Genomic DNA, 47,141 nt, shown 5'->3' with positions numbered 1-47,141 from the left:
ACATTCAATTTGTTTCGGTTTTCCTCGCCACCGTATTTTCAGCGGCGACTTTTATAATATATCATGTTTAAGTTTCCTTTGCAAGCACTTTTTTTTCGATTTATTTTCAATCGCTTTATTTCAGCGCTTGTTTCAGTTAACTTTTCCTTAAAAAAGGAACGAAAATTAATTTATCATATTGAACAAAAAAGGTCAACCCTTTTTCGACAAATTGTTTCATATCCTTTTTCAAAGCCGCCTATTCTACCTATTCCTGATTCATGGTGTCTGAGGTACAGCGCTGGCTTTACGGGCCGCACCTCTCTTATATTGGTGAACTTTAGCATCCCACTACCACATCATTACGGCTTGGATTTTTTTAGTTTGCCACCTCTAGCATATTTGGATAGCTCTTTGGGTGGGGCAAAGCGTGCATACATACGGAACACAGTCTTGTAGCGACTCGCTATGGCGTATTTAATTTCTTGATCGAGACGGTTGTCACTTAAGTCGAACAACATTTCGTCGAGCTCTTTGCGCAGTACATAATCCAGTTCCTTGCATTCCTTCTCGTTAAACAGCATACCCAGCATTAGAGTTCTCCTTTTTCTGCATATGGATAATGGCGTGTCCCATTGTATGTCATATTCGAGCCCCTTAATTCAGGCCATATATTGGACAGCGCCGGTTTTAGTAGCAAACCTAGGATCATCTTTGTTTGTCCTTTTGTGGTTGCTACTGAAACCCGTTTTATTGTTATGGTCAACTTTCTGAAAATTTATGAATGTCATCCCATACAAATTTATCCTCGCACCAGGCTGTAGGTAAGTGTACTTTCGATAATCGCTGCAACAAAAAGCAAAATAACAATCCAGAAGGATGCAGTTACCGTTGTACGCATAAACGCACTCCACTGGCTGCCAATCGTATTTCGTTTCTCCCCGCTAAATTGACCAAGACTTTTGAGAACCAATCCACCAAACCTTAGACCAAATGCGCATGCGATAATAATTACCGGAATTTCAATAATGCCATGTGGAAGAAGTCCTTTCACAACAATATCAAAGAAGCTAGCCCCATAGTTCATTGTGGTGTGTACCAGAAATCCGATAACCATGCCATTGATCAACAGGAAAACGACAGGCAGAATGCCAAAGAAGATACCAGCATAGATCACAAGTACACTTTTGATGGCATTATTAAAAAAGATAAAGAGGAAGAAGTTCCATTGCACATTGTCCCCCTGCTCCAGCCGCTCACTAACCTCCCTTAGCCCCCCGATTTGATTCAACAATATATCCTCAAGTGTTCCTGTACTCACCCATCCCGTGCCTATTCCGACAACAAACAATACAATCGACCATATTAATGCACCACGAATGGAACCTAAAGCTCTAAGAAATGTACTGAATTTTAACATAATATCCTCCTGTAAAACCAAGATGTTGGACAAACAAACGTCTGATACGAATAACTGCGAGGTACGAGCATACATTGGAGAGTAAACAAGCATTTCTTATGGGAGAGGGGCGCTTATTGAAATGAACTCGTTCTATGTATTTAGCGGCAAAAAGATCAAACGTTTCCTGATTGTGCTGGTTGCTGCCGTCTTTGCTATCGGGATTATTTATCTGGAGAGCGGCAATATTTCTGTATTCTCGGAGGATGCACCATCCGCCGTATACAGCGTTCCAACCGAGAAGAAAGTTATCGCACTCACCTTTGACATTAGCTGGGGAGATAAAAGGACAGAGCCTATTCTGAAGGTCCTCCAAGATAATAAAGTACAGAAGGCAACGTTCTTCTTATCCTCCCCCTGGAGTAAGACACACCCCGAGATTGTTACAGCCATCAAAGACGCAGGATACGAAATCGGCAGTCATGGTCACAAGCATGATAATTACAGCAGTCTGACTGAAGAGGAAATCCGCAAGGAAATTTCGACAGCTCATAGCATTTTAACCGATTTAACGGGAAAAGAACCGAAATTGCTACGCCTGCCTAATGGCGACTTTGACAAACGCGTTCTCCAAGTTGCCAGCAGTTTGAATTATCAAGTAGTCCAATGGGACACCGATTCGCAGGATTGGAAGAACCCTGGTGTACAGACCATTGTTGATCGTGTTGTTAGTAAGGCGCACCCGGGTGACATTGTTCTGTTGCACGCCAGTGATTCCTCGAAACAAACGCATGAAGCATTACCTGTCATTATCGACAAGTTAAAAAATCAAGGGTATGAGTTCGTGACGGTTTCTGAGCTGCTTAACCATTCAAGTGTCAAAGGTACGGAAGTTCGCGACCAAGCCAGTGCACAGTAAGCGTTAATTAAAATAGTATTGGTGATGCAAACTGTATACTTGCCTTCCGAAGATCTCCACGTCCTGTAAAAGGCGCTGAAGCGCATAAATGAAAAGAGCTAACCAGGTTAGCTCTTTTTGGCGTTTTTTTGTAAGATAATCGCTACGCATGACTTTCTTGTACTTCGGTCTTTCCACTCACCCGCTGCTCCATGGACCCATCTACCAGCCTGTGCAATATCAGCATTTGGTATGCATTACAGATTAACAGTGGAACCACAATAAAGATGGTAGCCGCATTTACATCAATTCGTAAAACACCGATCGTCTCCACCACGGTAACAGCCACCATGAAAAAGAGTGTAGGTACCAACGCCGAAATATGTGTCTGTTTCACTTTTACGTAAGCGGTAACAATTCCAGCTGCCAAAATAATGACTCCAAGCACAATATCGGATAGCCGTTCTCGTTCCCCACCAACAAACAAACGTAAAAACATGACATCAAGTAATGCCAACACGGTTAGAACAATCTGTACAATTTGCCAACTGCGTTTCGAAAATACACCTTTGCCCATATAGTTCAATATCAAGTATGCGAAAAAACCCATTTGCGAATACACGCTAATCATAATACCGGAACCAAACAAGATCAGGAGATAAAATAAAAAATCGGTCATTCCATTCGTTTTTTCTCCATTAACCAACATCATAATTAGACCCGTCACTAATGATCCCGCAGCCCCAATAAGCAAAGCTGACCAAAATAGGAAAAACCATTTACGTAAATTCAAATGTTTTCCACCCCCGAGAGTTTATTTTACCAACCTTCACAGCAAAAAACCATCATCATTCAACATATTTAGCGGTTTCCCATCACATACTACATCCAGTATCTAATCAAGGAGGGGTTGTGCACATGAAACGGCCTTTGTGGCAGTTATGCTGTGTCGTACTTGGACTATCCGTCATGCTCGCCGGCTGTGGCTCAGATCAGAATTATTCGCCTCCTCAGGGCGGTTATAAAGAGATGAAAACGATGGTCGTGGATATTCTCAAAAGTGACGAAGGCAAAAAGGCGGTCGAGGAAGCACTCACTGGACAAAGTTCTTCTGGTGGTGGGGAAGGCGGCGCTTCTGGCCAAAGTGGAGCTTCTGGCGGTGGATCTGGGACAGTGGGTATGAAAATGTTAATGCCTATGCAATCTTCAGAACAAATACGTATAGCTGTAAAAGATACCATCACGGCTCCTGAATACCAGAAGGAATTCGAGAAAATTATGACGGATCCACAATTTGCAGGTGAATTCGCCAAAGTAATTAACTCTCAAAGCAAGCAACTGCATATGCAGTTAATCAAAGATCCAACGTATCAAAAATCCATTGGGGATGTCATGAAATCTCCTGAAGTATCCAAGATGTTCATGGATATGACCAAAACGCCAGAATATCGTAAACAAACGATGACCGTTATGCAGGAAGTCATGCAAAATCCTTTATTTCGGATGGAAGTACTGACTTTGCTTAAAAAGGTAGTCCAAGATGAGTTGCAACCCAAAACAGAACAAGGCGGCAAACAGGACGGCCAAAGCAAAGATGACAATGGGGATGGCGGAAGTGGCAGCGGTGACGGCAGTAGTGATGGTAACAGTGGTGGAGACGGAAGTAATGGAGGATCGTAAGTCGATAATACTTTAAAGTTAAAAGATATCGAGTGTTGAAAAAAGCCCGCATCCATGGATGTGGGCCTTTTTATATATTTTACATGATAAGAAAATTTAAAACTTGGCATCAACAGACTGGGCAACCTCGTCGTAGATCGCCCCGATGCTTGAATCTGCTTTATACACGGATGGGGAAAAATCCGGCTCCGAAATATGATTATCCGGCGCTCCTAGTGGGATCTGCGCAAGCAGTTCTGTATGAAGACTCTCGGCAAGAGTCCCCCCACCACCTCGGCCAAATACATAATCTTTCTCTCCGCATTTGCTGCATTCATGATAAGCCATGTTCTCTACGACACCAAGCAGCTCATGTTCCGTCTGAATGGCCATGGCACCTGCACGTGCAGCTACAAAGGCAGCGGTTGCATGCGGTGTTGTAACGATGATTTCTTTGCTGTGAGGCAGCATCTGATGTACGTCTAGTGCGACGTCCCCCGTACCCGGAGGCAGATCAAGCAGCATATAATCCAACTCTCCCCAGTTTACATCGGTAAAAAATTGGCGCAACATCCGGCCCAACATAGGTCCACGCCAGATCACCGGGTTATTCTCCCGAATAAAGAATCCCATCGACATCACTTTTACGCCGAAACGCTCAACCGGTTGGATAACCCCGTCCTCAACGACTGGATATTCCTCAATGCCCATCATATCAGGTACACTGAAGCCATATATATCTGCATCAATCAAGCCAACCTTCTTGCCTTGACGTGCCAGAGCCGCAGCCAAATTAACGGTTACCGTCGATTTGCCGACGCCGCCTTTACCACTAGCAACAGCAATAAAACGCACGCCGGATTCAGGACTTAACAACTCATGTCCGTCCAGCCCTGCTGCATGGCCTTTGACAAGCACTTCGTCCTGGTCTTCCTCATGATCCGCTTGTCCTATGTTCAGGCTCTCACGCTCATGCTCTGACGCTGCACGCAGACGAATATGTACATCATTCACTCCGTGTTGGGACAACAGGTTGCGAGCGGCATCGCTTAGAGCAGTTGTGTCCTCTGTGCGGTTCTCCAGCGTCACCATAGTAAGAGCAACATGATTTTCTTTAACCATGACATCACGGACCCACTGCAGTTCAGTCAAACTTACGCCCAATTGCGGTTCCTGCAACGGCTGCAATAGTTCAAGTATCTGTTCTTTTGATAACATCAGACAGCACCTCAGCTTTATCTATTGGCATGTAATTAGGTATGCTGATCCAATTATATCATTACCTTTCTCATTGTGACTAACTTTTAGGACGTTCTCCTGACGAATAACGGAGAATCCCGTTATAGATGGATGCAGCAACTTTGCGCTGATAGGTCTCATCAGCAAGCAGACGAGCCTCTTCCGGGTGAGAAAGGAAACCGACCTCCACCAATGCCGAGGGAATTTTTAACGCCTGGAGCAAATAAACGGTATTTACCGTTTTCGCGATTCGATCTGTATTTTCCAGATTACGAATCATTTCTTGCTGAAGCAGATTGGCTAATCCTTCATTATCGGGATGATTGGGTGTATAAAAAACTTGAGCGCCACTCCAGCGGTTCGAAGGTACACTGTTCATATGAATGCTGATAAAGAGGTCTGCCTGTTTATCCTCGATTCTTCTTACTCTTTGTTTCAGGTCTTCCGTCTTGCGTTTGGAGTAACCCTTAGTATCTGTAGCAGCCAGATCGGTGTCGATTTCACGAGTCATCACAACCAAGGCTCCTGCTTGCTGCAGATAATCTCGTACGTACAACGCAATGGATAAATTGATATCTTTCTCAATGACTCCCTGCTTACTCACTGCTCCCCCATCTGGCCCACCATGTCCTGCATCAATGGCTATGACTTTTCCCGCTAATGGCAGCCCCCAGTAACCGGACATTTTGGAGGAGGGCAACTCATACGTCACCACCGCCACAAACATCGCAAGCAAACAAAGGCTTAACATGACCCTCTTCATGGTGCGTAACCTAATCCAGATCACAAAGTGCTTCCCCATATTTTTACGCATAAAAAAACCACCTCGTCCCTATAAATGACTCTAATCATCTATATGGGACAAGATGGACAAATATACCGTTAGGAGCGGACTTGCTCTGCCATTCCTTCTATCAGCACCTCAGCTACCTCTGGACGCGTAAATTCAGGTGGAGGGCATTGGCCATCTCTTAACAAGCCACGTACTTTCGTGCCAGACAGAGCCATGTGGTGTTCTTTATCATGCGGGCAAGTTTTGCTTGATGCCATGTTGCCACATTTGGTACAGAAAAAACTATGTTCAAAAAACAAAGGCGTGATACCGAGTTCTTCCGGTGTGAAGTTATTAAAGATCTCCTGCGCTTCATACGTTCCGTAGTAGTCACCCACACCTGCATGGTCGCGGCCTACAATAAAGTGAGTACAACCATAATTTTTACGTACCATCGCGTGGAAAATGGCCTCTCTTGGACCAGCATACCGCATTGCCGCCGGAAATACGCCTAGAAACGCACGATCAGCCGGATAATAGTTCTCCAGCAAAACAAGATAACTCTTCATTCTTACATCTGCAGGCACGTCATCAGACTTCGTTTCGCCTACAAGCGGGTTTAAGAACAAGGCGTCCACAATCTCCATTGCACTCTTCTGAATGTACTCATGGGCACGATGGACCGGATTACGCGTCTGGAAACCAACAACCGTCTTCCAGCCCTTATCCTGGAACGTTTTCCGTGTCTCAGCAGGATCATAATAGAACTGTTCGAACTTGGCCGGTTTGGGGCGATTCAGCACTTGAATTGGACCTCCTACATACGTTGCAGGTCGTTCCAGCAGTTTTTTCACACCCGGGTGCTCTGGATCATCCGTCTTGAAGACACGACGTGCTTCTTCACCCTGATCTACTTTGTATAAGCTCTTCACTTCAAGCAATCCATAAGTTACTCCGTCATTATCGCCAATAAGTGCCACAGTCTCACCGATCTGGAGCGATGCAGCCTGCTGTTCATCTACAGCTAAGGTAATGGGGATACTCCAGACTGTTCCGTCAGCAAGACGCATACGAGATATAACCGAAAGATAGTCTTCTTCATTCATAAAACCTTGAAGCGGTGAGAATGCACCCACACCAATGAGATCCAAATCCGAAATTGTCCAGCTGTTTATACGTAAAGAGGGCAGTTTCTCACTCTCTCGTAATAATTGTTCCCGTTCTTCTCCTTGTACGACACGCTGTATCAGCGTACCTCCATGAGGCAGAATCGAAGTCATCTTGTCAGCTCCCTGTTTCACCATTTTTTATATCATCAAGAATGAATCCAGTGCATTATAAAATCCATCACTTATTCTGAATAAATTATTTATGAAGACCACATTCCGTTTTATCGTTCCCAGACCAGCGTCCCGCACGTGGATCTTCTCCAGGCATAACTTGACGTGTGCAATACTCACAACCGATACTCGGATAATTTTGATCATGCAGCGGATTGTACACGACATTATTGGCACGAATATAATCCCATACATCCTCTGTAGTCCAGTGGGCAATCGGGTTAAACTTCATAAGCCCAAACTTAGCATCATATTCGACCTTCTTGGAATTTGCACGCGTCGGTGCTTGATCTCTCCGAATACCGGTAATCCAGGCATCATACTGAGATAGAATACGTGTCAGCGGCTCAACCTTCCGAATATTACAGCATGCATTAGGATCCGACTTCCACAATTGTTCCCCATGTTGAGCTGCCTGTTCCTCAGGTGTAATTTTCGGAGCAACACGTACAAAATCTAGATTGTATTTCTCCTTCATTTTGTCGCGAGTTTCGTAAGTCTCCTTAAAATGAAAATCAGTATCTAAATAAAATATATCCGTGGATGGGCTGATCTTCTGAAGCATATCTACAAGTACAACATCCTCTGCACCGAAGCTGCATGCAAAAGTGATATTTGGAAACGTCTCAATAGCATAACGAATAATATCCTCTGGACTTGCGTTTTCCAATTCTTCAGCCTTCGTCCGTGCAAGTTCTTCTTTCTCCAACAAGTTCATGTCTGCATTTCCCCCATTCTGCATTTCAACAATCACTAAAGCCGACTAATCTAATATGAATTATGTATAGTATAAATCTTTCATGAGGGATGTCAATGCCTGCCATATGGTAAAATACATCCGTTTTGGCCCATTTTTTTGTTGTTCATTTCGAATATAATTTGGTGTTCATTATGCAGTTAATAGAATTATGGATAAAATCATCCATGTTTAGCATCATCCATTTCAACCTTATCCTTATCTCCTAATCAATGAAAACCTTTGCCCCTACTGGGTTTATGGTGCACATTTGATAAAACGAAGTATAGAATAACTCTATAAATTCAAACGAATATAGAAGAACGAGAAGGATTTAATAATGAGATAAATGCGTGAATCCTATTCTTCAATAGTAAGTGACCTTTATCAAAACCATAAGAAAAACTGATGAAAATTGAGAATGAAAAATGAATGATTAACCATTATAAAGTTCTAAAACTGCAAATTTGATTAATGGTTATAGGTGGGTCGCATTTACTGGAGTATTCGATGGAGGAAAAAACTTTAACCGTTACAGAGGAAACTGAAGCTACTTTAGTGCATCTTCTGAAGTAAAGAGCAATTAATATATCTATTGGTCTGTAGAATACAAAAAAGCCTTTGACCGAGGCCAAAGGCTTGTAATGCATATTAACGTTTGGAGAACTGAGGTGCGCGACGTGCGGCTTTGAGACCGTATTTTTTACGCTCTTTCATCCGTGGGTCACGAGTCAGGAATCCTGCTTTTTTCAGGGAAGCACGGTATTCCGGATCTGCTTTCAACAGAGCGCGGGAGATACCATGACGGATTGCGCCGGCTTGACCGGAGATTCCGCCACCATGAGCGATAACAAGAACATCATAGTTGCTGAGTGTTTCTGTCAGGTTCAGTGGTTGTTTTACGATCAGTTTGAGTGTTTCCAAACCGAAGTATTCATTAATATCACGTTTATTGATGACAATGCGTCCTTCACCCGGTACAAGGCGAACACGAGCTACCGAATGTTTACGACGACCTGTCCCATAGTATTGTACTTGTGCCATGAAACTGTCCTCCTTTTAATTAACCGCGAAGTTCATAAACTTCTGGTTTTTGTGCTGCATGTGGATGCTCAGTGCCTCTGTACGCTTTAAGTCTCAACTTCATTTTCTCGCCCATGCGAGTTTTAGGAAGCATACCGCGAACAGCCAATTCCAACATACGTTCCGGTTTGTTTTTAACCATCTCTTCAGCAGTAGTTACTTTCAAACCACCTGGGTGCATCGAGTGACGGTAGTATTTTTTACCTTGCATTTTTTTACCAGTCAATACAATTTTCTCTGCATTGATGATAACAACGAAATCGCCAGTGTCCACATGTGGAGTGAATTGTGGCTTATGTTTGCCGCGGATCAAAGCAGCTGCTTCGCTCGCCAAACGTCCGAGCGTTTTGCCTTCGGCATCAATGATGTGCCATTGGCGCTCAACTTCGTTAGGCTTCGCCATGTACGTGGTACGCATGAAAAGTTCCTCCTTAAAATGTTCAACATCATTATATTCATTTATCTTCATTCATTAAGTGATAACTTTAGGTGTTGATGGATAGTTCTTTCATTGTGACCCTCTTAATTGGGGCTGTGGGAAAGCCATTAAGAAAACACAACTTTTATATTACATGATAGGAGCTTAAATCGCAAGTGTTAATTAAGCATTTCACTTTGCAAATTTAATCTTTTTTGTATTCAAGGTCCCAGAGCATTAAACCGCAGCTAACTGCAGTAGGTCCTGCAGCAGAACGATTACAAGCAGCAATCATATTCGGTACGTCAGAGGCTTTCCGTTTGCCCTCTCCGACCTCCAGCAGTGTACCTACAATAATACGAACCATATGCTGCAAAAAGCCGTTACCACTCACATAGATGTGAATGACACCCTGATCGCGCGGATGGTCCCTACACATTGAACGGTCCACTTCTATCCATGCTTCGTATACCGAACGTACATGATTTTCTTTCTGAGACTTGCGTGAAGCAAAGGAGGTGAAATCATACGTACCAATAAAATGACGCAACCCCTCCTGCATTGCCGCAATGTCCAGCTTGGCATGGTGATGATACTGCAGTCTCCGGTTAAATACATCCGGGAATTGATTCGCATTGACGGTATACCGGTACGTTTTCTTTTTCGCAGCATAGCGAGAATGAAAATCGTTTGGTACTTCAACCGCATCAATAACGATAATATCGGATGGTAATCTGGAGTTGAGCGCCATACACCATCGTTCAATCGGGATCTGGGATTCCGTAGGGAAATTGAAGATCTGTCTGCGTGCGTGAACGCCTGCATCCGTTCTGCCTGAACCCGTGATTTTAACCTTCTCACCGGTTAAAGCACGAATGGCATCTTCAAGATGGTCCTGAATGGTATTCCCTCCTGGCTGAACCTGAAAGCCGTAATAGGCAGTGCCATCATAAGTTAACGTCATACACAAGTTGCGCATCAATACCACACCTTTGTTCCATACTATACATGTGCCTATCCCGAACAGCAAAAGAAGCCCCTTTCGGAGCTTCTATTACAGCACGAAATCCGAAATGAAGAGAAAAAAAGGGTTAAACCAGAATCAACGATTCTGTCCCCTTTCCTCATCTCATCTGTTCTACGCGCGGTCAACCAGTTCCAAGTAAACCATAGGCGCAGCGTCACCACGACGAGGTCCCAGTTTCAGGATACGAGTGTATCCACCTGGACGCTCAGCGTAACGACCGGACAATTCGCTAAACAGTTTTTGGATTGCATCTTGCTCACCATCGATTGTTTCGCGGCGAACATAAGCTGCCACTTGGCGACGGGCATGAAGATCTCCCTTTTTCGCTTTAGTGATCAGTTTTTCAGCAATAGAGCGAACCTCTTTTGCTTTCGCTTCAGTTGTCTGAATGCGTTCATATAAGAACAGGTCGGTTACCAGGTCACGGAACAAAGCTTTACGTGCGCTGGAATTACGGCCCAACTTTTGGTATGCCATTGTTTTCCCTCCTTCACTTCAAGCACTCGGCTGTCTATTCTTCTGTACGGAGTCCCAAACCAAGTTCCTCAAGCTTCTCTTGAACTTCTTCCAAAGACTTACGTCCGAGGTTACGGACTTTCATCATGTCTTCTTCTGTTTTCGTAGTCAGCTCTTGTACGGTATTAATACCAGCACGTTTGAGGCAGTTATAGGAACGAACAGAGAGATCCAGCTCTTCGATCGTCATTTCGAGTACTTTTTCTTTTTTGTCTTCTTCTTTTTCGACCATAATCTCTGCATCTTTCGCTTCGTCTGTAAGACCCACGAAGAGCATCAGATGCTCGGTCAAAATTTTAGCGCCAAGGCTTACAGCCTCTTCAGGACGAATACTTCCGTCAGTCCAAACTTCCAACGTGAGCTTGTCATAGTTGGTTACTTGGCCAACACGCGTATTTTCCACAGCGTAGTTAACGCGGCTGATCGGGGTGAAGATGGAATCGACTGGGATGACGCCGATCGGCTGGTCATCGCGTTTATTCCGATCTGCCTGGACGTAGCCGCGACCGCGATTGGCAAAAATACGCATGTGAAGTCTCGAACCTGGTCCGAGCGTAGCGATGTGCAGATCCGGGTTAAGGATTTCCACATCAGAGTCAGCACGGATATCTCCAGCCGTAATTGCTCCTTCGCCTTCAGCATCAATCTCGAGCACTTTCTCCTCATCAGAGTGAATTTTAAGCGATAAAGCTTTCAGGTTAAGAATGACCTCCGTAACATCTTCCATTACGCCAGGAACTGTAGCAAATTCATGCAGAACGCCATCGATTTGAACCGAAGACACTGCCGCACCCGGCAGTGACGAGAGCAAGATTCGACGAAGCGAGTTTCCAAGCGTCGTACCGTATCCGCGCTCAAGCGGTTCTACTACGAATTTCCCATAGGTGCCATCATCGTTGACGTCTACCGTCTCAATTTTCGGCTTTTCGATTTCAATCACTGCAATCCCCCTCCTTCAAAACGTCGGTCCTCTATGAAACATTTACCTTCTCTTGCGAAAACATGTAGTAGTATGCCTAAACAACCATTATTAGCAGATTGTGCCGGAAATATACCACACGCAGGGGCAAATCTCATTAGACACGACGACGTTTTGGAGGACGGCATCCGTTATGCGGGACTGGAGTTACGTCTTTGATCAGGTTAACTTCAAGACCTGCAGCTTGCAAAGAGCGGATCGCTGCTTCACGGCCTGCGCCTGGTCCTTTAACCATAACCTCAACGGCTTTCATCCCATGTTCCATTGCAGCTTTGGCAGCAGTCTCAGCAGCCATTTGTGCAGCAAACGGAGTCGATTTACGGGAACCTCTGAATCCGAGGCCGCCGGAGCTTGCCCACGAAATTGCATTTCCGTGAGGATCCGTAATAGTAACGATAGTGTTATTGAAAGTGGAACGGATATGCGCCACGCCAGATTCAATATTCTTACGGTCACGACGTTTAGTACGTACGACTTTTTTCGGTTTAGCCATTTTCTCTTATCCCCCCTTATTATTTCTTCTTGTTCGCTACAGTACGACGAGGACCTTTACGAGTACGAGCATTCGTTTTCGTACGTTGTCCACGAACAGGCAGACCACGACGATGACGAACTCCACGGTAACAACCGATCTCCGTCAAACGCTTAATATTCAAAGAGATTTCACGACGCAGGTCACCTTCTACTTTGACCTCTTTGTCGATACTTTCACGCAATTTGCTGACTTCATCTTCCGTCAAATCACGAACACGAGTGTCCGGATTGATGCCTGTTGTGCTCAGAATTTTCTGGGAAGTCGTTTTACCGATTCCGAAAATATAAGTCAAGGCGATCTCAACGCGCTTATCACGTGGCAAATCCACACCAGCTATACGTGCCATTTTACGCTACACCCCCTTCTTTAACCTTGTTTTTGTTTGTGTTTCGGATTTTCACAGATAACCATAACATTCCCTTTGCGGCGAATGACTTTGCATTTTTCGCAAATCGGCTTGACCGAAGGTCTTACCTTCATGTGAATTACCTCCTCAAAGTTTTGCTTAGCAAAACTCTCTTCGTAAGCATTGACCTTGTTCTACTATTGTAAAACCGGCTTCGAAGCTTTCGCAAGTTTTGCCGGGCAAAACCCGCTTCATAAGCTTCACAGTTCATTGCAACTGTCTACTACTATTTACGGTAAGTTATACGACCTTTTGTCAAATCATAAGGCGATAACTGAACAACCACTTTGTCTCCAGTCAGGATACGGATAAAGTGCATCCGCAACTTGCCGGAAACGTGAGCGAGAATTTGATGACCGTTCTCAAGCTCAACCTTGAACGTTGCATTCGGTAGCGGTTCGAGAACCGTACCTTCCACTTCAATGACATCTTCCTTGGCCATTAGTCAGTCTCCTTTCTCTTCAGCTTGAATGTTGGTGGATTCCAGAAACGAATGAACCGCGAAGCGGAGCTTTCCGTTTGTCACCCGACCACTCTCGTTTAAACTGTTTACGACCTCGCTGCTAATCATCGGCTGGAGTTCAAGATGAAGAATATTCTTCTTCTTGGGTTGATCAAACTTACGTTTGTCTCCATCCGCAATATATACGAACCTGCTGTCCGCTATAGCAACAATTACTGCGGCTTGGTCCGCATTGCGGCCTTTACGGATCTTCACAAGTTGACCGAGCTGCGGATTAGACTGATTGTTCATGCCTTATCACCTACGCATTCAGTTTTGTGAAAATTTCCATGCCTTCTGGTGTAACTGCTACGGTGTGTTCAAAGTGGGCGCATAACGATCCATCAACAGTGACGACAGTCCAGTTATCTTCCAACGTTTTCACATACCGTCTGCCTGCGTTAACCATCGGCTCTATGGCCAGCACCATGCCCGCTTTAAGCCGTGGTCCCCGATCAGGAAGACCATAGTTCGGAATCTGTGGTTCCTCGTGCAGATCCGCTCCTATGCCGTGACCGACATATTCACGTACTACTGAGAACCCTTCATCTTCAATATATTTCTGAATCGCATGAGATATTGTAAACAAGCGAACGTCCGGTTTAACCAGCGCCAGACCTGCGTATAACGAAGCCTCGGTAACGTCCAGAAGACGACGGGCTTCTTCGGAAATACGGCCGACTGGATAAGTCCAGGCGGAGTCTCCGTGATAACCCTGGTACTGCGCGCCAATGTCAAACGTAACGATATCGCCCTCGTTCAACTTTCGTTTGCCGGGAAATCCATGCACCAACTCTTCATTCACTGAAGCGCACACACTGGCAGGGAAACCGTTATAACCTTTGAAAGACGGCACAGCTCCTTGACTGCGGATGTATTGATCGGCCATATGGTCAAGTTCTCCAGTCGTAATACCGGGAGCGATATGCTCTGCCAAGAGACGATGCGTTTCCGCAACAATTCTCCCCGCTTCCCTCATCAAGCCCAGTTCCGTTTCGGACTTACCAATGATCATTCAATTAACCTCGCAGCAGGGACACAATTTCATGAGAAACTTGATCGATATCCTGCTCTCCGTCCATTTGACGAAGAAGGCCTTTGTTCTCATAAAATGTGAGGAGTGGTGCTGTTTTGTTGATATATTCGTCGAGACGTGTGCCTACGCTCTCTTCATTATCATCAGAGCGCTGGTACAAGTCACCGCCGCATTTATCACAAATACCTTCCTGCTTGGGCGGATTGAACACGACATGATAGGTGGCGCCACAGTTCTTACAAATACGACGACCCGTCAAACGGGCGAGCAATTTGTTGCGGTCCACTTTCAGGTTGATTACATGATCGAGACCTGAGTTCAGTCGATCCAGAATACCATCGAGCGCTTCTGCTTGAGACAGGGTTCTTGGAAAACCATCCAAGAGGAAACCTTCTCTGCAATCAGGCTGCTGCAAACGTTCTTCAACGATGCCGATAGTTACATCATCTGGTACGAGCAATCCTTGATCCATATATTCCTTGGCTTTCAGGCCAATGGGAGTTCCCTGCTTAATCGCAAGACGAAATGCATCGCCTGTTGAAATGTGGGGAATACCGAACTCTTTCACAATGACGTCTGCTTGCGTTCCTTTTCCTGCCCCCGGAGGGCCCATGAATAGGATGTTCACGTTATGTCACTCCCTCCAAGACTACCCTACATCAACAAACAGCACAATAGGTGCCGGCAAGTAAATCTTAGCTTGACCGGTACCTATTGCCTATTTATTGATAAAACCTTTGTAGTGGCGTTTGATCAATTGGCTTTCAATTTGCTTCATCGTATCCAGCGCAACACCGATAACGATCAGGAGAGATGTTCCTCCAATTTGCGCAGATTGAGGCAAACCAGAAAGTGCCCCCAAGATTACAGGCAGAACGGAAATTACTGCCAAGAAGATGGCACCTGCCGTTGTCAAACGAGTCATGACACGGGTCAGATATTTCTCGGTTGCTTTACCCGGACGAATGCCTGGGATGTAACCGCCGTTCTTTTTCATATTGTCAGCCATCTGCTGTGGATTCATCTGTACAAAAGTATAGAAGAATGTGAATCCGAAAATCATCACTACATACAGTAACATACCCAAAGGTTTATGTGTAGTGAGATTGGCTCCGATCCACTGTGCCCATGCACGATCAGCCCAGAAGTTTGCGATGATCGATGGGAACATCAACAGAGATGAAGCAAAGATGACAGGGATAACACCTGCTGCATTAATCTTCAGCGGGATATGTGTGTTCTGTCCACCGTACATTTTGTTACCTACGACGCGTTTAGCGTACTGTACCGGAATTTTCCGAATCGCCTGCTGGATGTAAATGACACCTATGATAATCAGTACAATAACAATTGCAACGATTACCCCTTTAAGAATGTTCATGAACAATTGGTCAGCTTGGATGAAGTCGGACTCGATCGTTTGTTTGATAATGTTAGGCACCGTTGATAGGATACCCGCAAAGATCAAAATCGAAATCCCGTTTCCTATGCCCTTCTCGGTGATCTGCTCACCAAGCCACATTAGGAATGAAGTACCCGCCGTAAGTACAATTGCGATCAAGATATAATCTGCAAATGTTGCATTAGGCACCATTTCTGTATTGTACAAGCGGTTGAATCCGATCGACGTACCAAACGCTTGAATCAATGCCAGACCTACCGTTAAATAACGGGTCAGTTGTGCAGATTTTTTCTTACCTTGTTCACCCTGCTTAGCCCACTCCGCTAATTTAGGAATAACGTCCATGGAAAGCAACTGTACTATGATAGACGCAGTGATGTAAGGCACGATCCCGAGCGCAAATATCGAGAACTGAAAGAGCGCTCCGCCCGAGAACGTATTGAGAAGTCCAAAAACTTCTTTACCCGCAGAATTTGTCGCTTCGAACACATCTTTGTTAACTCCCGGTACGGGGACAAAGGAGCCGATGCGGTAAATGATCAGTACAAAAAGGGTAAATAATACCCTTTTGCGCAGATCTTCAACCCGCCAGATATTCTTTAGGGTCTTGAACATTAAATCACCTCAGTTGTACCGCCGGCAGCTTCAATTTTCTCAATAGCAGATTGAGAAAACTTGTTAGCTTTAACAGTCAGCTTCACAGTGACATCACCGTTACCCAGGATTTTGATTCCGGATTTAGCGTTTTTAACTACGCCGTTCGTCATCAAGAATTCTGGAGTTACTTCAGTACCCGCAGCAAAACTGTTCAGGTCTTCAGTATTCACAACTGCATATTCTTTGCGAGTTGGGTTTACAAAACCACGTTTTGGCAAGCGACGATACAATGGATTTTGTCCACCTTCGAAGCCTGGACGTACTCCACCGCCAGAACGAGCGTTTTGTCCTTTGTGACCGCGACCTGATGTTTTACCTGTACCACTACTTGGACCGCGACCAAGACGTTTACGTTCTTTGCGGGATCCAGGAGATGGTGAAAGCTCATGTAACTTCATCGTTCGTTGCACCTCCTTAAAGATTTGTGGGATTAACCCTTTTTTAAGCTTCTACTTCTTTAACAGCGACCAAGTGGCTTACTTTGTTAATCATACCACGAATGGCAGGATTGTCGTTTTGAACCACTTTACTGTTGATTTTGCGCAAGCCCAATGTTTTCACAGTTGTTCTTTGCGTCTCCGGACGTCCGATCAAGCTGCGGACGAGGGTAATTTCTAATTTAGCCATGAGATTCCCTCCTTAACCCAGAAGCTCTTCGACGGATTTGCCGCGCAGTTTTGCCACGTCTTCAGCACGCTTCAAACGGGACAAACCTTCCAAAGTCGCATTGACCATGTTCATGGAATTCGAAGAACCCAGAGATTTTGTCAAAATGTCACCTACACCAGCAAGTTCGAGAACCGCACGTACAGGACCACCAGCGATAACACCAGTACCTTCAGATGCTGGTTTCAACAGCACGCGTCCTGCGCCGAACTTACCTGTTACCAAGTGAGGAATCGAAGTTCCTACGAGTGGAACGTGTACAAGGTTTTTCTTAGCGTCTTCAATACCTTTGCGAATTGCATCAGGTACTTCGCCCGCTTTACCGATACCAGCTCCAACCCAGCCGTTGCCGTCGCCGACTACAACCAGTGCGCTAAAGCTGAAACGGCGTCCGCCTTTTACTACTTTAGCTACGCGATTAATATTTACAACTCTTTCAGTCAGTTCCAAAGTATTCGGATCTACACGCAAGTCGTTAACCTCCTTTTGAAAAATATCTTAAAACTCAAGTCCTGCTTCACGAGCCGCTGCAGCCAATGCTGCGATACGACCATGGTACAGATAACCGCTACGGTCAAATACGATGTTAGAAACGCCTTTGTCTTTTGCACGTTTAGCAACGAGTTCGCCAACTTTACGAGCAGATTCAACAGATGCGCCGTTTTTGATGTCGCCGCTCAATTCTTTGTCTACAGTAGACGCGGAAGCGATCGTAACACCAGCTACGTCATCGATGATTTGAGCATACATATGTTTACCAGAACGGAATACGTTCAAACGAGGACGTGCTGCCGTTCCTTGGATTTTCTTACGAACACGCAGGTGTCTTTTCAGACGAGCCTTGTTTTTATCTTGTTTCGTAATCATCTCAGGGATTCACTCCTTTCAGGTTACCTCGCTGGCTTCAAACCGGAAGCCACGGGGTATATTAGAAACACAAGAAGCAAGCAAGCCGAAAACCGCGCAAAGGCGGTAAGAAAAATCTTATTTCTTCTTACCGGCTTTACCTTCCTTACGGATGATACGCTCGCCTTCATATTTAATACCTTTACCTTTGTACGGCTCAGGTTCACGAACGGAACGGATTTTAGCAGCGTAAGCACCTACACGCTCTTTATCGATTCCGCGAACGATGATTTTCGTGTTCGAAGGAACTTCGAATTCGATTCCCGCTTCCGGTGTAATTTCAACCGGGTGAGAGTAGCCAACGTTCAGAACGATTTTATCTCCGGATTTGCTTGCACGATATCCGACCCCAACCAGCTCCAGAGATTTTGCGAATCCTTCAGTAACACCACTCACCATGTTGTTTACAACGCTACGCGTTGTGCCGTGCAAAGAACGGTGAGTTTTGTTATCGGAAGGACGCACAACTGTAATTTCGTTGTTTTCAACTGTAACCTTCATGTCTTTATGAAGTTCACGAGTCAAAGATCCTTTTGGTCCTTTTACCGTAATAACGGTGTTGTCCAGTGTGATGTCCACACCACTTGGTACTGTAATTGGTTTGCGACCAATACGAGACATATGTTGCACCTCCTATCTTGTGACGTTATATTACCAAACGTAGCAGACGACTTCTCCGCCGGATTTCGATTGACGAGCTTCTTTGTCCGTCATGATACCTTTGGATGTCGAGATAATAGCGATACCCAGACCACCAAGTACACGAGGTACTTCGTTGCTTTTCGTGTAAACACGAAGACCAGGTTTACTGATTCTTTTCAGACCAGTAATAACACGCTCGTTATTTTGACCGTATTTCAGGAAAACACGGATAATCCCTTGTTTGTTATCATCGATAACTTCAGCGTCACGGATAAAACCTTCACGCTTCAAGATGTCGGCGATTTGTTTTTTCATTGTCGAAGCAGGCATTTCTACCGTTTCGTGACGAACTGTGTTCGCGTTACGAATACGAGTAAGCATATCTGCAATTGGATCAGACATAGTCATTGTGAGTTAACCTCCTTCCCGTTCAGGACTTTTTACCAGCTTGCTTTTTTCACGCCAGGGATCTGGCCTTTATAAGCTAATTCACGGAAGCAAATTCTGCAAATTTTGAACTTCTGCAGTACCGAATGTGGACGTCCGCAACGCTCACAGCGTGTATAAGCACGTACTTTAAACTTTGGTGTACGTTGTTGTTTAACTTTCATCGAAGTTTTTGCCACTTAGCCTGACACCTCCTAAATAATTTCGGAGAAAAGGGAGTCTTTCCAGACACCCGGAAACGTTATAGCAACATTATTTTACGAAAGGCATTCCGAGTTGCGTGAGCAATTCACGGGATTCTTCGTCTGTTTTCGCCGTTGTTACGATGACAATATCCATACCGCGGACTTTGTCTACTTTATCATACTCGATCTCTGGGAAGATCAATTGTTCTTTCAGACCCAGTGTGTAGTTACCACGTCCGTCGAAAGCTTTGCTCGATACACCGCGGAAGTCGCGGACACGAGGAAGCGTAACGTTGAACAGTTTATCGAGGAAGAAGTACATACGCTCGCCACGCAATGTTACTTTCACACCGATAGGCATGTTCTCACGCAGTTTGAAACCTGCGATAGATTTTTTAGCACGAGTGATTACAGGTTTTTGACCTGCGATCAGTTGCAAATCGTTTACTGCGGAATCCAACACTTTGGAGTTTTGAACTGCGTCGCCCACACCCATGTTGATAACGATTTTCTCGATTTTCGGCACTTGCATTACCGTTGTATAGTTAAACTTCTGCATCAAAGCAGGAGCAATTTCGTTCAGGTAACGTTCTTTCATTCTTGCTGCCATGAATCATAGACCTCCTTTCTCATTCGGTTCAATTAGTCGATAATTTCTCCGGAACGTTTTGCAACGCGCACTTTCTTTCCGTTATCCAACACTTTGTAACCTACACGGGTTACTTTTCCGCTCTTCGGATCGATGTGCATTACGTTGGAAACGTGAATCGGAGCTTCCTTCTCGATAATGCCGCCTTGCGGATTTTGCTGGTTAGGCTTCTGGTGTTTTTTAATCATGTTAACACCTTCCACAAGGACGCGGTTCTCACGAGGATAAGCAGCGATGACACGGCCTTTTTTACCTTTGTCTTTACCGCTGATCACCATAACTGTATCTTCTTTTTTAACATGAAGTTTATTGTTATGGGATTCCAGAACTTTTTTCACTCTTGGCATTTCGTACACCTCCTGTTTCTAACATCACGAGATTAAGCTTTAGATAACTTCTGGGGCCAAGGAAACGATTTTCATGAAGTCTTTCTCGCGGAGTTCACGAGCAACAGGTCCGAAAATACGTGTTCCACGTGGGCTTCTGTCGTCTTTTACAACAACCGCTGCATTTTCATCAAAACCGATGTAGGAACCGTCTTTACGACGTACAGAACGTTTAGTACGAACGACAACCGCTCTAACTACATCACCTTTTTTGACAACGCCGCCTGGTGTTGCTTGTTTTACCGAACAAACGATCAGATCACCGATTTGAGCTGTACGACGTCCCGTACCGCCGAGTACGCGGATACACATCAGTTCCTTCGCACCGGAGTTGTCGGCCACAGTCAAACGTGTAAATGGTTGAATCATTTAGTATTCCTCCTTTCAGCTATGCTGCTGATGCATTAGATGATAATCGCTTTTTCTACGACTTCAGTAAGTCTCCAGCGTTTATCTTTCGAAAGCGGACGAGTCTCCATGATTTTCACCGTGTCACCGATTTTCGCAGTGTTTTCTTCGTCATGCGCTTTGAATTTTTTAGTAACCTTGATACGTTTATGGTACAAGTCGTGTTTTTTGTAAGTTTCTACAGCAACAACGATCGTTTTATCCATTTTATCACTGACTACTTTACCTGTTTGCACTTTACGTGCGTTACGTTCTTCGCTCATTGTTGGCCTCCTTCCTGATTACGGACGGATTAGACATCCGATCCCTAATTAACCGATTCCCAATTCTCTTTCACGGATAATGGTTTTAGCACGAGCTATTTCTTTCCGCACATCACGGATTCGAGTCGGGTTATCCAGCTGACCGGTAGCGAGTTGAAAGCGGAGGTTAAAGAGTTCTTCTTTAAATCCGGCAATCTTTTGCTCGATTTCAGCAGAGGTTAGGTTGCGAAATTCACTAGCTTTCATTTGCTTCACCACCCAATTCTTCACGTTTCACAAACTTCGTTTTGATTGGCAGTTTGTGAGCGGCAAGACGCATTGCTTCGCGTGCAATATCCTCCGGTACACCAGCAAGTTCAAACATGATCTTACCTGGTTTCACAACTGCAACCCATTTTTCTACGTTACCTTTACCGCTACCCATCCGAACCTCGAGAGGCTTTTGAGTGATTGGTTTGTCTGGGAAGATTTTGATCCAAACTTTACCACCACGTTTGATGTAACGAGTCATCGCAATACGAGCCGCTTCGATTTGACGGTTCGTAATCCAAGCCGGTTCCGTAGCTTGCAGACCGTATTCGCCGAAGTTCAGCGTAGTTCCGCCTTTAGCTTGGCCCTTCATATGTCCACGTTGTTGCTTACGGTGTTTTACACGTTTTGGTACCAACATGATTAGTTGCCTCCTTCCTTAGCAGCTTGTTTCTTAGCCGTAGGAAGAACCTCTCCACGATAGATCCATACTTTTACGCCGATACGGCCGTAAGTTGTATGAGCCTCTGCTGTACCGTAGTCGATGTCGGCACGAAGCGTGTGCAGTGGAACAGTTCCTTCGCTGTAGCCTTCCGAACGAGCAATCTCAGCACCGCCAAGACGTCCGCCCACTTGAGTTTTAATACCTTTTGCACCAGAGCGCATAGTTCTTTGAATAGCTTGTTTCAGAGCACGACGGAAAGAAACGCGACGTTCCAATTGTTGTGCAATGCTTTCAGCTACCAGGATTGCGTCCAGGTCTTGGTTCTTAATTTCAGAGATGTTGATGTGTACTTTTTTACCGCCTGCGATTTTCGTAATTTGATTACGCAGATTTTCAACTTCAGAACCACCCTTACCGATAACCATACCTGGTTTCGCAGTGTGAATCGTTACGTTTACGCGGTTAGCCGCTCTCTCGATTTCAACACGAGACATAGCGGAGTCTTTCAATTTATTTTTCAGGAATTCACGAATTTTCACGTCTTCCATCAAAAGATCGCCGAAGTCTTTACCTGCATACCACTTAGATTCCCAGTCACGGATAATTCCGACACGGAGTCCGACTGGATTTACCTTTTGGCCCACACATTTCCCCTCCTTCTACTTTTCAGATACCACCAAAGTGATGTGGCTAGTACGTTTGTTAATACGACTTGCACGTCCCATTGCACGAGGGCGGAAACGTTTCATTGTCGGTCCTTGGTTCACGTAAGCTTGCGAAATGACCAAGTTATTAACATCCAAAGAATAGTTATGTTCCGCATTTGCAATCGCGGAGTTAAGCAACTTCTCAACAATCGGAGAAGCGGATTTCGGAGTGTGACGGAGAATGGCAACCGCCTCACCAACTTGCTTGCCGCGAATCAAGTCAACAACGAGTTGAACTTTACGAGGAGCAATCCGGATAAACTTAGCATGTGCTTTTGCTTCCATTGTGTAACCTCCTCTCAAACATTAAAGATGTTCATTTATCTTCTTGTTTTCTTATCATCATCAGTATGGCCTTTGTACGTACGGGTTGGAGCGAACTCACCCAGTTTGTGTCCGACCATGTCCTCAGTTACGTATACTGGTACGTGTTTACGACCGTCATATACGCCAAATGTGTGTCCGATGAATTGCGGGAAAATTGTAGAACGACGGGACCAGGTTTTAATAACAAGCTTTTTACCGGATGCTTCCATCTCTTCTACCTTTTTCAGCATGTAGCCATCAATGAATGGCCCTTTTTTCAAACTGCGACCCATGTGGAGATCCTCCCTTCAAACGTAGCTATTATGCATCCGCAGATGCCTCACGAAGTTATGCACAGTGTGTATTACTTCGTGCGGCGGCGAATGATGTATTTATCAGAAGCTTTATTTTTCTTACGCGTTTTGTAACCAAGAGTAGGTTTACCCCATGGTGACATTGGCGATTTACGTCCGATTGGAGCACGACCTTCACCACCACCGTGTGGGTGATCGTTAGGGTTCATTACTACACCACGAACTTCAGGACGTTGTCCCAACCAACGGCTACGACCGGCTTTACCGATTTTGATGAGCTCGTGGTCTTGGTTACCAACAGATCCGATTGTTGCGCGGCAAACTTTCAGAATACGACGAACTTCTCCGGAAGAGAGACGAACGGATACGTATTTTTCTTCTTTACCAAGCAATTGAGCTTCTGTACCAGCAGCACGAACCAATTGTCCGCCTTTACCTGGTTTCAACTCGATGTTGTGGATAACGGTACCTACTGGAATGTTTTCAAGTGGCAGTGCGTTACCGATTTTGATGTCTGCGTCAGGACCGGAGAATACTTGATCGCCAACTTTCAGACCTTTAGGAGCGATGATGTAACGTTTCTCACCATCAGCGTAGTGAATCAAAGCGATGTTGGATGTACGGTTCGGGTCATACTCAATCGTAGCAACGCGGCCCGGTATTCCATCTTTAGTACGTTTGAAGTCAATGATACGGTATTTACGCTTGTGTCCACCACCGTGGTGACGAACTGTAATTTTACCTTGGTTGTTGCGGCCTGCTTGTTTGCTCAACGGGGCCAACAACGATTTCTCCGGCTTATCTGTGGTGATTTCCTCAAATGTAGAAACGGACATGTTCCGTCTTGCCGGGGATGTTGGTTTATACTTTTTGATTGGCACTAGGTTTCCCTCCTTACTTCAAAAATTTCAATTATACAGTTTCAAAGAACTCAAGCGTTTTGCTGTCTTGTGTCAGCGTTACAAACGCTTTTTTCCATTCGCTTGTATATCCGGAATAACGTCCGTACCGTTTAGGCTTAGCTGGAACACGCAGAGTGTTCACGTTTTTCACTTTTACGTTGAAAATAGCTTCTACGGCTTTTTTGATCTCGGTTTTGTTTGCACGGATATCGACTTCAAATACATATTTCAAGTCATTCATCATGTCAGCAGTACGTTCCGTAATAATCGGACGTTTTACAATATCACGAGGATCCTTCATTACGCGAGCACCTCCTCTACCTTCTGAACTGCTTCTTTCGTAATGATCAATTTGTCGTGCGAAAGCACGTCAAGAACATTAATGCCGTCAGCAGCTACGAATTTCACGCCAGGAATATTCCGTGCGGAAAGAGCCACATTATCATCATAGCTAGGAGCTACGATCAAAGCTTTGCGTCCAACTTTCAAGTTGTTCAAGATGGCAGCAAATTCTTTTGTTTTAGGTGTGCTCAGCGTGAGAGCATCCAGAACGATAATGTCATTGTCGATCACTTTGGATGAAAGAGCTGATTTAATCGCCAAACGGCGAACTTTCTTAGGCAGTTTGTATGCATAGCTCCGTGGTGTCGGACCAAATACGATACCGCCGCCTTTCCATTGTGGAGAACGAATCGAACCTTGACGAGCGCGACCTGTACCTTTTTGTTTCCAAGGTTTACGTCCACCGCCACGCACTTCAGAACGTCCTTTTACTTTGTGGGTACCTTGACGAAGGGAAGCGCGTTGCATAAGAACTGCATCGTATAGAACGTGTTGGTTCGGCTCAATTCCGAAAACCGCATCGTTCAATTCAACTTCGCCTACTTGGCTACCATCTACATTGTAAACTGATACTTTTGGCATTTTGTGTTCCTCCTTTCTTCAGTGGTTATTTTTTCACCGTTTCTTTAACTTTAATGAGACTGTTTTTCGGTCCAGGAATGGAACCTTTCACGAGCAACACGTTACGCTCAGCGTCTACTTTAACTACTTCAAGACGTTGGATTGTAACAGTATCATGTCCCATGTGTCCTGGCAGGCGTTTGCCTTTAGGAACGCGGTTAGCTTGGATCGAACCCATTGAACCAGGGCCACGGTGGTAACGCGAACCGTGAGACATAGGTCCAGTGCTTTGTCCCCAACGTTTGATAACGCCGGCAAAACCTTTACCTTTAGAAACACCCGTTACGTCAACGAATTCGCCTTCAGCGAAAATGTCAGCTTTCAGTTCTTGGCCAACTTCATATTCTGCGATGTTGATACCGCGAACTTCACGAACGTAGCGCTTAGGGGCAGTGTTCGCTTTTTTAGCGTGACCTGCTTCTGGCTTGTTAGCATTTTTCTCTTTCTTATCGGAGTAACCGATTTGAATTGCTTCGTAGCCATCATTCTCAATGTCTTTCTTTTGCAAAACAACACAAGGGCCTGCTTCGATAACCGTTACTGGTACAACGTTACCCTCAGGTGTAAATACTTGAGTCATTCCGAGTTTTTTTCCTAAGATTGCTTTCATGTTGACACCTCTTTTCCTTTATACATGGTCTTTGTTGCAGCTTGTATTACAATTTAATTTCGATATCTACACCGGACGGCAGATCCAAGCGCATCAAGGCATCCACAGTTTGTGGAGTCGGGTTAACGATGTCGATCAAACGCTTATGTGTGCGTTGTTCGAATTGTTCCCGAGAATCCTTGTACTTGTGCACCGCACGAAGAATAGTAATGATTTGTTTTTCAGTAGGAAGCGGAATCGGACCGGATACACCTGCACCCGAACGTTTTGCTGTTTCAACAATTTTCTCCGCGGATTGATCAAGAATTCTGTGGTCGTAAGCTTTCAAACGAATACGAATTTTTTGCTTTGCCATTTTAGTCCCTCCTTCTATCGCCCAATTTTTTATCGGACATACTCCGTGAAAATTTTCTGGCCACTGTCCCATGGCAAAGGGGCCGGGTGTGCCAGTAACCTCTCACATCATCGCAACGTCACAGAACAACATTCATTATTATATAGAAAAGATGGGCATATTGCAAGCATATTTAAGAAAAACATTTAAACTAATCTTTTCTCATGAAATGACTTCGTTTAGTGCAGTGTTATCTCCAATATACATGTTGCCTTACCAATCCTTCTACATTCGTAAATGATGTTCATTTCGTATGACGCAGGTTCCGAAACTATTACATAATAAAAGAGTTCTTTATCCGATGTCGGATAAAGAACTCTTCCGAAGCTTCGTTACAGTACAATGTTACTCGTTCCAGCACACTGTTGCATATACTTACTCAGCAATAAGCTGAATTATTTTTGGATAGTTGCTACGGAACCTGCACCTACTGTACGGCCACCTTCACGAATGGAGAACTTAGTTCCTTCTTCAATCGCGATTGGGGAGATCAGTTGAACAGTAACCGTGATGTTGTCACCAGGCATTACCATTTCAGTACCTTCTGGCAAGTTGATGATACCAGTTACGTCAGTTGTACGGAAGTAGAACTGCGGACGGTATCCAGTGAAGAAAGGCTTATGACGGCCACCCTCTTCTTTAGTCAAAACGTAGATTTGTGCAGAGAATTCTGTGTGTGGCTTAACAGAACCCGGTTTTGCCAAAACTTGTCCACGCTCGATTTGAGTACGGTCAACACCACGCAGCAATGCGCCGATGTTGTCACCCGCTTGAGCGGAATCCAGCAATTTACGGAACATTTCAACGCCCGTAACTACGGATTTTTTAGTTTCTTCAGTGATACCAACGATTTCGATCTCTTCGCCGACTTTAACAGTACCACGCTCTACACGACCTGTAGCAACAGTACCACGACCAGTGATGGAGAATACGTCCTCGACAGGCATCAAGAAAGGTTTGTCAGTTTGACGCTCAGGCAGTGGGATGTAAGTATCGATTTCTTTGAACATCTCAACGATTTTTTGAGCCCACTCACCATCAGGGTTTTGAAGAGCTTCACGAGCGGATCCACGAGTGATTGGAGTATCATCACCTGGGAACTCATATTCGTTAAGAAGGTCGCGAACTTCCATCTCAACCAATTCCAACAACTCTTCGTCTTCAACCATGTCACATTTGTTCAAGAATACAACAATGTAAGGTACGCCTACTTGACGGGAGAGCAAGATGTGCTCACGAGTTTGTGGCATTGGGCCGTCAGCTGCGGATACTACCAAGATAGCTCCGTCCATTTGTGCCGCGCCAGTGATCATGTTTTTAACATAGTCGGCGTGACCTGGGCAGTCTACGTGAGCGTAGTGACGAGTGTCAGTTTCGTACTCAACGTGAGCTGTGGAGATTGTGATACCGCGCTCGCGCTCTTCTGGAGCTTTGTCGATTTGGTCGAATGCTACAGCGGCACCACCGTAAGTTTTAGACAATACAGTTGTGATTGCAGCAGTCAGAGTTGTTTTACCATGGTCGACGTGACCGATAGTACCAATGTTAACGTGGGGTTTATTACGTTCGTATTTAGCCTTTGCCATTTGAACGTGGCCTCCTTAAAATTATAATTTTATGTTTTTCACTAAATGAAGTGCAAAGAATTCATGACTCTTATGCACATTCATTCAATGAGAGAAAACTACTCGGTTCCTTTTGTTTTGGCAACAATCTCTTCAGCGATGCTCTTAGGAACTTCTTCATAGTGAGAAAGCTCCATGGAGAATACGCCGCGTCCTTGAGTACCGGAACGAAGAGTTGTAGAGTATCCGAACATTTCAGACAAAGGTACTTTAGCACGAATGATTTGAGCTCCACTACGGGAATCCATACCTTCGATGCGGCCACGACGGGAGTTAAGCATACCCATAACGTCACCCATGTACTCTTCTGGAACGGTTACTTCTACTTTCATGATTGGCTCAAGCAGAACTGGACTACATTTGTCTTTCGCAGCTTTCAGCGCCATTGATCCGGCAATTTTAAATGCCATCTCGTTGGAATCGACATCATGGTAAGATCCGTCTACGATTGTAGCCTTAACGTCAACAAGCGGGAAGCCTGCGATAACGCCGTTTTTCATTTGCTCTTCGATACCTGCAAGAGCTGGTTGAATGTATTCTCTTGGAACGGAACCACCGACAACCTTACTTTCGAACTGGCTGCCTGTACCCGGCTCGAGAGGTTCGAACTCAACCCATACGTGACCGTATTGACCACGACCACCGGATTGACGAACGAATTTACCTTCAACGCGCGCTGGTGCACGGAATGTTTCACGGTAAGCTACTTGTGGTTTACCCACAGTAGTTTCAACCTTGAACTCACGACGCATACGGTCAATGATGATATCAAGGTGAAGCTCACCCATACCTGCCAAGATTGTTTGGCCTGTTTCTTCGTCAGTATGAGCACGAAGAGTAGGATCCTCTTCAGTCAACTTACCGAGAGCAACACCCATTTTATCTTGGTCAGCTTTGGTTTTAGGTTCAACGGCGATTTCGATAACCGGATCAGGGAAGTTCATTGACTCCAGGATAACCGGATTTTTCTCATCACACAGTGTATCACCTGTACCAGTATCTTTCAAACCTACGGCAGCTGCAATGTCACCGGAGTAAACTTCAGTGATCTCTTGACGGCTGTTCGCATGCATTTGAAGGATACGACCGATACGCTCACGTTTGCCTTTAGTGGCATTCAATACATAAGAACCGGATTGAAGAACACCGGAGTATACGCGGAAGAATGTCAATTTACCAACGTAAGGGTCAGTCATAATTTTGAAGGCCAATGCAGAGAATGGCTCTTCATCGGAAGACTTGCGAATAGCTTCAGTTCCATCTTCGAGGTGACCAGTGATAGCTGGTACATCGATTGGAGCTGGCAAGTAGTCGATAACAGCATCCAACATCAGTTGAACACCTTTGTTACGATATGAGGAACCACAGATAACAGGGAAGATCTTAACATCTACAACACCTTTACGGAGAGCGCCTTTGATCTCTTCAATAGAGATTTCTTCACCTTCCAGGTATTTCATTGTCAAATCTTCGTCCAGTTCTGCAACACGCTCGATCAATTCGTTACGGAGTTCCTCAACTTGCTCTTTGAATTCCGCAGGAATTTCTGTTTCTTCGATATTTTGACCAAGGTCATCTTTGTACATATGAGCCTTTTGTTCAACGATATCGATAATACCGATGAAATCATTTTCAGCGCCGATTGGAAGTTGAATCGCAACAGCGTTCGCTTGAAGGCGATCACGCATGTCAGATACAACGTTCAGGAAGTCAGCACCGATGATATCCATTTTGTTTACGTAAGCGATACGAGGTACGCCGTACTTGTCAGCCTGTCTCCATACGGTTTCGGACTGAGGCTCAACGCCTTCTTTCGCACTGAATACACCAACTGCTCCGTCCAATACACGAAGGGAACGTTCAACTTCAACAGTGAAGTCAACGTGTCCCGGGGTATCAATGATATTAACGCGGTGGCCCTTCCAAGCAGCGGTAGTAGCAGCGGAAGTAATCGTAATTCCGCGCTCCTGTTCCTGTTCCATCCAGTCCATTGTCGCAGCGCCTTCGTGAACTTCACCGATTTTGTGCGTACGGCCTGTGTAGAACAAGATCCGCTCAGTTGTAGTGGTTTTACCCGCGTCAATATGAGCCATGATCCCGATATTACGTGTATTTTTCAAGGAGAACTCTCTTGCCATGAATTGGGTCTCCCTTCAAAATTGAAGTTATTATTGTGAACTGAATCCTACCAACGGTAGTGAGCAAACGCTTTGTTCGCTTCAGCCATTTTGTGCGTGTCTTCGCGTTTCTTAACGGAAGCGCCTGTGTTGTTGGAAGCGTCGATGATCTCAGCCGCCAAACGCTCTTCCATTGTTTTCTCACCGCGGTTGCGGGAGTAGTTCACGAGCCAACGTAATCCCAAAGAAGTACGTCTCTCTGGTTTTACCTCGATTGGTACTTGGTAGTTGGCACCGCCGACACGGCGAGCTTTAACTTCCAGGACTGGCATGATATTCTTGATTGCTGCTTCAAATACTTCCATCGGGTCATTACCCGTACGTTCTTGAATCAACTTGAACGCATTATACAGAATACTTTGAGCAACACCGCGTTTTCCGTCGAGCATGATGCGGTTGATCAAACGAGTAACCAACTTGGAGTTGTATACCGGATCTGGCAACACGTCTCTTTTCGTAACTGGACCTTTGCGTGGCATGGATATCCCCCTTTCTTTCTTGTTGAGCCGATCCAACACTTTCAGATATTAATCCAAAAGGTATATAGGATGGCTACTTATAATGTTTTAGGCTTTTTTAGCTTTTGGACGTTTAGCACCGTATTTCGAACGAGCTTGCATACGGTTGTTTACGCCTGCAGTATCAAGAGCTCCACGAACGATGTGATAACGAACCCCTGCAAGGTCTTTAACTTTACCTCCGCGGATCAACACAACGCTGTGCTCTTGAAGGTTATGTCCGATTCCCGGGATATAAGCAGTTACCTCGAGACGGTTCGTCAAACGAACACGGGCATACTTACGAAGTGCAGAGTTTGGTTTACGTGGAGTCATTGTACCTACACGAGTGCAGACACCACGTTTTTGTGGGGCACTGATGTTAGTAGATTCACGTTTCAAAGCGTTGAACCCTTTTTGCAAAGCTGGCGATTTGGACTTATCAACTTTAGCTTGACGTCCTTTACGAACCAGTTGGTTAATAGTTGGCATGTGATTGCCACCCCCTTCCTCAATTGTTCATGTTTCTTTATAAACCTCTTTACGCTAAGTCCACAGACCCAGGCGGTTCATAAAAAGACAAATGAAAAGTTTTTGCCTTTGAGAATCCCTAAAAGTTCTCGGACAAAAACGTTCCTTACTCTATCATTTTGCGACAGCAGCCATTGCTGCTCCCACTCCAATCCCGCAAGCTTTGCCGAGATTTTTCATTGTGTCCACTTTCGTGTACTTTACATTGTGTTGTTCACACAAGGCAATGATTTTGGAAGTGAGCTGCGGATCACTATCTTCAGCCACATAGACTTCAGCAGCCATTCCTGACTGGACCATCCGCATGGTCTGTTTGGTACCAATTTTGACATGAGCATCTTGCAGACCTTTTTCATTAGACATTGTTCATTCCTCCGAATAGGACCATATACAATCAGCTGCCCACGCACCTTTGATATATTAGCATCTAGCGCAAGCAATGTCAATGCTAATCCTAAAACATTTATTTGCAAGTTTTGCTATACCGGGAAACGTCCGTCTGCATAAAACAGTCGTCCGCCCCCTGGCATACAAAACCTTAACTTATCCTATTCATCAGAATAAAGTTAGCAAATCCATTTAATCAACCGAAACTGGCTCAAGTTCTTCTACTGAAGATTGGCCATCTTCTGGCTCAGCAAATTTGATGCTGCGGTAACGGTTCATGCCCGTACCTGCAGGAATCAATTTACCAATGATTACATTTTCTTTCAGACCGAGCAACTGATCGACTTTACCTTTGATCGCTGCATCTGTCAGGACACGTGTAGTTTCTTGGAACGATGCCGCTGAGAGGAAGGAGTCAGTTTCCAGGGATGCTTTCGTAATACCGAGCAGGATTGGTTTCGCAACCGCTGGCTCTTTATCACTCAGAATCGCTGTTTTGTTAGCTCTTTCGTACTCATGCGTATCCACGAACGATCCTGGCAACAACGTAGTGTCCCCTGCATCGACGATACGGATTTTACGCAACATTTGACGGATCATAACTTCAACGTGTTTGTCATTGATTTCTACGCCTTGGTTACGATATACGCGCTGTACTTCCTGCAAAATGTAGTTCTGTACGCCACGTACGCCTTTAATGCGCAGCATTTCTTTTGGATCGATAGAACCGTCTGTCAACTCGTCACCAGCTTCAATTTCCATGCCTTCGCTTACGCGTACACGGGAACCATAGGTAACAGAGTAAACTTTGGATTCTGCTTCACCTTGAATTTCGATTTCACGACGATCTTTCGCCTCGCGAATCTCTTTGACAACACCATCAATCTCACTGATTGTTGCTTGACCCTTAGGATTACGAGCCTCAAACAACTCCTGGATACGCGGCAAACCTTGCGTAATATCGTCTCCGGCTACACCACCGGTGTGGAACGTACGCATTGTCAACTGTGTTCCTGGCTCACCAATGGATTGTGCTGCGATAATACCAACTGCTTCACCGATTTCCACGTGTTTACCAGTCGCCAAGTTACGACCATAACACTTCTTGCAGACACCGTGACGAGCACGGCAGCTGAGGACGGAACGGATTTGCAATTTGGTTACGCCAGCTTTGATGATCGCCTCTGCTTTATCAGAATCAATCAGCTCATTGCGATGTGCAATAACTTCTTTTGTTTCCGGATGACGAACAGTTTCGAAGCAGTATCTGCCTTCAATACGGTCGTAGAGATCCTCGATAACCTCTTTACCATCCTGGATACGACTTACCGTAAAGCCTTTATCTGTACCACAATCATCTTCACGCACAATCACGTCTTGTGCCACGTCTACGAGACGACGAGTCAGGTAACCTGAATCCGCTGTACGCAAGGCCGTATCGGCCAAACCTTTACGGGCACCGTGAGTCGAGATGAAGTACTCGAGTACCGTCAGACCTTCACGGAAGTTCGATTTAATTGGGAGTTCAATGATTCGACCGGATGGGTTGGCCATCAGACCACGCATACCGCCCAATTGGGTGATTTGCGATTTGTTACCCCGTGCTTTGGAGTCAACCATCATCATGATGGAGTTGTAACGATCCATCGATTTCATCAGAATCTCGGTGATATCATCTTTAGATTTCGACCAGATATCAATGATGCGGTCATAGCGCTCTTCGTTCGTAATCAGACCACGACGGTACTGGTTCGTAACGATTTGTGCTTTTTCTTCCGACTGTCTAAGAATTTCGGTTTTCTCTTCCGGAACGATAACATCCGATACCGCAACCGTAATACCAGCCCGAGTGGAGTATGTGAATCCGAGTTGTTTGATTTTATCCAAAATAACGGCTGTTTCCGTTGTATGATAAATTTCAAAACAACGTGCGATGATCGAACCGAGATATTCTTTACCGACACCACCAGCCAAAGGAGCGTTCATAATCGCTTCTCTAAGGTCAGCACCCTTCTCATAAACAAATGAATGCTCAGCTGTACCCTGGTAAAGGTTCGCACGAGTTGCATCATTGATGTAAGGGAAGCTTGCCGGGAAGATTTCATTGAAGATGATTTTACCGACAGTAGTCAGCAACATTGCATCTTGTTGTTCATCGGTAAAGCTTGTTTTACCAAGCGCTCTAACCGGGATCGCTACACGTGCATGCAAACCAGCAGTTCCACGTTGGTACGCGGATACAGCTTCGTTTACCGTGCGCAAAATCATACCTGTTCCTTTTTCTTCCTTGTTGTCCATGGTCAGGTAGTAAGAACCAAGCACCATATCCTGGGAAGGGGTAACAACCGGTTTACCGTCTTTCGGGTTCAAAATGTTACCTGATGCAAGCATCAGGATACGTGCTTCTGCTTGAGCTTCAGCAGACAATGGAACGTGCACGGCCATTTGGTCACCGTCAAAGTCGGCATTGTATGCAGTACATACGAGCGGGTGAAGACGGATGGCTTTACCTTCAACGAGAATCGGTTCAAATGCTTGAATACCGAGTCTGTGAAGCGTAGGGGCACGGTTCAACAGAACCGGGTGCTCCTTAATTACTTCTTCAAGAACATCCCATACTTCAGGACTTACACGCTCAACTTTACGTTTAGCGCTCTTGATGTTGTGGGCAAGCCCTTTATTTACAAGCTCTTTCATAACGAAAGGCTTGAACAGTTCAAGTGCCATATCTTTAGGCAGACCACACTGATACATTTTCAGGTAAGGTCCAACTACGATAACGGAACGACCCGAATAGTCAACCCGTTTACCGAGCAAGTTCTGACGGAAACGTCCTTGTTTACCTTTCAGCATGTGGCTGAGGGATTTCAATGGACGGTTACCAGGACCCGTTACAGGGCGTCCACGACGGCCGTTGTCGATCAATGCGTCAACAGCTTCCTGCAGCATCCGTTTTTCATTTTGTACGATAATGTCTGGCGCGCCCAGGTCAAGCAAACGTTTCAGACGATTGTTCCGGTTGATTACACGGCGATACAGGTCATTCAGGTCAGACGTTGCAAAACGTCCACCGTCCAGCTGTACCATCGGACGAAGTTCCGGTGGAATAACAGGAAGTACATCCATGATCATCCACTCAGGTTTATTACCCGAGTTGCGGAATGCTTCGATAACTTCCAAACGTTTAATCGCACGGTTACGACGTTGTCCTTGTGCAGTGCGGAGCTCTTCCTTCAGGAATTCAAGCTCTTTATCCACATCAAGGTCTTGAAGCAGTTTTTTAACCGCTTCTGCACCCATGCCAGCTTGGAATCCATATCCGTATTTCTCACGGTAGCTGCGGTATTCTTTCTCGGACAACAGCTGTTTTTTCTCCAGTGGAGTTTCTCCTGGATCAGTTACTACATATGATGCAAAATAAATAATCTCCTCGAGAGATCTTGGAGACATATCCAAAGCGAGACCCATGCGGCTCGGAATACCTTTGAAGTACCAGATATGCGATACCGGAGCAGCGAGCTCAATATGGCCCATCCGTTCGCGGCGTACTTTCGCACGTGTCACTTCAACGCCACAACGATCACAGACAACGCCTTTATAACGGACGCGTTTGTATTTACCGCAATGACATTCCCAGTCTTTTGTAGGGCCAAAAATCTTTTCGCAGAACAGCCCTTCTTTTTCCGGTTTCAACGTACGATAGTTGATCGTTTCCGGTTTTTTCACTTCTCCGCGGGACCAAGAACGAATTTTTTCTGGGGAAGCAAGCCCGATCTTCATGTATTCGAAATTGTTGACGTCCAACAAGGAGCAACCCTCCTTAACCAAGTCCTGTATTCTAGGTTACGCCCCCTCCGGCCGAAGCCGGAGCAAGACGCGAGCCTGATGAAAAACGCCGGTCATCATGCGCCCGAAGCGGTTACTCCGCTCCGACCTCTGTACCCTCAAGGTTGAGGCTGAGCTTATCGCTCGCAGCGTCATCTTCATCGTCCATTTCTTTCATTTCAATCTCTTGCTCATCTTCGCTCAAAATCTTAACGTCCATACCCAAGCTTTGCAGCTCTTTGATCAATACTTTGAATGATTCAGGAACACCTGGTTCAGGAACATTCTCACCTTTGACGATGGACTCATACGTTTTCACCCGACCTACAACATCATCGGACTTAACAGTCAAGATTTCTTGCAGTGTATAGGCCGCACCATAAGCCTCAAGCGCCCATACTTCCATCTCCCCGAAACGTTGTCCACCGAACTGGGCTTTACCACCCAGAGGCTGTTGCGTAACGAGTGAGTAAGGACCTGTGGAACGAGCATGGATTTTATCGTCAACCATGTGCGCCAGCTTGATCATATGCATGACGCCGACAGTAACTTCACGTTCGAACTCTTCTCCCGTACGACCGTCGTACAGAACGGTTTTACCATTTCGCTGCATACCTGCTTCTTCCATCGTATCGAAGACGTCATACTCCTTCGCTCCGTCGAATACAGGAGTAGCTACGTGAATACCGAGCTGCATGGCTGCCATACCCAAGTGAACTTCAAGTACTTGACCAATGTTCATCCGGGAAGGTACGCCCAGCGGGTTAAGAACGATTTGAACTGGTGTACCGTCCGGCAGGAAAGGCATATCTTCTTCCGGCAGGATACGGGCCACGACCCCTTTGTTACCGTGACGTCCGGCCATTTTATCACCCTCGGAAATTTTCCGTTTTTGAGCGATATAGACACGAACGAGTTGGTTAACACCTGGAGGCAGTTCATCACCGTTTTCACGGGTAAAGACTTTTACATCAACTACGATACCGTCAGTACCGTGAGGTACACGCAGGGAAGTATCACGTACTTCACGTGCTTTCTCACCGAAGATCGCATGCAGGAGACGTTCTTCTGCAGTCAGTTCCGTTACACCTTTTGGTGTTACTTTACCAACCAGAATGTCGCCAGCACTGATTTCAGCACCGATACGGATAATACCGCGCTCATCCAGATTACGAAGCGCTTCTTCCCCTACGTTCGGGATATCACGCGTGATCTCTTCAGGTCCGAGCTTAGTATCACGTGCTTCTGACTCATATTCCTCGATATGAATGGATGTATACACATCTTCTTTAACGAGTTTTTCGCTGAGCAAGATCGCATCCTCGTAGTTGTAACCTTCCCAAGTCATGAAAGCAACAACTACGTTACGTCCAAGTGCCAATTCACCCATTTCCGTCGAAGGACCGTCTGCAAGGATGTCGCCAGCTTTGACAACAGCACCTCTTTTGACAATCGGACGTTGGTTAATGCATGTTCCTTGGTTCGAACGCATAAATTTGTGTAATTTATATTTAACGATATCGCCTTTGACTTCTTGACCATCAACTTCTTCAACACGACGCAACCAAATCTCATTCGCAGAAGAACGTTCAATAATCCCGTCATATTTGGAGACAATACATACACCGGAATCTTTCGCGGCCTTATGTTCCATACCTGTTCCGACGAGCGGAGCTTTAGGAATCAAGAGTGGAACGGCTTGCCGCTGCATGTTCGATCCCATGAGTGCACGGTTGGAGTCATCGTTCTCAAGGAACGGAATGAGCGCTGTAGCGACAGATACAACTTGCTTAGGAGATACGTCCATGTAGTCAACACGTTCACTCGGCATCGTAAGAATATTATCCGACTGCTTGTTGTAACGTACAATGATCGCTTCTTCAGCAAAAGTACTGTCTTCATTCAGCTTCGCATTCGCTTGAGCAATTACATAGTTGTCCTCTTCGTCTGCTGTCAGATAATCGATTTGCTCGGTTACGACACCAGTCTTCGGATCGACCCAGCGATAAGGAGCTTCGATGAATCCATATTCGTTCACACGGGCAAATGTCGACAAGGAGTTGATCAAACCAATGTTTGGTCCCTCTGGTGTCTCGATTGGACACATCCGGCCATAGTGGGATGGATGCACGTCACGGACTTCCATGCCGGCACGCTCACGTGTCAAACCACCCGGTCCGAGTGCGGACAGACGGCGTTTATGCGTCAACTCACCCAGCGGGTTCGTTTGATCCATAAACTGTGACAATTGCGAGCTACCGAAGAACTCTTTAATGGATGCGATAACAGGACGTATGTTAATCAAAGCCTGAGGCGTGATTACGTTAGCATCCTGGATGGACATTCTCTCACGAACTACACGTTCCATACGGGATAAACCGATACGGAATTGGTTTTGCAAGAGTTCACCAACCGAGCGGAGACGACGGTTACCCAGGTGATCGATATCATCTGTGCTTCCGATGCCATGCAGAAGGTTAATGAAGTAACTGATTGAGGAAATGATATCAGCCGGTGTAACGTTCTTCACTGATTTATCAATGTTAGCATTGGCAATCAGTTTAACGACCTTACCATCCTCAATTGGTGAAAACACATCAATTGTTTGCATCGGGATATCATTGGCATCCAAAACGCCGTTAGCAACGTGATATGTGCGGAAACCAACACTCTTCTCTAGTTGCGGCATGATTTCATCCAACAGACGACGGTCTATCATTTGACCTGCTTCAGCGATAATTTCGCCAGTTTCGGTATCTACAAGAGACTCAGCCAAACGTTGGTTGAACAAACGGTTCTTGATGTGCAGCTTTTTGTTGATTTTGTAACGACCTACATTAGCCAGATCATAACGTTTTGGATCAAAGAAACGAGCTACAAGCAAGCTTTTCGCATTATCAAGCGTTGGTGGCTCGCCCGGACGAAGACGCTCATAAATCTCAATCAGCGCTTTCTCCGTTGAATCCGTATTGTCTTTGTCCAGTGTATTGCGGATATATTCGTCATTACCGAGCAGATCCAGAATCTCAGCGTCTGTGCCAAAACCAAGTGCACGCAGGAGAACCGTCACCGGTATTTTACGTGTACGGTCGATCCGGACGTAAACAACATCCTTCGCGTCCATCTCCAGTTCGAGCCAAGCGCCGCGGTTAGGAATAACTGTAGCGGTATACGTTTTTTTGGCGTTTTTATCTACTTTAGTACTGAAGTAAACGCTAGGAGAGCGAACCAACTGGCTGACAATAACCCGTTCCGCACCATTAATAATAAATGTGCCGGTGTCGGTCATCAGCGGGAAATCTCCCATGAATACTTCCTGCTCTTTGACTTCGCCGGTTTCCTTATTAATGAGCCGGACTTTGACCCGAAGCGGTGCTGCATAAGTAACGTCACGCTCTTTCGCGTCGTCTACTGTATACTTCGGTTCACCGAGACTGTAATCGATAAATTCCAAAATCAAGTTACCTGTAAAATCCTGGATCGGCGAGATATCCTGGAACATTTCGCGCAACCCTTCCTCCAAAAACCAATCGTAAGATTTTTGTTGGATCTCAATCAGGTTCGGAACTTCGAGTATCTCGTTAATTCGTGCATAACTGCGCCGAGTGCGTCGACCATATTGAACAAGATGTCCTGCCAACTTAAACTCACCCCTCAATGTCTACTCACTTTAAAAATTTCGTTGCGAACCTCTGTTTGTAACCTTATAATGGTACACATACAGAGCAAAGCAATGCATCCACAAATAAAGAAAAGCCCTTACTCGAATGTCGTTCGAAAAAAGAGCAACTTTGATCGGCGGATGTCTTTCCAAATCATACTTATCCCCAGTTTGCCCAAAATGTACATATTATACGCCAAACGTAGGCATAATAAGCCCGTTCGGCGTAAAAAAGGTTGACATTTTTAGTTAGCTAAAGCCAAATAGGGCATCTTAATACTGACATTTTACAATAATACCACGGCCTGAATTTCAAGTCAATAGTCCTATTGCAAAAAAAATGCTGCCCTGCTTACTTTACAAATTAGGATTTAGCCTAAAGGCGCCTCTTCCAATTTTACCGCTTTGAAAATTCGGTAGCCTTTATCCTTCGTTACTTCCTCCACTCGTCCAAAGAGAGATTCCAGCTTCGCTTTTGCCGAAGGTGCCCCCTGCTTTTTCTGAATGACAATCCATAACGCTCCGCCCATCTTCAAATGACCATAAGCCTGTTCAAAGATCGTGTGTACGGTATCCTTACCCGCACGGATCGGAGGATTGGTTAGAATCGCGTCAAAGTCTTCCTTTTTAACTTCAGCCAGAAGATTGCTTTGCATAACTGTTACATTCGTTATGCCGTTCGCTTTTGCATTTTCCTTGGAAAGCTCAACCGCTCTCTCATTGATATCGATCATGGTGACATGTCCATCCGGTACAAGTTTAGCTGCCGTAAGACCAATGGGTCCATATCCGCAGCCCACATCCAGTACATGAGCTCCAGCAGGCAACTCTATAGCATCAATCAACACTCTGCTGCCGTAATCGATTCCGTTTTTGGAAAATACCCCTGCATCCGTAACGAGTCGTAATTTCCATCCGCGTAGCTCCGCTTCTGTAGCCCGTCTGTCATGTGCCACTTGCGGTTTGTCCGAATAATAATGATTGGACATGTCCTCACTCACTTTCCTTATACAATTACAGCAACAAACCCCTTGATATAAGTCAAGGGGTTTGTTGTTTTGTTCATCTAGCTAATGAAAGCTAAATTATTTAACTTCGATTGAAGCGCCTGCTTCTTCAAGCTTAGCTTTAACCGCTTCTGCTTCTTCTTTGCTTACTTTTTCTTTCAGTGGTTTTGGAGCGTTGTCAACCACTTCTTTTGCTTCTTTCAGGCCAAGACCTGTGATTTCACGAACTGCTTTGATAACGTTGATTTTGGAAGCACCAGCGCTAGTCAAGATTACGTCGAACTCGGATTGCTCAGCTTCAGCTGCAGCAGCTCCGCCACCTGCAACAGCTACTGGAGCTGCAGCAGTTACGCCGAATTCTTCTTCGATTGCTTTAACGAGATCATTCAATTCCAGTACAGTCATGCCTTTGATTGCTTCCAAGATTTGCTCTTTACTCATGATTGAACCTCCATATATAATATTATTTTTTTTGTATTTCATCACTGCCTAAGCAGCATTCAGATCAAGTTGCTTACGCGCCTTGTTCTTCTTTTTCAGCAACAGCTTTAACCGCAAGCGCGAAGTTGCGCACTGGCGCTTGAAGCACGCTGAGGAGCATGGAAAGGAGACCTTCGCGGGATGGCAATTCTGCCAACGCTTTGACTTCTTGTACTCCAATTACGCGACCTTCTACAACTGCACCTTTCAATTCCAGTGCATCGTTCTTTTTCGCGAAGTCGTTCAGAATTTTGGCTGGAGCCACTACGTCGTCTACGCTGAATGCAATTGCACTAGGACCTGTCAGTACTTCGTTAAGTTCTGTCAGTTCTGCTGCAGCTGCTGCGCGGCGAAGCAACGAGTTTTTCAGCACTTGGAATTCGATTCCGGCTTCACGAAGCTGCTTACGCAGCTCAGTTACTTGGGCAACGTTCAAACCGCGATAGTCAACAACAACGCTAGTAGCGCTCTCGCGCAATTTTGCTGTTACTGCATCAACGGACTCTTGTTTTGCTTGAATCACTTTTGCGTTTGCCAAACTGTACACCTCCTGATCAAATTTATCCCATTAAGAAAAGCCTCCGTAGAATCACGAAGGCTTGATATATACTCATAACCGATTTTCATCGTTCTAAGTTCTATAATCACACCTCGGCAGGAAATTAAGCCATAAAGGCACCTACTGTCTACGGTAAGCATATTCAAATGTCAACGGTCAGTCACTCGGACTCACAACTTTTATAGATTATCAGAACAGGACAAGCCTGTCAAGTGATATTATCTAAAAGATGCTGCGTTCACGCGTGCGCCAGGGCCCATCGTGGAAGAAAGACTTACATTCTTCAGATAAACACCTTTTGCTGCCGCCGGTTTAGCACGAGTCAAAGCATCCATGAGAGCTTTAAGGTTCTCATTCAATTGCTCTGCTGAGAAAGAAGCTTTACCGATCGGTGCATGAATTTGACCTGCACGATCCAGACGATATTCGATTTTACCGGCTTTAATTTCTTGAACAGCCTTGGATACATCGAAAGTTACCGTTCCGGCTTTAGGGTTAGGCATCAGACCTTTACCGCCGAGCAGTCGGCCCAATTTACCTACTTCACTCATCATGTCCGGTGTCGCTACGCAGACGTCGAATTCGAACCAGCCTTGTTGGATTTTGTTGATCATGTCTGCATCACCAACATAGTCCGCGCCAGCCGCTTCCGCTTCTTTCGCTTTGTCACCTTTTGCAAATACCAATACGCGTTGTGTTTTACCTGTGCCGTGTGGCAAGACAACAACACCACGTACTGCCTGGTCTTGTTTACGTGGGTCAACACCCAAGCGTACTGCTGCTTCGATAGTTTCATCGAATTTTGCAGTGGCTGCCTTTTTCACAAGCTCTACAGCTTCTGAAGGCTCGTAAGTTGCTTCGCTGTCAATCAGCTTAGCAGCTTCCAGGTATTTTTTACCGTGTTTAGCCATGTTATATTCCTCCTTTGTGGTGTTAGCGGATATACCTCCCACATCAACCGGCCGCGAATCGGCCGGCTTTACGAAGCCATGTTTCAGATGAAAAATTAGTCTTCGATGGTGATACCCATGCTGCGGGCAGTACCTTCGACCATACGCATTGCAGACTCAACGTCAGCAGCATTCAGGTCAGGCATTTTTGTTTCCGCGATTTGACGTACCGCATCACGTTTAACGGTAGCGACTTTTTTCTTGTTCGGTTCGCCGGATCCTTTTTCTACTTTAGCTGCCACTTTCAACAGAACTGCTGCTGGTGGAGTTTTAGTAATGAAAGTAAAGGAACGGTCTTCGAATACTGTGATTTCAACAGGAATAATCAATCCCGCTTGATCGGCTGTACGAGCGTTGAACTCTTTACAGAATGCCATGATGTTGACACCTGCTTGACCCAAAGCTGGACCTACCGGAGGCGCTGGATTCGCTTTACCTGCTGGAATTTGCAGTTTTACCATTTTGATTACCTTTTTTGCCATGATTGACACCTCCTTGCAAAATAGTGGTTAACGGGCCTCACAGCCCTCCCACAAGAAACTTGAAGAGACTATATCTTCTCCACTTGCGTGTATTCCAACTCAAGCGGTGTTTCCCGTCCAAACATGTTCACGTGCACTTTCAACTTGCTTTTGTCTACCAAGATTTCTTCCACGGAGCCCACAAAATTCGCAAAAGGACCAACTTTAATACGTACGGATTCCTTAATATCGAATTCAATTTTAGGCTTCGGCTCAACCATGCCCATGTGCTTCAGAATTTGTTCCACTTCTTCAGGCAGCAAGGCTGTTGGTTTGGACCCGGAACCTGTCGAACCGACAAATCCCGTAACACCTGGCGTGTTGCGAACAACATACCAAGAGTCATCCGTCTGGACCATTTCCACCAAGACATATCCGGGGTAAACTTTACGCATAACGGTTTTTTTCTTACCGTCTTTGTTTACCACTTCTTCTTCCATAGGAACAAGAACGCGGAAAATCTTGTCTTCCATGCCCATGGACTCTACGCGTTTTTCCAAATTGGCTTTGACCTTATTCTCATACCCTGAATAGGTATGAACGACGTACCATCTTTTTTCCATATCAAGCCACCTGGGACCCTTCTTAAATAATCGCTTCGATCACAGCGGAGATGCCGATATCAACGACCCAAAAAAACAGCGTCATAACCACAACAGTACCAAGAACGATCAATGTGTAGTTGGTCAGCTCTTTACGATTAGGCCAGCGAACTTTTTTAAGTTCAGCCCAGCTTTCAGAGAAAAAGGAAATCAGAGATTTGAAACTACGTTTCACGCCGACTACACCTCCAAAAAACTATCTGGTTTCGCGATGAGAAGTCTGCTCGTTACAAAACTTGCAAAATTTCTTCATCTCCATGCGGTCGGGGTGATTACGCTTGTTTTTTGTCGTAGTGTAATTTCTTTGTTTGCAGTTTGTACAAGCCAAAGTAATAATTACCCGCATGATGTACACCTCCCGAAGACTTCCACATTCAAGCGGAGTCTCTAAATTGATCCTAAAAAAAAGCCGCGAATTTAGGCCTACCTAAAACACTTTATCATAAGGGTATAACCATGTCAATGAAAGAATAGCCTTTCATCAATGGGTAAAAAGTTCCTATCAAACACATTCAGTTTCTCATCTCTGTTTTTCTCTTCTCCTGCATGGACCAAGCGATTACTAGTATAATCATTCTTTAACTTTATAAACTTGAGGCAGCAAAAAAAGACTCAAACCCCGAGCCTTTTCCGTCAACGACAACATGTGTTCAATTATCTCGAACTTCCAGGTACTTTTCAAGTTTACGCTTGACGCGCTGAAGTGCATTATCAATGGACTTTACATGCCTGTCCAAATCTACTGCAATCTCTTGATAAGATCTCCCGTCCAGATACAACATCAATACTTTACGTTCCAGATCACTCAGAATCTCAGACATCTTATCTTCCAGGCCCACAAACTCTTCCTGATTGATGATAAGCTCTTCCGGATCGCTGACCTGTGTTCCACAAATCACATCGAGTAACGTACGATCGGACTCTTCGTCATAAATAGGTTTGTCCAGTGATACATAAGAATTAAGCGGAATATGCTTCTGACGTGTTGCTGTCTTGATTGCCGTAATAATCTGTCGTGTAATACACAACTCGGCGAAGGCTTTGAAAGAAGCGAGCTTGTCCCCTTTAAAATCTCTAATAGATTTATAGAGTCCAATCATTCCTTCTTGAATGATATCTTCCCGGTCAGCCCCAATCAGAAAATAAGATCTTGCCTTGGCGCGTACAAAGTTACGATATTTGTTAATCAAAAACTCCAGCGCTTCGCTTTCACCTTCACGGACCGCTTCGACAATGTCTTCGTCACTTTGGTAATCATACTTGGATAACATGATATCTTTGAGGTCGACACTCACAGACAATCCCTCCGGCTGCAACGCAAGGTACCCCGTTACTCTACTCTATGAAATATAGGATCAGTATATATGATGGTACCTCACACCGTCAACCACGCTCTGCCTAAAAAAGAACATCAATAACATAATTGTCAAGAGTTTCAAAATTCTAATTTTTGTAAAAACGTGCTGTTATTCCCGGCGCCATCGCTCAAATTGCTTCAAAACATCCGGACTTAACTTGCCGCCGAGTGTATTTCGCGTTGCTTTAGCTTGATCTTCTTCCAGACGTTTCTGTAACTCTTTTTCGTTCTGCTCTACTTCGATCAGCAATTCCCTTGCGGATACACGCAGAGCTCCTTGTCCAAAAATGACATGCTGCTCTACCATATCGCTTGTAGCCACATAGATTTGGCGTCTTCGCGTGCTTAGTTCCCGAACGAGTCTCTCAATGCATTCGTCTGCCGTCTCTTTTTCCTTTGTAAAAAAGATCTGCACTTTGCTCTGTGTAAAGGATTTACCGAGTCCAGGCACGAGGTAGGCGTCAAAAACAACAATGACTCTCCGGCCAGAGAATGCCTGATAGTCGGCTAGTCGAGAGAGAAGCCTGTTGCGGGCCTCCTCCAATCCACTCTCCGCCAATCTGGATAGCTCCGGCCAGTCACCAATCATGTTGTACCCGTCTACAAGAAGCACATCACGGGAATCAGCCATATCTTCTAGTCCTGCGCTTGGCGCGAGCGGAGCACTTCATACATGACAACACCCGCTGCCACGGAAGCATTCAGGGAATTAATCTGACCTTGCATCGGCAATTTGATCAACACATCGCATTTCTCACGAATGAGTCGTCCCATTCCCTTGTTTTCGTTTCCGATCACGAGGGCTACCGGGCCTGTAAAGACTCCGTTACCAAACACGCTCTCCTGAGCAGCCACATCGGTACCTACGACCCACACGCCCTCTTCCTTGAGACGGTCAATGGTTTGTCCCAGATTGCTTACACGAGCCACTGGCACATACTCTACCGCACCTGCTGATGTTTTGGATACGGTCACTGTAACTGCAGCTGAACGCCGTTTAGGTACAATGACACCATGTGCACCTGTGCAGTCAGCCGTCCGCAAAATGGATCCAAGATTATGTGGATCTTCAATCTCATCCAACAAAATCAAAAATGGATGTTCATTTTTTGCAGCCGCTGCAGCAAGAATGTCCTCTACCTCCACATAAGCGTAAGGAGCCGCTTGTGCTACCACGCCCTGGTGTTGAATGCCCGGAACCGTTTGATCCAGTTTACGCTTGTCCACGTGTTGAATCACAATCCCTAGTTTTTTTGCTTCCGCAATAATGGGCTGCGTCAAATGTTTTTGCGCTGTATCTGCAATCCATATTTTATTAATGGTCCGGCCTGAACGCAGCGCCTCCGTCACGGAGTGTTTACCGGCGATCCATTCTTCTTCCATCTTTGTTCGATCCTCTCTATAACGCCCTGTCATACACTGCACCCTATTCGGCACATCTTACAGAAGCGGCTTTGTTGTAATTTATATTATTTTGTCGGTGATTGCGAATGTTCTTCCGCATGCTGGATGCCCTTGCGAATTAATTCAATCATGCGATCATGCCGACCACTGCTATACAGGTAACCGATCAGACACTCCAAAGCTGTGGCATGTCTATATTCCAAAACATCTGCGTTTTTGGGAATACTGCCAGACTTGGCATTACGACCTTGTCTGACAATGTCACGTTCTTCCTCGGTCAGCTCAGCCTCAATACCTGTGAGAATACGGCTCTGTGCCTTCGCCGATACCAAACCCGTCGCACTACGATGTAGATGGTTGGGACGCATATTGGCTTTGGACAACAGATACTGGCGTACGGCTACCTCATATACCGCATCACCAATGTAAGCGAGAGCGATGGGAGGAATTAACCGTGCAGGCCGAGAGGGCGGATAAGGAAACCACCCTCCCTGGTCAACGCTCAGAGATTGTTCATCTGTCTGTTGTTCCTCCCGTTGCTCGGCATGTTCGACGGTTTCAGACAACTTTTTCAGTTGTTCTTCGCTCATTTGCGGCGCCATCTCATTCCTTGAGCTGTATCCTCAAGCAAGATGCCCTGCGCAGACAGTTCATCCCGAATTTCATCAGCCCGCGCCCAGTTTTTGGACTTGCGCGCTTCGTTACGTTCTTCAATTAGACGTTCGATTTCTTCGTCCAAAAGCTCCGGTTCAGCCTCGGTATAGATGCGAAGCACCGCATTCAGCTCACTGAATAATTCCAGCAGGGCGCGAATGTCCGCAGCGTTTACCACATCTTGCTGCAACAGTTGGTTAGCTTCCCCAGCCCATTCAAACAGTGCCGTAATCGCATCAGGCGTATTGAAGTCGTCCTGCATTTTCTCATGATACTGCTGACGAATCTGCTCCAGTCTCGTTGCAAACTCTGCTGACACAGCCTGATCCACGCTCACAGCTTGCAAGCGATGATTAAGGTTACCTACAGCATTGGCAATCCGGTCCACACTATTCTGTGCCTGTTCCATCGTATCTTCAGTGAAGTTCAACGGATTGCGATAGTGAGTAGACAACATGAAATAACGAATGGCTTCGCGTTTATATTGATTGCGAAGGTCTTTAACAAGCACTCCGTTACCGAGTGATTTCGACATTTTTTCGTTATCAATACGAATAAATCCGTTATGCATCCAGTAGTTTGCCAGTGGTTTGCCAGTCAACACCTCGGATTGAGCGCATTCGCACTCATGGTGAGGGAACTGCAAATCCTGTCCTCCGCCGTGAATATCCAACGTATCCCCCAAGTATTCCCGTGCCATGGCAGAGCACTCGATATGCCAGCCCGGACGACCATCCCCCCATGGACTGGACCAGAATATCTCACCTGGCTTCGCAGCTTTCCAGAGTACGAAGTCTTCCGGATGCTCTTTGCGCTCATCTACACCAATGCGGATTCCAAACTGTAATTCCTGAAGGTTTTGCTTAGATAATTTGCCGT

Annotated in this window: 63 protein-coding genes and 1 other annotated feature (1 of these 64 only partly in view); of the genes, 2 read left to right on the top strand and 61 right to left on the bottom strand. The window is 45.4% G+C overall.

From position 1 onward, the window contains the following. Positions 1 to 341: 341 nt before the first annotated feature. Positions 342 to 572 carry a hypothetical protein gene (locus ACR1R9_RS31050; RefSeq protein WP_017692114.1) on the bottom strand — a complete coding sequence of 77 codons (231 nt, stop codon included), beginning with the start codon at positions 570 to 572 and terminating at the stop codon, positions 342 to 344. A gap of 209 nt (positions 573 to 781) precedes the next feature. Then, a complete protein-coding gene (locus ACR1R9_RS31045) occupies positions 782 to 1,399 on the bottom strand; it encodes a stage II sporulation protein M (RefSeq protein WP_076292180.1) in 618 nt (205 codons plus the stop codon). 121 nt (positions 1,400 to 1,520) lie between these two features. On the opposite strand from ACR1R9_RS31045, the gene pdaB reads away from it, so the two are divergent. Continuing rightward, positions 1,521 to 2,297, top strand: coding sequence for a polysaccharide deacetylase family sporulation protein PdaB (gene pdaB / locus ACR1R9_RS31040; RefSeq protein ID WP_076292179.1), 777 nt, complete (start codon positions 1,521 to 1,523; stop codon positions 2,295 to 2,297). Between the two features lie 142 nt (positions 2,298 to 2,439). Here the strand turns inward: pdaB and ACR1R9_RS31035 are convergent, their stop codons facing one another. Further along, on the bottom strand, positions 2,440 to 3,069 hold the full coding sequence (locus ACR1R9_RS31035; RefSeq protein WP_175380696.1) for a KinB-signaling pathway activation protein: 630 nt from the start codon (positions 3,067 to 3,069) through the stop codon (positions 2,440 to 2,442). A gap of 125 nt (positions 3,070 to 3,194) precedes the next feature. Between ACR1R9_RS31035 and gerD the strand changes: the two genes are divergently transcribed. Continuing rightward, a complete protein-coding gene (gene gerD / locus ACR1R9_RS31030; RefSeq protein ID WP_076292177.1) occupies positions 3,195 to 3,956 on the top strand; it encodes a spore germination lipoprotein GerD in 762 nt (253 codons plus the stop codon). Between the two features lie 96 nt (positions 3,957 to 4,052). Here gerD and ACR1R9_RS31025 read toward each other — a convergent pair whose 3' ends face one another. The 58 genes from ACR1R9_RS31025 to cysS form a co-directional block, all read right to left on the bottom strand. Further along, complete coding sequence (locus ACR1R9_RS31025; protein ID WP_433921964.1) at positions 4,053 to 5,153, bottom strand: P-loop NTPase; 1,101 nt, start codon at positions 5,151 to 5,153, stop codon at positions 4,053 to 4,055. 79 nt (positions 5,154 to 5,232) lie between these two features. Next, positions 5,233 to 5,988: an N-acetylmuramoyl-L-alanine amidase CwlD gene (gene cwlD, locus ACR1R9_RS31020; RefSeq protein WP_310854962.1), complete on the bottom strand. Its 756-nt coding sequence runs from the start codon at positions 5,986 to 5,988 to the stop codon at positions 5,233 to 5,235. 68 nt (positions 5,989 to 6,056) lie between these two features. After that, positions 6,057 to 7,226: a sulfate adenylyltransferase gene (gene sat, locus ACR1R9_RS31015; RefSeq protein ID WP_076292174.1), complete on the bottom strand. Its 1,170-nt coding sequence runs from the start codon at positions 7,224 to 7,226 to the stop codon at positions 6,057 to 6,059. Positions 7,227 to 7,311: 85 nt separating this feature from the next. Further along, positions 7,312 to 8,004, bottom strand: a complete 693-nt coding sequence (locus tag ACR1R9_RS31010) for a phosphoadenylyl-sulfate reductase (RefSeq protein WP_076292173.1) — start codon at positions 8,002 to 8,004, stop codon at positions 7,312 to 7,314. 669 nt (positions 8,005 to 8,673) lie between these two features. Then, a complete protein-coding gene (rpsI, locus tag ACR1R9_RS31005; RefSeq protein WP_024633563.1) occupies positions 8,674 to 9,066 on the bottom strand; it encodes a 30S ribosomal protein S9 in 393 nt (130 codons plus the stop codon). Positions 9,067 to 9,085: 19 nt separating this feature from the next. Beyond that, a complete protein-coding gene (gene rplM / locus ACR1R9_RS31000; RefSeq protein ID WP_024633564.1) occupies positions 9,086 to 9,523 on the bottom strand; it encodes a 50S ribosomal protein L13 in 438 nt (145 codons plus the stop codon). Between the two features lie 205 nt (positions 9,524 to 9,728). After that, positions 9,729 to 10,502: a tRNA pseudouridine(38-40) synthase TruA gene (gene truA, locus ACR1R9_RS30995; RefSeq protein ID WP_076292172.1), complete on the bottom strand. Its 774-nt coding sequence runs from the start codon at positions 10,500 to 10,502 to the stop codon at positions 9,729 to 9,731. A 159-nt stretch (positions 10,503 to 10,661) separates the two neighbouring features. Further along, entirely contained in the window at positions 10,662 to 11,027 is a 366-nt protein-coding gene (rplQ, locus tag ACR1R9_RS30990; protein WP_017692102.1) for a 50S ribosomal protein L17, read from the bottom strand. A gap of 34 nt (positions 11,028 to 11,061) precedes the next feature. Then, positions 11,062 to 12,006 (bottom strand): DNA-directed RNA polymerase subunit alpha, encoded by a 945-nt coding sequence (locus ACR1R9_RS30985; RefSeq protein ID WP_017692101.1) that lies wholly within the window; start codon positions 12,004 to 12,006, stop codon positions 11,062 to 11,064. 136 nt (positions 12,007 to 12,142) lie between these two features. Further along, on the bottom strand, positions 12,143 to 12,538 hold the full coding sequence (rpsK, locus tag ACR1R9_RS30980; RefSeq protein ID WP_017692100.1) for a 30S ribosomal protein S11: 396 nt from the start codon (positions 12,536 to 12,538) through the stop codon (positions 12,143 to 12,145). Positions 12,539 to 12,557: 19 nt separating this feature from the next. Beyond that, positions 12,558 to 12,926, bottom strand: coding sequence for a 30S ribosomal protein S13 (gene rpsM, locus ACR1R9_RS30975; protein WP_062329455.1), 369 nt, complete (start codon positions 12,924 to 12,926; stop codon positions 12,558 to 12,560). 20 nt (positions 12,927 to 12,946) lie between these two features. Then, positions 12,947 to 13,060 carry a 50S ribosomal protein L36 gene (rpmJ, locus tag ACR1R9_RS30970; RefSeq protein ID WP_003333770.1) on the bottom strand — a complete coding sequence of 38 codons (114 nt, stop codon included), beginning with the start codon at positions 13,058 to 13,060 and terminating at the stop codon, positions 12,947 to 12,949. Positions 13,061 to 13,212: 152 nt separating this feature from the next. Further along, positions 13,213 to 13,428, bottom strand: a complete 216-nt coding sequence (gene infA, locus ACR1R9_RS30965; RefSeq protein WP_017692098.1) for a translation initiation factor IF-1 — start codon at positions 13,426 to 13,428, stop codon at positions 13,213 to 13,215. Between the two features lie 3 nt (positions 13,429 to 13,431). After that, a complete protein-coding gene (locus tag ACR1R9_RS30960) occupies positions 13,432 to 13,740 on the bottom strand; it encodes a KOW domain-containing RNA-binding protein (RefSeq protein WP_076292171.1) in 309 nt (102 codons plus the stop codon). A gap of 10 nt (positions 13,741 to 13,750) precedes the next feature. Next, positions 13,751 to 14,503: a type I methionyl aminopeptidase gene (gene map / locus ACR1R9_RS30955; RefSeq protein WP_024633569.1), complete on the bottom strand. Its 753-nt coding sequence runs from the start codon at positions 14,501 to 14,503 to the stop codon at positions 13,751 to 13,753. Positions 14,504 to 14,507: 4 nt separating this feature from the next. Next, positions 14,508 to 15,152 (bottom strand): adenylate kinase, encoded by a 645-nt coding sequence (locus tag ACR1R9_RS30950; protein WP_024633570.1) that lies wholly within the window; start codon positions 15,150 to 15,152, stop codon positions 14,508 to 14,510. A 90-nt stretch (positions 15,153 to 15,242) separates the two neighbouring features. Next, positions 15,243 to 16,541 carry a preprotein translocase subunit SecY gene (gene secY, locus ACR1R9_RS30945; RefSeq protein ID WP_062329461.1) on the bottom strand — a complete coding sequence of 433 codons (1,299 nt, stop codon included), beginning with the start codon at positions 16,539 to 16,541 and terminating at the stop codon, positions 15,243 to 15,245. Continuing rightward, on the bottom strand, positions 16,541 to 16,981 hold the full coding sequence (gene rplO, locus ACR1R9_RS30940; RefSeq protein ID WP_062836188.1) for a 50S ribosomal protein L15: 441 nt from the start codon (positions 16,979 to 16,981) through the stop codon (positions 16,541 to 16,543). Before rplO ends, secY begins: the two co-directional genes overlap by 1 nt. Before the next feature lie 43 nt (positions 16,982 to 17,024). After that, entirely contained in the window at positions 17,025 to 17,210 is a 186-nt protein-coding gene (rpmD, locus tag ACR1R9_RS30935; protein WP_017692092.1) for a 50S ribosomal protein L30, read from the bottom strand. Between the two features lie 12 nt (positions 17,211 to 17,222). Beyond that, the gene (gene rpsE / locus ACR1R9_RS30930; protein ID WP_017692091.1) at positions 17,223 to 17,720 is read right to left on the bottom strand and encodes a 30S ribosomal protein S5; all 498 of its coding nucleotides are present in this window, start codon (positions 17,718 to 17,720) and stop codon (positions 17,223 to 17,225) included. A gap of 27 nt (positions 17,721 to 17,747) precedes the next feature. Next, positions 17,748 to 18,116 (bottom strand): 50S ribosomal protein L18, encoded by a 369-nt coding sequence (gene rplR / locus ACR1R9_RS30925; RefSeq protein ID WP_062329465.1) that lies wholly within the window; start codon positions 18,114 to 18,116, stop codon positions 17,748 to 17,750. 117 nt (positions 18,117 to 18,233) lie between these two features. Next, entirely contained in the window at positions 18,234 to 18,776 is a 543-nt protein-coding gene (rplF, locus tag ACR1R9_RS30920) for a 50S ribosomal protein L6 (protein WP_024633576.1), read from the bottom strand. A gap of 30 nt (positions 18,777 to 18,806) precedes the next feature. Beyond that, positions 18,807 to 19,205 (bottom strand): 30S ribosomal protein S8, encoded by a 399-nt coding sequence (rpsH, locus tag ACR1R9_RS30915; RefSeq protein WP_017692088.1) that lies wholly within the window; start codon positions 19,203 to 19,205, stop codon positions 18,807 to 18,809. 32 nt (positions 19,206 to 19,237) lie between these two features. After that, positions 19,238 to 19,423 (bottom strand): type Z 30S ribosomal protein S14, encoded by a 186-nt coding sequence (locus tag ACR1R9_RS30910; RefSeq protein WP_013312154.1) that lies wholly within the window; start codon positions 19,421 to 19,423, stop codon positions 19,238 to 19,240. Between the two features lie 73 nt (positions 19,424 to 19,496). After that, the gene (rplE, locus tag ACR1R9_RS30905; protein ID WP_062329467.1) at positions 19,497 to 20,039 is read right to left on the bottom strand and encodes a 50S ribosomal protein L5; all 543 of its coding nucleotides are present in this window, start codon (positions 20,037 to 20,039) and stop codon (positions 19,497 to 19,499) included. Between the two features lie 32 nt (positions 20,040 to 20,071). Then, positions 20,072 to 20,425, bottom strand: a complete 354-nt coding sequence (gene rplX / locus ACR1R9_RS30900; protein WP_024633578.1) for a 50S ribosomal protein L24 — start codon at positions 20,423 to 20,425, stop codon at positions 20,072 to 20,074. Between the two features lie 39 nt (positions 20,426 to 20,464). Then, on the bottom strand, positions 20,465 to 20,833 hold the full coding sequence (rplN, locus tag ACR1R9_RS30895; protein ID WP_024633579.1) for a 50S ribosomal protein L14: 369 nt from the start codon (positions 20,831 to 20,833) through the stop codon (positions 20,465 to 20,467). 35 nt (positions 20,834 to 20,868) lie between these two features. Next, a complete protein-coding gene (gene rpsQ / locus ACR1R9_RS30890; protein WP_024633580.1) occupies positions 20,869 to 21,135 on the bottom strand; it encodes a 30S ribosomal protein S17 in 267 nt (88 codons plus the stop codon). Between the two features lie 48 nt (positions 21,136 to 21,183). Beyond that, entirely contained in the window at positions 21,184 to 21,381 is a 198-nt protein-coding gene (rpmC, locus tag ACR1R9_RS30885; protein WP_017692083.1) for a 50S ribosomal protein L29, read from the bottom strand. Continuing rightward, positions 21,371 to 21,805 carry a 50S ribosomal protein L16 gene (gene rplP, locus ACR1R9_RS30880; protein WP_076292170.1) on the bottom strand — a complete coding sequence of 145 codons (435 nt, stop codon included), beginning with the start codon at positions 21,803 to 21,805 and terminating at the stop codon, positions 21,371 to 21,373. The genes rpmC and rplP overlap by 11 nt, the downstream gene beginning before the upstream one ends. Positions 21,806 to 21,807: 2 nt before the next feature. After that, positions 21,808 to 22,473: a 30S ribosomal protein S3 gene (gene rpsC, locus ACR1R9_RS30875; protein ID WP_024633582.1), complete on the bottom strand. Its 666-nt coding sequence runs from the start codon at positions 22,471 to 22,473 to the stop codon at positions 21,808 to 21,810. Positions 22,474 to 22,488: 15 nt separating this feature from the next. Then, positions 22,489 to 22,821, bottom strand: coding sequence for a 50S ribosomal protein L22 (gene rplV, locus ACR1R9_RS30870; protein WP_024633583.1), 333 nt, complete (start codon positions 22,819 to 22,821; stop codon positions 22,489 to 22,491). A gap of 35 nt (positions 22,822 to 22,856) precedes the next feature. After that, positions 22,857 to 23,135, bottom strand: coding sequence for a 30S ribosomal protein S19 (rpsS, locus tag ACR1R9_RS30865; RefSeq protein ID WP_024633584.1), 279 nt, complete (start codon positions 23,133 to 23,135; stop codon positions 22,857 to 22,859). Between the two features lie 71 nt (positions 23,136 to 23,206). Beyond that, positions 23,207 to 24,037, bottom strand: a complete 831-nt coding sequence (rplB, locus tag ACR1R9_RS30860) for a 50S ribosomal protein L2 (RefSeq protein WP_076292169.1) — start codon at positions 24,035 to 24,037, stop codon at positions 23,207 to 23,209. A gap of 31 nt (positions 24,038 to 24,068) precedes the next feature. Next, complete coding sequence (gene rplW, locus ACR1R9_RS30855; protein WP_024633586.1) at positions 24,069 to 24,359, bottom strand: 50S ribosomal protein L23; 291 nt, start codon at positions 24,357 to 24,359, stop codon at positions 24,069 to 24,071. After that, positions 24,359 to 24,982: a 50S ribosomal protein L4 gene (gene rplD / locus ACR1R9_RS30850; protein ID WP_062329471.1), complete on the bottom strand. Its 624-nt coding sequence runs from the start codon at positions 24,980 to 24,982 to the stop codon at positions 24,359 to 24,361. The genes rplW and rplD overlap by 1 nt, the downstream gene beginning before the upstream one ends. A gap of 25 nt (positions 24,983 to 25,007) precedes the next feature. Then, the gene (gene rplC, locus ACR1R9_RS30845; RefSeq protein ID WP_053779208.1) at positions 25,008 to 25,631 is read right to left on the bottom strand and encodes a 50S ribosomal protein L3; all 624 of its coding nucleotides are present in this window, start codon (positions 25,629 to 25,631) and stop codon (positions 25,008 to 25,010) included. 46 nt (positions 25,632 to 25,677) lie between these two features. Next, the gene (gene rpsJ, locus ACR1R9_RS30840; RefSeq protein ID WP_017692074.1) at positions 25,678 to 25,986 is read right to left on the bottom strand and encodes a 30S ribosomal protein S10; all 309 of its coding nucleotides are present in this window, start codon (positions 25,984 to 25,986) and stop codon (positions 25,678 to 25,680) included. A gap of 434 nt (positions 25,987 to 26,420) precedes the next feature. After that, on the bottom strand, positions 26,421 to 27,611 hold the full coding sequence (tuf, locus tag ACR1R9_RS30835; RefSeq protein ID WP_076292167.1) for an elongation factor Tu: 1,191 nt from the start codon (positions 27,609 to 27,611) through the stop codon (positions 26,421 to 26,423). Positions 27,612 to 27,709: 98 nt separating this feature from the next. Continuing rightward, positions 27,710 to 29,788 carry an elongation factor G gene (fusA, locus tag ACR1R9_RS30830; protein WP_076292166.1) on the bottom strand — a complete coding sequence of 693 codons (2,079 nt, stop codon included), beginning with the start codon at positions 29,786 to 29,788 and terminating at the stop codon, positions 27,710 to 27,712. 47 nt (positions 29,789 to 29,835) lie between these two features. Beyond that, the gene (rpsG, locus tag ACR1R9_RS30825; RefSeq protein WP_007432586.1) at positions 29,836 to 30,306 is read right to left on the bottom strand and encodes a 30S ribosomal protein S7; all 471 of its coding nucleotides are present in this window, start codon (positions 30,304 to 30,306) and stop codon (positions 29,836 to 29,838) included. Between the two features lie 87 nt (positions 30,307 to 30,393). Further along, the gene (gene rpsL, locus ACR1R9_RS30820; protein ID WP_056697677.1) at positions 30,394 to 30,816 is read right to left on the bottom strand and encodes a 30S ribosomal protein S12; all 423 of its coding nucleotides are present in this window, start codon (positions 30,814 to 30,816) and stop codon (positions 30,394 to 30,396) included. A gap of 153 nt (positions 30,817 to 30,969) precedes the next feature. Beyond that, positions 30,970 to 31,218 carry a ribosomal L7Ae/L30e/S12e/Gadd45 family protein gene (locus tag ACR1R9_RS30815; protein ID WP_076292165.1) on the bottom strand — a complete coding sequence of 83 codons (249 nt, stop codon included), beginning with the start codon at positions 31,216 to 31,218 and terminating at the stop codon, positions 30,970 to 30,972. A gap of 216 nt (positions 31,219 to 31,434) precedes the next feature. Beyond that, positions 31,435 to 35,049 (bottom strand): DNA-directed RNA polymerase subunit beta', encoded by a 3,615-nt coding sequence (rpoC, locus tag ACR1R9_RS30810; protein ID WP_076292164.1) that lies wholly within the window; start codon positions 35,047 to 35,049, stop codon positions 31,435 to 31,437. 112 nt (positions 35,050 to 35,161) lie between these two features. Beyond that, positions 35,162 to 38,707, bottom strand: coding sequence for a DNA-directed RNA polymerase subunit beta (gene rpoB, locus ACR1R9_RS30805; protein ID WP_076292163.1), 3,546 nt, complete (start codon positions 38,705 to 38,707; stop codon positions 35,162 to 35,164). A 392-nt stretch (positions 38,708 to 39,099) separates the two neighbouring features. Further along, a complete protein-coding gene (locus tag ACR1R9_RS30800; protein WP_076292162.1) occupies positions 39,100 to 39,717 on the bottom strand; it encodes a class I SAM-dependent methyltransferase in 618 nt (205 codons plus the stop codon). A 96-nt stretch (positions 39,718 to 39,813) separates the two neighbouring features. Next, positions 39,814 to 40,176, bottom strand: coding sequence for a 50S ribosomal protein L7/L12 (gene rplL, locus ACR1R9_RS30795; protein WP_076292161.1), 363 nt, complete (start codon positions 40,174 to 40,176; stop codon positions 39,814 to 39,816). A gap of 73 nt (positions 40,177 to 40,249) precedes the next feature. Further along, positions 40,250 to 40,753, bottom strand: a complete 504-nt coding sequence (gene rplJ / locus ACR1R9_RS30790) for a 50S ribosomal protein L10 (protein ID WP_076292160.1) — start codon at positions 40,751 to 40,753, stop codon at positions 40,250 to 40,252. A gap of 23 nt (positions 40,754 to 40,776) precedes the next feature. Next, positions 40,777 to 40,925 (bottom strand) — a sequence feature (ribosomal protein L10 leader region). Between the two features lie 67 nt (positions 40,926 to 40,992). Next, positions 40,993 to 41,685 carry a 50S ribosomal protein L1 gene (rplA, locus tag ACR1R9_RS30785; protein ID WP_024633597.1) on the bottom strand — a complete coding sequence of 231 codons (693 nt, stop codon included), beginning with the start codon at positions 41,683 to 41,685 and terminating at the stop codon, positions 40,993 to 40,995. Between the two features lie 95 nt (positions 41,686 to 41,780). Continuing rightward, a complete protein-coding gene (gene rplK / locus ACR1R9_RS30780; RefSeq protein ID WP_076292159.1) occupies positions 41,781 to 42,206 on the bottom strand; it encodes a 50S ribosomal protein L11 in 426 nt (141 codons plus the stop codon). Positions 42,207 to 42,274: 68 nt separating this feature from the next. Continuing rightward, entirely contained in the window at positions 42,275 to 42,808 is a 534-nt protein-coding gene (gene nusG, locus ACR1R9_RS30775) for a transcription termination/antitermination protein NusG (RefSeq protein WP_024633599.1), read from the bottom strand. Between the two features lie 22 nt (positions 42,809 to 42,830). Next, positions 42,831 to 43,022: a preprotein translocase subunit SecE gene (gene secE / locus ACR1R9_RS30770; protein WP_024633600.1), complete on the bottom strand. Its 192-nt coding sequence runs from the start codon at positions 43,020 to 43,022 to the stop codon at positions 42,831 to 42,833. A 21-nt stretch (positions 43,023 to 43,043) separates the two neighbouring features. Continuing rightward, positions 43,044 to 43,193 carry a 50S ribosomal protein L33 gene (gene rpmG, locus ACR1R9_RS30765; RefSeq protein ID WP_072735843.1) on the bottom strand — a complete coding sequence of 50 codons (150 nt, stop codon included), beginning with the start codon at positions 43,191 to 43,193 and terminating at the stop codon, positions 43,044 to 43,046. 304 nt (positions 43,194 to 43,497) lie between these two features. Beyond that, positions 43,498 to 44,142 carry an RNA polymerase sporulation sigma factor SigH gene (gene sigH, locus ACR1R9_RS30760; RefSeq protein WP_024633601.1) on the bottom strand — a complete coding sequence of 215 codons (645 nt, stop codon included), beginning with the start codon at positions 44,140 to 44,142 and terminating at the stop codon, positions 43,498 to 43,500. Positions 44,143 to 44,313: 171 nt separating this feature from the next. Then, entirely contained in the window at positions 44,314 to 44,835 is a 522-nt protein-coding gene (locus tag ACR1R9_RS30755) for an NYN domain-containing protein (RefSeq protein ID WP_076292158.1), read from the bottom strand. Positions 44,836 to 44,840: 5 nt separating this feature from the next. After that, positions 44,841 to 45,587: a 23S rRNA (guanosine(2251)-2'-O)-methyltransferase RlmB gene (gene rlmB / locus ACR1R9_RS30750; protein WP_062329492.1), complete on the bottom strand. Its 747-nt coding sequence runs from the start codon at positions 45,585 to 45,587 to the stop codon at positions 44,841 to 44,843. Between the two features lie 86 nt (positions 45,588 to 45,673). Beyond that, positions 45,674 to 46,210, bottom strand: a complete 537-nt coding sequence (locus tag ACR1R9_RS30745) for a Mini-ribonuclease 3 (protein WP_433956410.1) — start codon at positions 46,208 to 46,210, stop codon at positions 45,674 to 45,676. Beyond that, positions 46,195 to 47,141: the 3' portion of a cysteine--tRNA ligase gene (cysS, locus tag ACR1R9_RS30740; RefSeq protein WP_099859247.1), read on the bottom strand. It continues 454 nt past the right edge of the window; 947 of the gene's 1,401 nt are visible here — the last part of the coding sequence; the start codon falls outside the window, past its right edge; it ends in the stop codon at positions 46,195 to 46,197. The genes ACR1R9_RS30745 and cysS overlap by 16 nt, the downstream gene beginning before the upstream one ends.

This window comes from Paenibacillus taichungensis, from assembly GCF_050994985.1.
Taxonomy (GTDB): Bacteria; Bacillota; Bacilli; order Paenibacillales; family Paenibacillaceae; genus Paenibacillus; species Paenibacillus taichungensis.
Note: the sequence above shows the minus strand (reverse complement) of the source record. Positions and strands in the feature narration are given on the sequence as shown.

Bases quoted from the DNA above. Each gene is read 5' to 3' on its own strand.
- ACR1R9_RS31050 (WP_017692114.1), bottom strand. From the start codon at position 572: ATGCTGGGTATGCTGTTTAACGAGAAGGAATGCAAGGAACTGGATTAT.
- rpsK (WP_017692100.1), bottom strand. From the start codon at position 12,538: ATGGCTAAACCGAAAAAAGTCGTACGTACTAAACGTCGTGACCGTAAG.
- rplK (WP_076292159.1), bottom strand. From the start codon at position 42,206: ATGGCAAAAAAGGTAATCAAAATGGTAAAACTGCAAATTCCAGCAGGT.
- ACR1R9_RS31010 (WP_076292173.1), bottom strand. From the start codon at position 8,004: ATGAACTTGTTGGAGAAAGAAGAACTTGCACGGACGAAGGCTGAAGAA.
- rplR (WP_062329465.1), bottom strand. From the start codon at position 18,116: ATGATTACGAAACAAGATAAAAACAAGGCTCGTCTGAAAAGACACCTG.
- rplA (WP_024633597.1), bottom strand. From the start codon at position 41,685: ATGGCTAAACACGGTAAAAAATACCTGGAAGCTGCTAAGCTGATTGAC.
- rplL (WP_076292161.1), bottom strand. From the start codon at position 40,176: ATGAGTAAAGAGCAAATCTTGGAAGCAATCAAAGGCATGACTGTACTG.
- ACR1R9_RS30800 (WP_076292162.1), bottom strand. From the start codon at position 39,717: ATGTCCAATCATTATTATTCGGACAAACCGCAAGTGGCACATGACAGA.
- rpmC (WP_017692083.1), bottom strand. From the start codon at position 21,381: ATGAAAGCTAGTGAATTTCGCAACCTAACCTCTGCTGAAATCGAGCAA.
- ACR1R9_RS31025 (WP_433921964.1), bottom strand. From the start codon at position 5,153: ATGTTATCAAAAGAACAGATACTTGAACTATTGCAGCCGTTGCAGGAA.
- rpmJ (WP_003333770.1), bottom strand. From the start codon at position 13,060: ATGAAGGTAAGACCTTCGGTCAAGCCGATTTGCGAAAAATGCAAAGTC.
- map (WP_024633569.1), bottom strand. From the start codon at position 14,503: ATGATCATTGGTAAGTCCGAAACGGAACTGGGCTTGATGAGGGAAGCG.
- rplN (WP_024633579.1), bottom strand. From the start codon at position 20,833: ATGATTCAACCATTTACACGTTTGACTGTGGCCGACAACTCCGGTGCG.
- tuf (WP_076292167.1), bottom strand. From the start codon at position 27,611: ATGGCAAAGGCTAAATACGAACGTAATAAACCCCACGTTAACATTGGT.
- rpsJ (WP_017692074.1), bottom strand. From the start codon at position 25,986: ATGGCAAAGCAAAAAATTCGTATTCGTTTGAAAGCTTACGACCACAGA.
- rplW (WP_024633586.1), bottom strand. From the start codon at position 24,359: ATGAAGGATCCTCGTGATATTGTAAAACGTCCGATTATTACGGAACGT.
- rplM (WP_024633564.1), bottom strand. From the start codon at position 9,523: ATGCGTACCACGTACATGGCGAAGCCTAACGAAGTTGAGCGCCAATGG.
- rpsM (WP_062329455.1), bottom strand. From the start codon at position 12,926: ATGGCACGTATAGCTGGTGTGGATTTGCCACGTGATAAGCGCGTTGAG.
- ACR1R9_RS30815 (WP_076292165.1), bottom strand. From the start codon at position 31,218: ATGTCTAATGAAAAAGGTCTGCAAGATGCTCATGTCAAAATTGGTACC.
- ACR1R9_RS31045 (WP_076292180.1), bottom strand. From the start codon at position 1,399: ATGTTAAAATTCAGTACATTTCTTAGAGCTTTAGGTTCCATTCGTGGT.
- rplD (WP_062329471.1), bottom strand. From the start codon at position 24,982: ATGCCAAAAGTATCAGTTTACAATGTAGATGGTAGCCAAGTAGGCGAA.
- rplX (WP_024633578.1), bottom strand. From the start codon at position 20,425: ATGCCAAGAGTGAAAAAAGTTCTGGAATCCCATAACAATAAACTTCAT.
- nusG (WP_024633599.1), bottom strand. From the start codon at position 42,808: ATGGAAAAAAGATGGTACGTCGTTCATACCTATTCAGGGTATGAGAAT.
- ACR1R9_RS30745 (WP_433956410.1), bottom strand. From the start codon at position 46,210: ATGGCGCCGCAAATGAGCGAAGAACAACTGAAAAAGTTGTCTGAAACC.
- rpsQ (WP_024633580.1), bottom strand. From the start codon at position 21,135: ATGAGCGAAGAACGTAACGCACGTAAAGTGCAAACAGGTAAAGTAGTC.
- rpmD (WP_017692092.1), bottom strand. From the start codon at position 17,210: ATGGCTAAATTAGAAATTACCCTCGTCCGCAGCTTGATCGGACGTCCG.
- rpsL (WP_056697677.1), bottom strand. From the start codon at position 30,816: ATGCCAACTATTAACCAACTGGTTCGTAAAGGACGTCAAGCTAAAGTT.
- rplF (WP_024633576.1), bottom strand. From the start codon at position 18,776: ATGTCTCGTATTGGTCGCAAACCAATTACAGTACCAAGTGGTGTGGAC.
- ACR1R9_RS30960 (WP_076292171.1), bottom strand. From the start codon at position 13,740: ATGAACAATCAGTCTAATCCGCAGCTCGGTCAACTTGTGAAGATCCGT.
- rpsH (WP_017692088.1), bottom strand. From the start codon at position 19,205: ATGACTATGTCTGATCCAATTGCAGATATGCTTACTCGTATTCGTAAC.
- infA (WP_017692098.1), bottom strand. From the start codon at position 13,428: ATGGCCAAGGAAGATGTCATTGAAGTGGAAGGTACGGTTCTCGAACCG.
- rpsI (WP_024633563.1), bottom strand. From the start codon at position 9,066: ATGGCACAAGTACAATACTATGGGACAGGTCGTCGTAAACATTCGGTA.
- rpsG (WP_007432586.1), bottom strand. From the start codon at position 30,306: ATGCCACGCAAAGGTCCAGTTACGAAAAGAGACGTGTTGCCAGATCCG.
- rlmB (WP_062329492.1), bottom strand. From the start codon at position 45,587: ATGGAAGAAGAATGGATCGCCGGTAAACACTCCGTGACGGAGGCGCTG.
- gerD (WP_076292177.1), top strand. From the start codon at position 3,195: ATGAAACGGCCTTTGTGGCAGTTATGCTGTGTCGTACTTGGACTATCC.
- pdaB (WP_076292179.1), top strand. From the start codon at position 1,521: ATGAACTCGTTCTATGTATTTAGCGGCAAAAAGATCAAACGTTTCCTG.
- rplE (WP_062329467.1), bottom strand. From the start codon at position 20,039: ATGGCAGCAAGAATGAAAGAACGTTACCTGAACGAAATTGCTCCTGCT.
- rplO (WP_062836188.1), bottom strand. From the start codon at position 16,981: ATGAAGTTACATGAGCTTTCACCATCTCCTGGATCCCGCAAAGAACGT.
- cwlD (WP_310854962.1), bottom strand. From the start codon at position 5,988: ATGCGTAAAAATATGGGGAAGCACTTTGTGATCTGGATTAGGTTACGC.
- fusA (WP_076292166.1), bottom strand. From the start codon at position 29,788: ATGGCAAGAGAGTTCTCCTTGAAAAATACACGTAATATCGGGATCATG.
- rplV (WP_024633583.1), bottom strand. From the start codon at position 22,821: ATGGAAGCAAAAGCACATGCTAAGTTTATCCGGATTGCTCCTCGTAAA.
- sat (WP_076292174.1), bottom strand. From the start codon at position 7,226: ATGACTTCGATTCTGCCTCATGGAGGTACGCTGATACAGCGTGTCGTA.
- secY (WP_062329461.1), bottom strand. From the start codon at position 16,541: ATGTTCAAGACCCTAAAGAATATCTGGCGGGTTGAAGATCTGCGCAAA.
- truA (WP_076292172.1), bottom strand. From the start codon at position 10,502: ATGCGCAACTTGTGTATGACGTTAACTTATGATGGCACTGCCTATTAC.
- rpsS (WP_024633584.1), bottom strand. From the start codon at position 23,135: ATGGGTCGCAGTTTGAAAAAAGGGCCATTCATTGATGGCTACATGCTG.
- rplC (WP_053779208.1), bottom strand. From the start codon at position 25,631: ATGAAAGCAATCTTAGGAAAAAAACTCGGAATGACTCAAGTATTTACA.
- rplQ (WP_017692102.1), bottom strand. From the start codon at position 11,027: ATGGCATACCAAAAGTTGGGCCGTAATTCCAGCGCACGTAAAGCTTTG.
- ACR1R9_RS30755 (WP_076292158.1), bottom strand. From the start codon at position 44,835: ATGGCTGATTCCCGTGATGTGCTTCTTGTAGACGGGTACAACATGATT.
- rplP (WP_076292170.1), bottom strand. From the start codon at position 21,805: ATGTTGGTACCAAAACGTGTAAAACACCGTAAGCAACAACGTGGACAT.
- rpmG (WP_072735843.1), bottom strand. From the start codon at position 43,193: ATGCGGGTAATTATTACTTTGGCTTGTACAAACTGCAAACAAAGAAAT.